Source organism: Pseudogemmobacter faecipullorum, from assembly GCF_020539525.1.
Lineage (GTDB): Bacteria > Pseudomonadota > Alphaproteobacteria > Rhodobacterales > Rhodobacteraceae > Pseudogemmobacter > Pseudogemmobacter faecipullorum.
Genome location: NZ_JACDXX010000017.1, coordinates 1 through 53,262, shown reverse-complemented (window position 1 = coordinate 53,262; position 53,262 = coordinate 1). Strand labels below are relative to the sequence as shown.

Sequence of the window (53,262 nt, the reverse complement as noted above, 5' to 3'; positions counted from 1 at the left end):
CGCCCTCGGCCCAGGCGGGGGGCAGCAGCATGGCGTCGCGATACTGGAAGGCCGGGTCATGCGGGGCGAGGATACTGGCAAACAAAGCCGTCAGCACCAGCAGCACGAAGATGACAAGGCCAATGACCGCGCCGCGGTTGCGCGAGAAATAGAACCAGAATTCAGCCAGCATCTGGCGGCGGATCTGGGCGGAGGTGAGGCGGACCGGGGTGTCGCTCATTTGTTGCGGATCCTCGGATTGATAAGGCCATAGGTAAGGTCAACCAGCAGGTTCACCAGCATCACCACCGCTGCGATCAGCAGCAGGCCGGATTGCACCGACGGATAGTCGCGGCGCGAGATGGAATCGATCATCCATTTGCCGATGCCAGGCCAGGAGAAGATCGTCTCGGTCAGAATGGCCCCTGCCAGCAGCACGCCGATCTGCAGACCGATGGTGGTCACCACCGGGATCATCGCATTGCGCAAAGCATGCACGCCCACCGTACGGGCGGGCGACATGCCCTTGGCGCGGGCGGTGCGGACATAATCCTCGCCCAGCACCTCGAGCATGGCCGAGCGGGTCTGGCGCGCGATCACCGCCAGCGGGATGGTTGCCAGAACCACGGCAGGCAGGATCAGGTGATGCAATGCCGAGGCAAAGGCGCCTTTCTCACCCGACAGCAGGCTGTCGATCAGCATGAAGCCGGTCACATCGGGGAAGTAATACATCAGCGAGATCCGGCCCGAGACCGGGGTCCAGCCGAGGATGCCCGAGAAGAAGATGATCAGCAGCAGGCCCCACCAGAAGATCGGCATCGAAAAGCCGACCAGCGCCACGCTCATCGAGATCTGATCGAACCAGGAGCCGCGTTTGATCGCGGCCAGCACACCAATCGGGACGCCGATACAGATCGCGATCACAATGGCGACGAAGCCAAGCTCGATCGTCGCCGGGAACAGCGACAGGAATTCCGTCAGCACTGGTTTTTTGGTCACCAGGGAATTGCCGAGATCGCCTTGCAGCAGATTTCCGAGGAAATCGAAATACTGCAGGATCACCGGCTTATCAAAGCCGAGCTGCGCCATCAGTTCGGCATGGCGCTCGGGCGTAACGCCGCGCTCGCCCGCCATCAGCAGGACCGGATCGCCTTTGAGAAAGCGGGGGAAGGCAAAGGTGACAATGGTAATGCCGAGGAAGGTCGGCACCAGCCAGAGTAACTTGGAAAGAATGAAACGCACCATTGGCTGGTTCCTAAGAAGAGAGGCGCGGGAGGTATAATCCCCCCGCGCATCCGGTTGCAGTCATGAGTGTGGGATTACTCGGCGAAGTCCACAGTTTCGAAAGTATAATCGCCAAGCGGGCTTTGCACGAAGCCGGTCACATTCGCGGCCATCGGCACATATTGCGTCGAATGAGCAATGGTGAACCAGGGAGCCTGATCCTTGAAGATGACCTGAGCCTCTTCATAGAGTTTGGTGCGCTCTGCCGGATCCGAGCTGGTTTTGGCCTTGGCGAGCAGGGCCGAGAACTCTTCATTGCACCAGAAGGCACGGTTTGCACCGCCCGGCTGGGCTGCGCTGCAGCTCAGCAGAACCGAGAGGAAGTTATCCGGATCGCCGTTATCGCCGGTCCAGCCGAGGATAACCGCACCGGGGCGGCCCGGCTCCATGGATTTGTCGAGATATTCACCCCATTCATAGGAGATGATCTCGGCTTTGACGCCCACGGCCGCCAGGTCCGACTGCATCAGCTCGGCGGTGCGGCGTGCATTGGGCATATAGGGGCGCTGCACCGGCATCGCCCAGATCTGCATGGTCAGGCCCGAGACCCCGGCCTCTTCCAGCAGCTTCTTCGAGGCTTCCGGATCATAGGGGTCGTCCTGGATCGCGTCATTATACGACCACATGGTCGGCGGGATCGGGTTCTTTGCCGCTTCGGCATGGCCCTGGAACACGCCCTCAACGATGGCTTCTTTATTGATGGCCATGTTCAGCGCCTTACGCACGCGGGCGTCGTCGAAGGGCGCAAGCGTGGTGTTATAGGCCAGGTAGCCGACGTTCAGACCGGCCTGCTCATCCACTTTCAGCTTCGGGTCGGCTTTCATCGACTCGATATCGGCGGGCGAGGGGAAGGGCATCAGATGGCATTCGCCGGCTTTCAGCTTCTGCAGACGTACAGCCGCATCCGGGGTGATGGCGAAAACCAGGGTGTCGATCAGCGGCGCGGTGCCCCAGTACTGATCATTGCGGGCATAACGGATCACCGCGTCTTTCTGATAGGCGACGAAGGTGAAGGGGCCGGTACCGATCGGCTTGTTGTTCAGATCTTCCTTGGTGCCATTGGCTTCCAGGGTCGCGGCATATTCTGCCGACATGATCGAGGCGAAGGGCATGGCGAGGTTGGCAAGGAACGGCGCCTCGGCCTGGGAGAGGGTGATCTTAATGGTGTAATCGTCGAGTTTCTCGACCGATTTCACTAGGGTCGGCATCTCCATCGAGTTGAAATACTCATAGGTGATGCCCGGGGTATACTGGTTCCAGGGGTGGTCGGCTCTGGCCTGACGCTCGAAGGAGAAGATCACGTCATCGGCGTTGAAATCGCGCGAGGGGGTGAAGACATCATTCGAATGGAATTTCACGCCCTGACGGAGCTTGAAGGTATAGACGGTACCGTCTTCCGAGACTTCCCAGCTTTCCGCGAGGCCCGGCTCGACTTCGGTCGTGCCTTTTTTGAACTCGGTCAGACGGTTGTACATCGGATGCGCCGAGGCATCGAAAGTGGTGCCGGAGGTATAGGGGCCGGGATCAAAGCCTTCGGGCGATGCTTCCGAGCAATAGACAAATGTCTTGGCCATGGCCGGTGCAGCCGCCGAAAGGGCGAGTGCCGAAGCGGCAAGCAGGCTGCGGGAGAAGAGGGTCATGCGAAAGGTCCTTTCACTCTCTGCTGGGAGATCTGCGCGGGGGCTTGGAGCCCCCGTCATATGTGACTGTTTTATAGCCTGGGCCGGATAAGGGATATGGCCAGGGGCGGGCACTCTGACAGATTGACGGTCAATCTGCTGGTCAAAACGCTGCGTCAGAGTGGCAATGTGTAGTCATCGCTGCCGAAGGGCGTCACGGGCGATTCAGCAGGCGGGCAGAACCAGCGCGGCCCTTCATCCGTCATATAGACAATGTCCTCCAGTCTGATGCCGCATTCGCCATAAAGGCACAGCATCGGTTCGATCGAGAAGCACATTCCGGGCTGAAGCTTTGTCCGGTTGCCTTTGACGATATAAGGATCTTCATGGATGTCGAGGCCCAATCCATGGCCGGTGCGATGCGGCAGGCCCGGCAGGGCATAGCCCGGGCCAAATCCCGCCGCGCTCAGGCTGTCACGCGCGGCCTGATCGACCGCTTCACAGGGCGTGCCGATCTGTGCCGCTGCAAAGGCCGCGCTCTGCGCCGCATATTCGGCCTGCCAGAGCTCAGACTGGCGCCGGCTGGGCGGGCCGAAAACATAGCTGCGCGTGATATCAGAGGGATAGCCATGCAATATGGCGCCCATATCAATCAGAACCATATCGCCGGGTTGCAGGATCTGCGGCTCGGGCACGCCATGCGGATAGGCGGTAGCCTCGCCAAACTGCGCCGCCTCAAACAAAGGCTTCAGCCCCATGGCCCGGTGCGCGGCGCGGATGAAGGCGCAGGTTTCGGTGGTGCTGATGCCCGGGCGCAGCCCCTGCCAGACGGCTTTATGGACCTGCCAGCTGGCGTTCATCGCGGTCTGAATGATGGCGATTTCGGTGGGGGATTTGATCTGGCGGATGCCGGCAATCAGCTGTCTGGCGCTGGTGACGCGCCCGGCCATGGCCTCGGTCAGCGGCGCAGCAAAAGCATAGGGGGTGGCCTGATCCAGGGCCAGCAGGGCATCGGTGCCACCCAGTTTGCGGGTCAGATCTGCGATCAGGGTGAAAGGATCCTCATCCTCCTCCCAGGTGGCAATCTGACCGGGCTCGCGCAGCAAAGTGCGCAGTTTCGGCTCCTCAAAGCAGGGGCTGATATGCACCACTTCGCCCCTTGCCGGCACCAGTGCGCCGTGAATGCGCTCGGACAGTCCCAGCTCATGGCCGCAGAAATACCGCAGCGAGGAGGAGGCATCGAGCCAGGTCGCGCCGATCCCTGCCGCCTGCATCCGGCTTTGCAGCTCTGCCCGCCGCGCCGCGAATTCAGCCAGGCTGACCGGCGGGGCCGAGACCGGAGCAAACCGCTTCAGAGCGCTGTCAAAATCAGGCCCCTGGCCCGCACCGCCGGAATTATTCTGGCTCATCATCGATCCTCAGGAAAAAACGCGGGGAAAAATGAACCCGATTGGTCCGGGTTTCAAGTGGCAGAGCCTGTGGCAAAGCGCGCGTGCCGGGCGAGGGCGCGGCAGAAGCCAGGAGTCATATGCTATCTTGACAGAAAAAAGTAAATCAGTCAGGAATTATCGCAGAACAGCGAACCCCCCGGGGTCAGCCAGCAATATCAGCAGGAATCGCACAGAATCATCGCCATCATCGCCCGGCTCACCGCGGGCATCGGTGCCGGTCTTCTGTCCATGATGCCTTTTGGCCGGAAAACCGGTTCGCAACCGGCTCCGGAGGCCTAGATCGAGTGAATGGGGATAGTGAGATGAACATCCAGCATGAGCCAATGCTGACGCCCTGGCTGCAGGGCGATGCCACTCCGGTGCATGAGGCACGGGTGCTGACCGAGGGCGGCTCGCTGGCGCGGATCGTGCTGGACGGGCAGGTCTATACTCTGCGCATCACCCGCCAGGGCAAGCTGATCCTGACCAAATAAGCGACAGATCTGCGGCTTCCGACCGGCGCCGGGTTTCCCTCGCGGCGTCTTTGGCGGATTGCGGGTGCCGGGGGCGAGGGAATGCGCCTCCGGCACGCGTCTCTCCGGCACCCGTCTCTCTGGCACCCGCCTGTCTGTTATCACCCGTCTCTCTGGCGGGCGCAGCGGTCTCAGCCGCCGGTATGGCTCATATGGCGCGACATTTGTCCGCCGATCACCTGGCGGCTGTAATCGAAATCATGGCCTTTCGGTTTACGGGCAATCGCCGCCCTTATGGCCTGTTCAAGCTGCTCTGGCTGATCGGGATGGCTGCGCAGCGGGGCGCGCAGATCCATCATATCCTCCTGGCCGAGGCACATATAAAGCTGGCCGGTGCAGGTCAGCCGCACCCGGTTGCAGCTTTCACAGAAATTATGGGTCAGCGGCGTGATAAAGCCGATCTTCTGCCCGGTTTCCTCAACCCGCATATAGCGCGCCGGTCCGCCGGTGCGCTCGGCCAGATCGGTCAGGGTCAGCCTGGTGGCAAGCCCGGCGCGCAGATCGCGCAGGCTGAGATACTGATCAAGCCGGTTCTCATTGCCCAGATCGCCCATCGGCATGACCTCGATAAAGGTCAGATCATGGCCCTCACGCGCGCACCAGTCGAGCAGGCTGAACACCTCACCATCATTAAAGCCCTTCAGGGCCACGGTGTTGATCTTGACCCGCAGCCCGGCGGCTTTGGCGGCGGCAATGCCCTCGAGCACCTGATTCAGCCGGCCCCAGCGGGTGATCTGGGCGAATTTCTCCGGATCAAGCGTGTCGAGCGAGACATTGATCCGCCGCACCCCGACCGCGGCCAGCGGCGCGGCATATTTTGCCAGCTGGCTGCCATTGGTGGTGAGCGTCAGCTCTTCCAGCGCGCCGCTCTGCAAATGCCGGGCCATGGCCTCAAAAAACGTCATGATGCCACGCCGCACCAGTGGCTCTCCGCCGGTGATGCGCAGTTTCGACACCCCGAGACCGATGAAAGCCGAGCAGAGCCGGTCCAGCTCCTCGAGCGTCAGCAGTTCTGCCTTGGGCAGAAACGTCATATGCTCGGCCATGCAATAGGTGCAGCGGAAATCGCAGCGATCAGTGACCGAGACCCGCAGATAGCGGATGGCGCGGGCGAAGGGATCGATAAGCGGGGCAGGGTGCATCATGAGGGTAAGCTAGGATCAGCAAGCCCCCGCCACAAGCGGCAAAGCATGAAAAGCAGCAGTTGCGGGCCGGCAGGGCTGCGCCTAGTCTCGCGGCTATGATGATGCGCGCATTTCTTCTCCTCCCGCTGATGTTTGGCCTCTCGGCCTGTTCCGTTTTCGACGGCAAAGGCAGCCCCTCTGCTCAGGGTAGTTCCGGCGATCTGGCAAAGGAATTTGCCCCCGCCGTGACCAGCACGCCGCTCGGCGGCGGGGGCACCAGTGCCGCGGCGCTGGACCGGACCTCTGCGGCGGAAAAAGCGGCGGCCCTTGCCGCCCCGGTCGCCTCGGGCGAGCGGGCGCTCGGCAAAGCCGTGGTCGCGCTCGGCCCCCCGGCCGAGGCCGGTCTCTGGGTGCAGAGCGTGCTGATCCCGGCCAAAGGCCCGGGCCGGGTCACCGGACCGGATGGCAAATCTCTGGCGCTGGAGTTGCGTCCGGGCAGTGGCGGGGCGCTGCTCTCGCTTTCGGCCTATCAGGCGCTGGGCCTTTCGCTGACCTCGCTGCCGGAACTGACGATCTACGGCAGATAAGCCTGCCGCGTCTCTCAGCCCCTGCCCGGGATAAGCGCGGGATAAGAAAGACAGATGAAGGGCTTACCCTTTCATCTGCCTGGGTCATGCGCTCTTGACAAACTGCCGCAGAACACCGCTCGCTGCATCCGGATTGATGGCGCGACAGGTCCAGAATGACGATTCCGGTAGAAGCCTTTTTCCTCGCATCGGGCGGCGCGGGCACTTTGCAGAGCCGGATCCGCGCCATGGTCACCGATGGCATCCTCTCGGGCCGGTTCCGCCCCGGCCAGCGTATGCCCTCTTCGCGCGGTCTGGCCGGGCATCTCGGCATCAGCCGTATCACCGTGACCCTGGCTTACGGCGATCTGGTCTCCTCGGATTATCTGACCTCGCGCGGGCGCTCGGGCTATTATGTCTCGGAGAATGCGCCGCGCGCGCCGGAATTTCCCTCACCGGCCCGCCCGGCTGAAGAGGTCGATTATCTCGCCTTTTCGGGCGGGCGTTTCAGCCGCGCCATGCAGGGCGTCGAGCGGCCCGAGGACTGGGAGCGCTACCCCTGGCCCTTCATCTATGGCCAGACCGATCCGGCGCTGTTTGATCATCAGAACTGGCGCGCCTGTGCCCTGCGGGCGCTGGGGCGGCGCGATTTCGGCGCGCTGACCGCCGATTTCTATGAGCGCGATGATCCGGCGCTGATCGAACAGGTGCTGCGGGTGATTCTGCCGCGCCGCGGCATTGCCGCAGGCCCCGATGAGGTGCTGCTGACCATGGGGGCGCAGAATGCGCTCTGGATGGCCTCGCAGATCCTGCTGCCCGAGGGGGCCGGGCATCGCGCGGTGATTGAAAATCCCTGTTATTCCGGGATGCGCCGGTTGCTCGATATCACCGGCGCCGGGATTTTGTCGCTTGATGTTGATGAGGGCGGGCTGCCGGTTCAGGCCCTGACCGGCAGGGCACGCCAGGGCGATGTGGTGTTCGTCACCCCCTCGCATCAGTCGCCCACCAATGCCACCATGCCGCTCGAGCGGCGGCTCAAGCTGCTCGAGGCCGCCAGCCATGAGGATTTCGTGATCATCGAGGATGATTACGAATTTGAGATGAGCTTCCTCAAACCGGTCTCTCCGGCGCTGAAATCGCTCGATAAGGCCGGGCGGGTGATCTATGCCGGTTCGTTCTCGAAATCGATCTTTCCGGGCATGCGGCTCGGTTATCTGGTTGGCCCGCCTGATTTTATCGCCGAGGCCCGGGCTTTGCGCTCAATGGTGCTCAAACATCCGCCCGGCCATATCCAGCGCACCGTCGCCTATTTCCTCGCCGAGGGGCATTATGATGCGCTGATCAACCGGATGCGCACCGCTTTCCGCCGCCGCCGCCAGGTGATGGAAGAGGCGATCGCCGCCGAGGGGCTGACCATTGCCGGGCAGGGCGGCTATGGCGGCTCGTCTTTCTGGATGCGCGCGCGCGAGGGCGTCGATACCAGCCTGGTCGCCCGCGCCCTGCGCCATGAGGGGGTGCTGATCGAGCCTGGTCGCAGTTTCTTTGACCCGGCCCGGGCCGAGCAGAATTTCTACCGCCTCGCCTATTCCTCGATCCAGCCGGGCCGTATTCCCGAAGGCATTGCCAAAATCGCCCGGGCTCTGGCGGTTCAGGGCGGCTGAGCGTCTCTGAGGCGCCCGGCACTGGCGCTATCTGCCCCGGGCCACTGGCCCTACCGCACTGCGCTGCGCTGACCAGAGTGAGGCGCAATGTAAGGGCTTACCGGCCGTCCCTCTGTTGCGATGAAGATAAATGATACCCTATGATCTGACATTTGCCGGCATGCTCTGGATCGGGCTTGCGGTTTTCATTGCCGGCCTGGTGCGGGGATATTCCGGCTTTGGCTTTGCGGCGCTGGTGGTGACGGCGGCCAGTCTGGTCACCCATCCGCTGCATTTCGTGGCCGTGGCGCTGCTTTGCGAATTTCTGCTGTCGGCTCAGCTCTGGCGCGCCTCGCGGGACGAGATTGACTGGGGCCGGATCCGGCCGCTGCTGCTGGGTGCCGCCATTGCCATGCCGCCGGGGATCTGGGCGCTGGTCTCGCTGCCCGAGGCCTGGGCGCGCGGCGCGATTGCCGGGTTTGTGCTTCTGATGTGTCTGGTGCTGATGCGGGGCTGGCGCATGACGAAACCGGCGGGGCTGCGGGGTAATTTCATCGCCGGCCTGGCCTCGGGCCTGGCCAATGGCCCGGGGATGGGCGGGCTGCCGGTGGCGGCCTTCTTTGCCGCCCAGCCGATTCCGGCCAATGTGTTTCGCGCCACGCTGATCGCCTATTTCCCGCTGCTTGATGTGCTGAGCATTCCGATGTTCACCCTCTCGGGAATGGTCACGCGTGAGACTTTCCTCGCGACCGCGCTCTTTCTGCCGGTTGCCTTGCTGGGCAATTTCCTCGGGGCGCGCCGCTTTATCGCCGCCGATCCGGCCGGGTTCCGCCGCTTCGTGGTCTGCCTGCTGGCCGGGCTGGCAACAATCGCCCTGGGACATGCCATGATCTGAGCTTTTTGCAGCCTGGCGGGAGAATTTTCCGGGCTGCCGCGCCGTCCTGGTAAAATTTACCTTCTTGCCCCGGCGCTTGCGGAACGGCAGATTGCCGGAAATGGCAAGCCATGCATAACGTCGGGGGGCAAGGACGTGACACAGCAGCCACGGGTCGTGACCTCACCCCGGGTATCCGATGAGATCCGCAAGACCACCTGTTACATGTGCGCCTGCCGCTGCGGGATTGATGTGCATCTCAAAGCGGGGCGCGTCACCTATATCGAGGGCAATCGCGACCATCCGGTGAACAAGGGGGTGCTCTGCGCCAAAGGCGCCTCTGGCATCATGCAGGTCACTGCCCCCTCACGCCTGACCGGGCCGCTGAAACGGGTCGGGCCGCGCGGCTCGGGCGCGTTTGAGCCGGTCTCCTGGGAAGAGGCGCTCTCAACCGCTGTCGCCTGGATGAAGCCTCTGCGCGAGACCGCGCCCGAAAAGCTGGCCTTTTTCACCGGCCGTGATCAGAGCCAGAGCCTGACCGGCTGGTGGGCGCAGAATTTCGGCACGCCGAATTACGCGGCGCATGGCGGCTTTTGTTCGGTCAATATGGCGGCGGGGGGCATCTACACCATCGGCGGCGCCTTCTGGGAATTCGGCCAGCCCGACTGGGAGCGCACGAAGCTTTTCGTCATGTTCGGCGTGGCCGAGGATCATGACAGCAATCCGATCAAGATCGGCCTCGGGCGGTTGAAAGAGCGCGGCGTGCGGGTGATCTCGGTCAATCCGGTGCGCACCGGCTATTCGGCAGTGGCCGATGACTGGTTTGGCATCACGCCCGGCACTGATGGCCTTTTCATCCTGTCGCTGATCCATTGCCTGATGGAGGCGGGGAAAGTCGATCTCGACTATCTCGCCCGTTATACCAATGCGCCGATGCTGGTGAATGAGAGGCCAGGGCCGGAAAAGGGTTTGCTGGTCAAAAATGCCGAGAGCCAGCCTTTCGTGATCGACCGCGACACCGGCCAGCCCGCGCCCTGGGATGGCAAAGGCACAAAGCCGGATCTGGGGGCGACATGGCAGGGCAGCCGCACCGTTTTCGCCCATATGGCTGAGGAATATCTCAAGGCCGAATATGCGCCCGAGGCGGTGGCCGCGCGCTGTGGTATCGAAGCCGCGCGGATCCGCGCGCTTGCCGCCGAGCTGGCGCATCAGGCCTTTGACAATGCGATCTCGCTGCCACGGCCCTGGACCGATTTTCGCGGCGAAGAGCATAGCGAGATGCCGGGCCGCCCGGTCTCGTTCCATGCGATGCGCGGCATCTCGGCCCATTCCAATGGCTTCCAGACCGCCCGGGCTTTGCATCTGTTGCAGATCGTTCTGGGCGCGGTGGAATGCCCTGGCGGCTACCGGTTAAAGCCGCCCTATCCCAAACCGGTTGAGGCCCATCCGACGCCGCATTTCCAGGCCGCGCCCGGCAAGCCGCTGACCGGGCCACATCTGGGCTATGTGCGCGGGCCGCAGGATCTGGCGCTGAAAGCGGATGGCAGCCCGGCCCGGATCGATAAGGCCTTCACCTGGGAGGCGCCGCTCTCGGCGCATGGGCTGATGCATATGCTGATCCCCAATGCCCATGCCGGTGATCCCTACCGGATCGACACTTTGTTCCTCTACATGGCGAATATGTCGTGGAATTCCTCGATGAATTCCGCGCGGGTGATGGAGATGCTGACCGAAAAGGGCGAGGATGGTGACTATCTGATCCCACGCATCATCTATTCGGATGCCTATGCCAGTGAGATGGTCGCCTATGCCGATCTGATCCTGCCCGATACCACCTATCTGGAGCGTCACGACTGTATCAGCCTGCTCGACCGGCCGATATCTGAGCCCGATGCCGCCGGAGACAGTATCCGCTGGCCGGTGGTCGAGCCGGACCGCGATGTGCGCGGCTTCCAGAGCGTACTCCTTGATCTTGGCGCAAGGCTTGGCCTGCCGGGGATGGTGAATGAGGATGGCAGCCCGAAATTCCGCGATTATGCCGATTATATCGTCAGCCATCAGCGCCGGCCTGGCATCGGCCCGCTGATGGGCTTTCGCGGTACTGGCGAGGATCAGGGGCGCGGCGCGCCGAACCCCGGGCAGATCGCCCGCTATGTTGAGAACGGCGCCTTCTATCAGGCCCATATCCCGCAGGAGGCGGCATTCTATAAGCCCTGGAATGCCCACTATCAGGACTGGGCAGTTGACCTGGGGCTTTATGACAGCCCGCAGCCCTATCTGTTCCAGATCTGGTCCGAACCGCTGCGCCGCTTCCAGCTTGCAGCCGAGGGCGAGGGCGAGCATCAGCCGCCCGACCATCTGCGGGCACGGCTGCGCGAAAGCATGTCGCCGCTGCCCCTCTGGTATCCGCCACATGGCGAGCGGGCGGGGGCGGAATATCCGCTCCACGCCCTGACCCAGCGACCAATGGCAATGTATCATTCCTGGGGCAGCCAGAACGCCTGGCTGCGGCAGATTTTCGGTAAGAACTACCTCTATCTGCCGACCGCGGTCTGGCAGGCGCAGGGCTTTAAGCCCGGCGATTACGCAAAGGTCACTTCCCCCTCGGGCGAGATGACCGTGCCGGTGGCGCATATGGCGGCGCTGAATGCGCAGACGGTCTGGACCTGGAATGCGATTGGCAAGCGCAAGGGGGCCTGGGGCCTGTCGAAAGACGCGCCCGAAAGCAATCAGGGGTTCTTGCTGAACCATCTGATCTCAGAGCTGCAGCCGGGCGAGGGGCGGGTGCCAAATTCCGATCCGGTGACCGGCCAGGCGGCCTGGTTTGACCAGAAGGTCCGGGTCGAGCGGGTGGAGCGGCGTGACGCCTCCGCCCCGGATTTCGCGCCACTGCCCGAAGTGCCGCATATGGCTGATCGCCGCAGCACCGGCCGCAGCGGCTTTTTCGCTAAACTCTTCGGATCAAAAGGGGGCGCGGCATGACCTGCCTGCCGGGAAAAACCGAAAAGGCGCTGGGCCTCGTCATCGATCTCGACACCTGCGTCGGCTGCCAGGCCTGTGTCACCGCCTGCAAGGGCTGGAATGACAAGGGTGAGGGGCTGCTCTCGGATCAGGATGCCTATGGCGCATCGCCTTCGGGCACTTTCCTGAACCGGGTGCACAGCTATGAAAGCCTGCCCGATCAGGGCGCGGCCAGTATCATCAATTTCCCGCGCTCCTGCCTGCATTGCGAGGATGCGCCCTGTGTCACCGTCTGCCCGACCGGCGCCAGCTATAAAAGGGTCGAGGATGGCATCGTGCTGGTCAATGAGGATGCCTGTATCGGCTGCGGTCTTTGTGCCTGGGCCTGCCCTTACGGCGCGCGGGAGCTGGATCAGGCGGCGGGGGTGATGAAGAAATGCACGCTTTGCGTCGACCGGATTTATAATGAGGCCCTGCCCGAAGCAGACCGTCAGCCCGCCTGCGTGCGGACCTGCCCGACCGGGGCACGGCATTTTGGCGATTTCGCTGATCCTGAAAGCGCGGTCTCGAAACTCTCGGCGGCGCGCGGCGGCTATGCGCTGATGCCGGGACAGAACACAAAGCCGGTGAACCGCTATCTGCCACCCCGCGCCAAAGGCCAGGCCGCGCTGCCGCAGCTGGCCGCCTTTGCCGATGTCAGAGCCACCGGTCTTGCAGGCTGGCTGGACCGGCTGCTCGGAAAGATCTGATCTATGCATCCTGCCCCTTCTGTTATTCTTTTCACCGCGCTTTCGGGTCTTGGCCTGGGCTTTCTGATCTGGCTGGGCAGCGGCGTCTTGGTCCTGAGCGGCTGGCCCGCCTTCTTTGCCTGGGGTTTTGGCTATGCGCTGAGCATAGGCGGGCTCATGGCCTCTTCCTTCCATCTCGGCAATCCGCAGCGCGCACTCCTGGCCTTTACCCAATGGCGCTCGAGCTGGCTCTCGCGGGAGGCCTGGGCGTCCTGCCTGACGCTGATCGCTTTCGCGCCTCAGGCGCTGTCGGACTGGCTGGGCTTTGGCTGGGGCAGAGGGTTTGGCCTGGCCGGGGCCGCGCTGGCCTTGCTGACGCTTTTCTCAACCGCGATGATCTATGCCCAGCTGAAAACCGTGCCGCGCTGGCATCACTGGCTGACCCCGGTCAGTTTTCTGGCCTTCGCGCTGACGGGTGGTCTGTTGCTGGCGCTGCCCGGGCTTTTGGCGGCTTTGCTTTGCCTGATCCTCGCGCTGGTGCTGCTGGCGCAATGGATGGTGGGAGACGGGGCTTTCGCCCGGGCGGGCGAGACGATGGAAAGCGCGACGGGGCTGTCGGGCGGGCGGCTGCGGGTGTTTGAGCAGCCCCATACCGGCGAAAACTATCTGATGCGCGAGATGATCCATGTGGTCGGGCGCCGGCACAGCCGCAAACTGCGCCTGATCGCGCTGATCGCAGCGGCTTTGCTGCCCGCGCTCCTGAGCCTGGCCCTGCCGCCGCTGGCCGCCGCGCCCCTTGCCGGGGCGGTGCATATGCTCGGGGTCTTTGCGGCGCGCTGGCTGTTCTTTGCCGAGGCCGAACATGTGGTCGGCCTCTATTATGGTCAGCGCTGAGGGAACTCAGCCGAGCGCGAGGGCCAGCAGTTTTGCCGCCTCATCGCGCGGCTGGGCCAGCGGGCTGCGGTCCTCGCCCGGATAGAAGCGGGCGCGCAGAGCGGTGGGCATCGGCGCAGGCGTGCCGATCACCACTTTCGGGCCAATGCGCCGGGTCTCAGTCGCCCAGGCGCGTACGGCGGCCATCTGTGCCGCCTTGGTCATGCCATAGCAGGCGCCATTGGCACTGCCCGGCATCGGATCATCGGCAAAAAGCGCGGTGCCTTTATGCGCCACCAGCAGCGGCTCGACCGCGGTGATCAGGAAAGAGGCGGCGCGCAGATTGCAGGCGATGGATTTATCGAGATCCTTCATATCGACCGAGCCTGCAGGCGAGAGCGCGGTGGCATGGATCGCCATATGCGCCCAGAACCCCAGCCCGCCCCAGCGGTCATGGATCGAGCGGCAGAGATGACGCATCGCCTCTTCATTGGTCACATCCATCGGTGCCAGGGTCAGCGATCCCGCGCCCGGCAGGCCCTGAGCCTTCACCCGGTCATCGAGCTCTTCCAGCCCGCCGGTGGTGCGCGCCACCGCCACCACATGCCAGCCACGCAAAGCCAGCTGTTCGGCCAGGGCCGCACCCAGCCCGCGCGAGGCACCGGTGACAAGGGCGATTTTCTCGGAAGAGGACATAGCGGCTCCGGTGCAGGCGAGGGGAGCCGGGGGCGCTTCGCCCCCCGGACCCCCCGGGGATATTTATGGACAGATGAAAGCCGAAAAAACCGCTGCCCCCTATTCGGCGGCGGTCTTCATCTTAAAGCCCTCATCAAGCTTATCGGCCGGGGCGATCGGATATTCCCCCGAGAAGCAGGCGTCGCAATATTGCGGGCTGGCATGATCGCGGCCCTGCGCCTCGCCCGCAGCGCGGTAGAGGCCGTCGAGCGAGATGAATTTCAGGCTGTTAACGCCGATCCATTCGCGCATCTCTTCCTCGGTCATCGTCGCGGCGAGCAGTTTTGAGCGCTCGGGCGTATCGACACCGTAGAAACAGGGCCAGGCGGTGGGGGGCGAAGCGATGCGGAAATGCACCTCGGCCGCGCCGGCATCAAGGATCATATCCTTGATCTTGCGCGAGGTGGTGCCACGCACCACCGAATCGTCCACCAGGATCACCCGCTTGCCCTTGATCAGGCTGCGGTTGACATTGAGTTTCAGCCGCACACCCATATTGCGGATCGCATCGGTCGGCTCGATGAAGGTCCGGCCCACATATTGGTTGCGGGTGATGCCGAGCACGAAGGGAATGCCGGATTCGGCGGCATAGCCAATCGCTGCCGGGGTGCCGCTGTCGGGTACCGGGCAGACTACATCAGCCTCAACCGGCGCCTCACGCGCCAGTTCCACACCGATCTGATGGCGGGTTTCATAGACCGAGCGGCCACCGACAATGCTGTCAGGACGCGAGAAATAGACCTGCTCAAAGATGCAGGAGCGGCCTTTCGAGGCGCCGAAGGGACGCGAGCTTTCGATCCTGCCGTTTTCGATCACCACCATTTCGCCGGGATCGATCTCACGCACCAGCTCGGCACCGATAATGTCGAGCGCGCAGGTTTCCGAGGCCAGAACATAGCCCTGACCCAGCCGGCCCAGCACCAGCGGGCGCACGCCGAGCGGATCGCGGACCCCCATCAGCTTGGTCCGGGTCATGGCGATGACCGAGAAAGCCCCCTCAACGAGGCGCAAAGCATCTTTCAGGCGCTCGGCCTGGGTTTTCTGCAGCGAGCGCGCCATCAGATGGATGATGCATTCCGAATCCGAGGAGGACTGGAAGATCGCGCCGCGTTCGATCAGATCTTTGCGCAGACGCGCGGCATTGGTGAGATTGCCATTATGGGCAATGGCGCAGCCGCCGATGGCAAATTCGCCAAAGAAGGGCTGCACATCGCGGATCTGTGCCGCGCCTTTTGAGCCGGCGGTCGAATAGCGCACATGGCCGATGCCCAGATCGCCGGGCAGCAGTTTCATCACGGCGGCAGAGGTGAATTTATCGCGCACATAGCCGAAGCGGCGTTCGGAATGGAACCCGGTCTCGGGTTCATAGGTGACGATACCCCCGGCCTCCTGGCCGCGGTGTTGCAGGGCATGTAGCCCCAGTGCGACAAAATTGGCGGCATCGGTCAGGCCGATAACGCCGAAAATACCGCATTCTTCCTTTAGCTTGTCACCATCATTCAGCGGTTCGAACGGGTGGGCGGGGAAGCGGGGCATGTGGCCTCCTGGTCGGAGCTGGATCTGCCGCTGATTTAGTGGCTATCCGCGCCGGTGTCACCCCCCCGGTCATGCTTATGTTGCACGGGAGGGACAGCGTTTTCGCAGGCTTTGTCCTGAGCCGGGGCAAAGGGCAGATCCGCGCGCGCTCGGGGCCGATCCCGCGCGGCGCAGATCTGACAGCCTGGCCCTCAGGGCGCGGGGGCGGGGGCCGGGACTTCCGCCGGGGCGGCCGGAACCGGAGCCGGGGCGTCGAGCGGCGCGGCGCCGGGGCAGATATTGGTCAGATCGTTATAGCGGGCAAGGATCCAGCCCGGAGCATCCGAGGGAATAGCATTGTCGATCGAGACCTGGAAATTGGCAAAGACCTTTGCGGTGCGGGAATCGTCGATCGGCGCATAGGTCATATTCGACATGGCGCGGTCCCAGACGATGAAGGCAACCGCGATCAGCAGCACCCCGCGCAGCACGCCAAAGACGAAACCAATCGCCTGATCAACCCCGCCGAGCGCCGAGCGCTGCACCAGCGAAGAGAGCAGCGGCGTGAACAGCGCCGCAACGATCAGCGCCAGGGCAAAGACGCAGGCAAAGGCCGCAACCACCGATAATTCGCAGCTTTCACCCAGAAAATCGCCCACCATCGGGATCTGGCTGACAATTGGCTTGGCCGCCGGCGCCAGCATGAAGGCGACCACGGCCGCACCGATCCAGCCCAGGATCGCCATACCCTCGCGCACAATGCCGCGCGAATAGGCGAGAAGGGCCGACAGCAGGATGACTGCCGCAGCGATCCCGTCAATCCAGGTAAAGTTATCCATTCGCACTCTCCTCGGACGGAACAGGCCTCAGCCCGCGCCGAACATCTCACCGGTAAAGGCCGCGAGATCAGCCATCCCGCGCAGGTTCAGTCCAATTGCTGCGCCAGGCTTTGACCCCTTCGGCAGCGCCGCCTGTGTGAAACCAAGTTTCGCGGCTTCTTTCAACCTGTTTTCGGTTTGCGATACCGGACGCAGCGCGCCGGAGAGCGAGATTTCTCCAAAAAGCACCATATCGCGGGGGATGGCGACATCTTCGCGCGCCGAGAGCAAAGCCGCCGCCACTGCCAGATCGGCGGCCGGTTCGGTCACCCGCATACCGCCCGCAACATTGAGAAAGACATCAAGCCCGGTGAACGGAATGCCAACCCTTGCTTCGAGCACGGCGAGAATGGTCGAGAGCCGCCCCGAATCAAGTCCGACCACGGTGCGGCGCGGCGTGCCCAGCGGCGAGGGGGCGACCAGGGCCTGGATCTCGGTCAGCACCGGCCTTGTGCCCTCGATCCCGGCGAAGACCGCCGAGCCGGGGGCGGGCGCATCGCGATTGGCGAGGAAAAGCGCCGAAGGATTGGTGACCTCGGCCAGGCCCTGACCGGTCATTTCGAACACGCCGATCTCATCCGAGGCCCCGAAGCGGTTTTTCACCGCGCGCAGGATGCGGAACTGATGGCCGCGCTCGCCCTCAAAATACAGCACGGTATCGACCATATGCTCGACCACGCGCGGCCCGGCGATCTGGCCTTCTTTGGTGACATGGCCGACGATGATGATGGCGACGCCGCGGCGTTTGGCGAAATTCACCAGCTCATGCGCGGCGGCACGCACCTGAGAGACCGAGCCTGGCGCCGCCTCGACCGTATCGAGCCACATGGTCTGGATCGAATCGATGATCGCCAGCCCGGGGCGCTCGGCATCAAGCGTGGTCAGGATGTCGCGCAGAGAGGTTTCGGTGCCGAGCTGCACCGGCGCATCGGCAAGGCCAAGGCGCTGCGCCCGCATCCGCACCTGGGCCGAGGCCTCCTCGCCGGAAATATAAAGGCATTTCACCCCCTGGCGGGCAAAGCTGGCCGCGGCCTGTAAAAGCAACGTCGATTTGCCGATGCCAGGATCGCCGCCGACCAGAATGGCCGAGGCCGGTACCAGCCCGCCGCCCAGCACCAGATCCAGCTCGGACATGCCCGATTTCGCCCGCGGTGGCGGTGCTTCCTCAGTGGCCAGATCGCTCAGCGGGATCTGACGCCCGCGCGGGCCGATGGCTTTCGGGCCCGAGGAGAGCGGTGCCTCCTCAATGATTGAATTCCAGGCGCCGCAGTTTTCGCAGCGTCCGGCCCATTTGCGGAAACTGGCGGCGCAGGCGGTGCAGGTGAAGGAGGGGGCAGATTTGCTCATCTCTCTGACCTCGCACGGGGCGGGGCGGTTGAGCAAGGGGCGCGGGGGGGTGGAAAGAGGGAGGGCCGGAAAGAGGGAGGCCGGAAAGAGGAGTGGTGGAAAGAGGGGGCGCTGCCCCCTCACCCCCGGGATATTTGCAGACAGATGAAAGGGGCAGACTTATTCAGGCTTCAGGCTTCAGGCTTCAGGCTTCAGGCTTCAGGCCCCAGACCCCGGCCGTCAGGGCCAGCGAGCGGCGGCGCGCCTCTGCGTCGAAAATATCGCTGACGATGATCAGCTCATCCGCGCCGGTACGGCGCTGCAGCGCTTCGAGCCCGGCCTTCACCCGTTCGGGCGTGCCGATCACCGCGCAGCCCAGCATGCGGCTGACCTGGGCTTTCTCGGAAGCGGTCCAATAGGTCTCGATATCGTCAATCGGCGGCTGCGACAGACCGCGGGCATTGCGGAAAATGCCGGTAAAGCTCATCTGCGCCGTGGTGAAAAGGCGGGTCGCCTCTGCCTCGGTCTCAGCGCAGATCACATTAACGCCGACCATCGCATAGGGCGCGGCAAGCTGCTCGGAGGGCTTGAACCGCGAGCGGTAGAGATGCATCGCCTCATCGAGGTAATCGGGCGCGAAATGCGAGGCAAAGCCGTAGGGCAGGCCATATTCGGCCGCCAGCATCGCGCCATATTGCGAGGAGCCGAGCACCCAGAGATCCACCTCGGCCCCGGCAGCGGGCCAGGCGCGGATATAACCCGGCTGATCATCCGGAGCGAACCAGTGCTGCAGCTCGGCAATATCTTCGGGGAAACGCTCGGCCGCGCCCTGGGGGGTACGGATGGCGCGCAGGGTTGCCTGATCGGTGCCGGGCGCACGGCCCAGCCCCAGATCAACCCTGCCGGGGTAAAGCGCGGCGAGGGTGCCGAATTGTTCGGCGATGATATAGGGTGAATGGTTCGGCAGCATGATCCCGCCCGAGCCGATGCGGATGCGTTGCGTATGCTGCCCGGCATGGGCCAGCACCACCGAGGTCGCCGCCGAGGCAATGCCCTGCATATTATGATGCTCGGCCACCCAGTAACGGTTAAAGCCCAGCCGGTCGACATGGGCGGCGATGCTCTGCGCTTCGGCCAGGGCCTCACGCGGGCCCGCGCCTTCGCGCACGCGCACGAGGTCAAGCAAAGACAGCGGAACGGGGGTTTGCATGGTCACACCTTTTCAGCCGGGCGCGCCGCAGAGCACGCAGAGATCACCAGCGAGCTAAGCACGCAGAAGCTGAAAAGCCAGAGCCCCCAGGCGGTTTCTATACTCAGCCAGCCCGCGCCCTTGGCCAGCACGACATAAAGCGCGATCAGAAACACATCCGCCATGGCCAGCTTGCCGAGAAACTGCAGCCCGGGCAGCGCGCGGGCGGACAAAAGACCGAAATGCAACAGCGCAAGTCCGATGGTCTTGGCATAGGGGGCGAAGATGGCGAGGAAAGTCACCAGCAGCGCCAGCCCCGGCTCATCGCGCCAGAGGGACTGCAGCCCGCTGATGACGGAAATCTCATCCATGCCAAAGACCGGCAGAAAGGCGGCGCGCAGCAAAGGCGCAAACCAGGCGATGGGAAAAAGGATCAGCAGCAGTAAATTGGCATAGCGCATGGGCGATAGCTGGCAGTGCCCCGGCTCATGGTCAAGAGGCGGGGCCGGTGCGCCCGGCCCGAGGCCGCCTCCCTGACGGTATATTGAGCAAAGCGGAAACAGCTCTGGCTTTCCCTTCCTGAACTATCCCCGCCGGAGGCGCTTTGATCAGCGCAGCGAGGGGATCGGCCCCTCGGCGCGGCCATGAATGAACTGGCTGACATAGGGGTCGGCGGTGGTGTCCATCTCGGCCACGCTGCCGCTCCAGCGCAGTTTGCCGCCATGCAGCATGGCGACTTTATCGGCAATGGCGCGCACCGAGGTCATATCATGGGTGATGGTCATCGCGGTTGCGCCCATCTCGGATACGATCTCGCGGATCAGATCATTGATCACGCCCGACATGATCGGATCGAGCCCCGTGGTCGGCTCATCAAAGAAGATGATCTCAGGCTCTGCGGCGATGGCGCGGGCAAGGCCGACGCGCTTTTGCATACCGCCCGACAACTCGGCCGGGAAGCGGTCGGCCACTTCCGGGCCAAGGCCGACGCGGCGCAGTTTGGCGATGGCGATCTCTTTTGCCTCGGCCTTTGGCCGTTTCAGCCGGCCGCGCAGCAGGCGGAAGGCGACATTTTCCCAGACCGGCATGGAATCGAACAGCGCCGCGCCCTGAAACAACATGCCAAAGCGGGCTAGAAAATCATCGCGGTCATGGCTGGTGACATCCCGGCCATCGAGCAGGATGGTGCCGCTGTCAGGGGTGATCAGCCCCAGAACCGATTTCAGCATCACCGATTTGCCGGTGCCCGAGCCGCCGATGATCACCATCGATTCGCCCCGGCCGATCGAGAGATCGACCCCGTTCAGCACCCGGTTGGCCCCGAAGGCCTTATGCACATCGATAAGCTCAATCATGCGGAGAAGAAGATCCCGGTCAGAAGATAATTGGCGGCAAGGATCAGCACCGAAGACGAGACCACGGCCGCCTTGGTGGCATCGGCCACGCCTTTGGCGCCGCGCCCCGAATTCATCCCGTGCCAGCAGCCCGAAAGCGCGACGAGGAAGCCAAAGACCAGGCCTTTGACCAGGCCCGAGCCGATGTCCCAGGCCTGAAGAAAATCGACGGTATTCTGCAGATAGCTGGCCGAATTGAACTCGAGCCGGGTCACGGCGACCAGCCAGCCGCCCATGATGCCGATGGAATCGCAGACCGCGACCAGCACCGGCCCGGCAAGGGTTGCGGCCAGCAGGCGCGGCACGGTCAGATATTTCATCGGATCGGTGGAAAGCGTGGTCAGCGCGTCAATCTGCTCGGTCACTTTCATCGTGCCGATCTCGGCCGCGATCGAGGAGGCGACCCGTGCTGCCACCATCAGCCCGCCAAGCACCGGCCCCAGCTCACGCGCCATGCCGATGGCGACGATCTGCGGCACCACGGCTTCGGCGCCGAAGCGGTTGCCACCGGCATAGATCTGCAAGGCCAGCGCGCCGCCGGTGAAGATTGCGGTCATGCCGACGACCGGCAGCGAATACCAGCCGATCTGCATCAGCGCCTGGCCGAATTCGCGCCAGTAGAAGGGCGGGCGGAACAGATGGCCGATGGCGCTGGCGGCAAAAAGCGTGATCTGGCCGATCGAGGCCAGCAAAGCCAGCACGGGGCGGCCAAGCGCCGCGAGCGCGCGCAGAGGCGCGGCGGCCTGTTCCGCGGTCTGGCTCATCCCCTGGTCTCGCTGTAGCGGCGGCTATAGCGCTTGCCGAGCGCGGTCAGGATCTCATAACCGATGGTTCCGGCGGCATCGGCCAGATCATCGACCGACTGATGCGGCCCGAGAATATCGAGGCTTTTCGGCACTTCGGCGAGATGGGTCACATCGACAGTGATCAGATCCATCGATACCCGGCCGACCAGCGGGCAGGGGGTGTCGCCATCCCAGAGCACGGCATTGTTTGACAGCGTGCGCGGCAGGCCATCGGCATAGCCCGCGGCCACGGTGGCGATCACCGCGGGGCCTTCCGGCTCCCAGGTGGCGGAATAGCCGACGATCTCGCCAGGCAGCACCTCACGGCTCTGGATCACCGGCAGCGACAGGGTGACGGCGCGCTCGGCCATCTCGAAGGGCCGCCCGCCATACATGCCGATCCCGGCGCGGCAGAGGTCGAAATGATATTTCGGCCCGAGCAGGATGCCGCCGGTGGCAGCAAGGCTGCGCGGCACGCCGGTGCCATCGGTCATCTCATGGAAGGCCTGCAGCTGCAGCTGGTTCATCGGGTGATCGGGCTCATCGGCGCAGGCCAGATGGCTCATCAGCATCGCCGGACCGGCCTCGATCAGCAAAGGCGCAACCGCCTGCCATTCCACCGGCTCAACGCCGAGCCGGTTCATCCCGGTATCGAGCTGTACGCCAAAGGCATGGCCGGGCAGGGCCTCGAGATGGCGGGTGATCTGCTCGAGGCTGTTGAGCATCGGCGTCAGCTCAAGATCATTGAGCATCTCGGTATCGCCGGCCATATGGCCCGAGAGGATATTGATCTGCGGTCCGGGGCCAAGCGCCTGGCGCACCGCCGCGCCTTCCTCGGCGGCGGCAACGAAGAAGCGCCGCGCCCCCGCCCAGGCCAGAGCCCGCGCCACCTTGCCCGCGCCCAGCCCATAGGCATCGGCTTTGACTACGGCAGCGGTCTGCACCTCTGGCCCGGAAAGCCGGTCCAGCGCGCGCCAGTTGGCGGCGATTGCGTCAAGATCAATGGAAAGGATCGCGGTGGCCATGAAGAAACTTTCTCGACACGATGCTCTGACAGGTCAAGGAAAAACCGGACCCTCCGGTTTACTTTAACCCTGGTTGTGGTTCCGGCCCGGATGGGGCCGAAAGCCTCCGGCGGGGATATTTAAGGACAGATGAAAAGCGCGGGAATGGGGTTCATCTGTCCGTAAATATCCCGGGGGCACGGGGGGCTGCCCCCCGCTGACCCGGCTCATTCAGCTGTTGCCCCGGCGGGAAAACAGACCAGCATCCTGGGCCGCGCGGCGCAGGGCATTGGATTTGTTCACGGTTTCCTGGTATTCGGCTTCGGGGTCGCTGTCATAGACCACGCCGCCGCCGGCCTGGATGTAAAGCTTTTCATCTTTCAGCACTGCGGTGCGCAAAGCGATGCAGAAATCCATCTCGCCATTGGCGGCGAAATAGCCGCAGCCGCCGCCATAGACGCCGCGTTTTTCCGGCTCAAGCTCGTCGATAATCTCCATGGCGCGCACCTTTGGCGCGCCCGAGACCGTGCCTGCGGGCAGACCGGCGAGCAGGGCCGAGAGCGCATCCTCGCCCTCACGGATCTGGCCCACCACGTTTGAGACGATATGCATCACATGGCTGTAGCGCTCGATCACGAATTTCTCGGTCGGGCGCACCGTGCCCAGTTTTGCCACCCGGCCCACATCATTGCGGCCCAGATCGAGCAGCATCAGATGTTCGGCCAGCTCTTTCTGATCGGCCAGCAGATCCAGCTCCAGCGCCTTATCCTCTTCCGGCGTGGCGCCGCGTTTGCGGGTGCCGGCGATCGGGCGGATCGTCACCTCGCCCTCGCGCAGCCGCACGAGGATCTCGGGGCTGGCGCCGACCACCTGATAGGGGCCGAAGTTGAAGAAGAACATGAAAGGCGAGGGATTGGTGCGGCGCAGCGAGCGGTAAAGCGCGAAGGGCGGCAGCGGAAACTCCATCGACCAGCGCTGCGAGGGCACCACCTGGAAAATATCCCCGGCGCGGATATAGTCCTTCGCCTTCTCAACCGCCTGTTTATAGCTTTCATGGCTGAAGTTTGAGGTCAGCTCGCCCGAAATCGCGGCGCCGTCGATCTCGCGCTGCACCGCGGGCGCGCGGTCGAGATCGCGCAAAGCATCCATCACCCGCTCGGCCGCCTGGGCATAGGCTGCCTGGGCAGAAAGGCCGGAACCGGCCCAGGCCGGGGCGACGATGATCACCTCACCTTTGACCCCGTCCAGCACGGCGACGACCGAGGGCCGCATCAGCACCGCATCTGGCAGGCCAAGCGGATCGGGGTTCACATCGGGCAGATGCTCGACGAGGCGGATCATATCATAGCCGAGATAGCCAAACAGCCCGGCCGCCGCCGCCGGCAGTTCTTCGGGCATCTCAATGCGGCATTCGGCGATCAGCGCGCGCAGCGTGTCGAGCGGATGGCCCTCAAGCGGTGCGAAAGCCTCGCTGTCATAGCGGGCGGCGCGGTTGATCTCGGAGGTCTCGCCGTGGCAGCGCCAGACCAGATCGGGTTTCATGCCGATGATCGAATAGCGGCCACGCACCTCGCCGCCGGTCACCGATTCCAGCATGAAGGTGTCCTTGCGCGCCTCGCCGAGCTTGAGCATCAGCGAGACGGGCGTGTCGAGATCGGCGGCGATCCGCGTCCAGACCAGCTGGTTCTTTCCCTCTGCCCAGGCTTTTTCAAAGGCGGCGAAAGAGGGTTCAGGTTTCATCTCAGGCTCGAATTCACAAGGGTGATGGCATTCTGGTCGAGGGTGACCCCGGCCTCGGAGGAGACGCTGTCGGCAAAGCCGAGATAGACATCCTGGGCAAAGCCCTGTTCGAACTGCGCCGCGATCGAGGTTTTCAGCGCCTCGGCCTCGGCCCCGGTTTCGGGGGCCTTGGCAATGGTGTCGAGACGCAGCAGCGCGGTGAAGCCCGGCTCGCTGATCAGGCGCAGCTCGCCCGCTTCCATGCTGAAGATGGTCGCCATCAGGCTGGCCGGGGCATTGGGGATGCTGCCCTCGCGGGCAATTTCGGGCACGCTCTCAAAGCGCGCGGAAAGATCGGCGCCAGCTTTGATCTCGGCCTGCAGCCGCTCCGCCTCGGCCACCAGCGCGGTTTTCAGCGCCGCGCTCTGCAGCGCATTGGTCACCGCCGGTTTTGCCTCCTCAAACGGGATCGGCGCCGGGGGCAGGGTGGCGACAAATTCCAGCGCGATCACGCCCCCATCATCAAGCGCAATCGCTTCGGCGAAATCGCCCTGTTTCAGCGCTTCGGCGGCCTGACGGAAGGCGGCATAGCCTGCGAGCTTTTCGCCCTGACCCCCGGGGATATAGTCAATCGTGCCGCTGACCATGCCGGTCTGATCCGCCAGTTCCTGCAGCGAAGCGCCACCGGCCAGAAGATCGTCGATCTCGTCAATACGGCTGTTGATCACCGCCCGGGCGGCTTCGAACTGCTGTTCGGCGGCCAGCTCTTCGCGGGCATCCTCAAAACTGGTTTCCTCGCCCGGCAAAATGCCGTTGACGCGGAACAGGGCCGGGCCAAGCGCACTGTCGCCTGCGACCACCTCACCCTGAGCCGCAGCAAAGACCGCAGCCCCGGCATCGCCAAGCTCGGGCTCGGAAATATCGCCCATATCGACCGCATCCATCGGCAGGCCGCGCGCCGCGACCAGCTCCTCGAAACTGGTGCCAGCGGCCAGAGCGGCCTCAGCGGTTTCGAGGGCGGCCTCGTCGGGATAGACCAGACGCTCAACCAGGCGGCGCGGCGGCACGACGAATTCGGCGATCCTTGCGTCATAGAGGCGCTTCAGCTCGGCCTCATCCACCGGCTGCTCTTTCGCCAGATCATCGGGCGAGAGCCAGGCGTAGCGGATCTGTTTGGCCTCGGGCCGGGTGAAATCGGCGATATTCGCCTCATACCAGGCCTGCAGCTCTGCTTCGGTCGGAGCCGCCATCGGGCTGGCCAGATCGGCCTCGGTCAGGCGCAGCATCGAATAGCCGCGACGCTCGGCGATGTAAGCATAAAGCGCCTGGGTCGCGGCCTCGGGCGCGACGAAACCGCCGGTCACGGCGCCGGTCAGCAGGCTGCGGGCGGCATCGCGGCGCAGGCCATTTTCATATTCGGTGTCCTTCAGCCCGCTGCGGCTGAGCAGTTCGCGGTAGAGCGAGGGGTCGAAATTGCCGGAAGAGCCGGCAAAAGTGCCATCGGCGGTGATCATCCCGGCCACGGTCTGATCGCCGACCGAGAGGCCGGCCTTGCGCGCCGCATCATCGAGCGCGGCGCGGGTCACCAGATCCGAGAGCGCCTGACGGTCGATGCCAAAGGCCAGGGCCTGCTGCACGGTGATCTGCTGGCCGAACTGGCGCGACAGCTCGGCAGCCTGCTGCTGCACCGCACGGGCGTAGTCCTGGGCCCTGATATCGGTCTCACCGACCGAGCCGATGCTGCTCAGCGTGTTCTGAAAGCTGGTAACGCCAAACCCTCCGAGGCCCAGGATCAGCATCCCGGTCATGGTCCAGGTCAGGACCGACTGGCCCTTGTTAGACTTTGCCTTGCTGGCCTCGTCGCGTGCTTTCGCCATAGGTCGGGCTCCGGTCAGGAAATTTTTGTCTGTCTAGTGGCAAGGGGGGCGCGGGGCAAGGGCGGCCAGCCGCCAGCGGCAGAGCTCGCCTTGCGTTTTTCAGCGCCGGGTCAGGGGGCGGGGCTGTAATCCTGCAGGCGCTCAAACAAGGTCGCGATGCCGGCGCAGTCGATATTGGCAAAGGCAATGCGAATCTGCTTTTGCGCCGCCCTCGTGCCTTCGGGGGCGAAATAGCTGCCGGGCAGCATCAGCAGCGCCAGATCATCGACCAGCTGGCGGCAGAGCTGGTCTGAACTCAGCTCAAACGGATGCTCGACCCAGGCAAAATAGGCGCCGCAGCCGATCAGCTTCCAGCCTTTCAGTGCCGCAAAGCCCCGGATCATCGCCTGACGCCGGGCCAGAATCTCCTGGCGCTCGCCCTCGAGCCAGCCGCCGAGATTCTCCATCCCCCAGAGCGCGCCGATCTGGCCGAGCTGTCCCGGGCAGATCGCCACCGTGTCGAGAAATTTCTCGATCTCGGCCAGCAGGGGCTGCGCGGCGATCACCGCGCCGACGCGGTGGCCGGTCAGCCGGTAGGCTTTGGAAAAGCTGTAGAGCAGGATGGTGGTGTCATCCCAGGCCGGATCTTGCAGCAGATCATGCGGCACGCCACCCGATGCGGGCGACCAGCGGCTGTCGAAATCGCGGTAGGTCTCATCGATCACCAGGGCGAGGCCATGGGCGCGGGCCAGATCGCGGAAAGCGGCAAGGGTTTCGGGCGGATATTCGACCCCGCCGGGATTATTCGGCGTGACCAGAACAATGGCGCGGCTGCGCGGCGTGATCAGGGCGCGGGCGGCCTCGGGATCAGGGATCAGATCTGGTCCGGTCTCCAGCGCCAGGGTGGTGACCCCCGCCATATCGAGCCACATTTTATGATTGAAATACCATGGCACCGGCAGGATGACCTCATCGCCGGGACCGGCAAGCGCCGCCATCACGGCGCAGAAGGCCTGGTTGCAGCCCTGGGTGACGCCGACCTGGCCCGGGCTGACCCGGCCGCCGGTGGTGGCAGAGAATTTCGCCGCAATCGCGCTGCGCAGCCCGTCAAGGCCCAGAACCGCACCGTAAAGATGGGCGTCAGGATTGTTGAGCGCGGCCTCGGCAAGCGCCTGGCGCAAAGCGAGCGGCGGGATCTCAACCGGCGCGGCCTGGCTGACATTGATCAGCGGGCGCGCGGGGGGGAAGCTTTTGCCCTCAATCCAGCGCCGCGCCTCCATCACCGGCGGGAGTTCGGTGGCGGAGAGGTTCGGATTGACGGGCAGGGGCATGATTATCCTCGGTCAGCGATCTGGGCCGGAGTTTTGGCTGCGCTGCGCTGAGTTGCAAGCCTCATCATGGGGCGATGCCGCCCTGCCGGGGGCTTTCCGCCCCGAACCCCCGAGGATATTTGTCAGAAAACGGGAAGGGCGCAGGCCATGGAAAGCAAAAGGGGCCCGAAGGCCCCTGATCTGATCAGTCTGCGCCGCGATAGGGCTGGACATATTGCAAAGCCATATCCCAGGGGAAGAAGATCCAGGTGTCCTGGCTGACCTCGGTCACATAGGTATCGACCTGGGGCTTGCCATGCGGCTTGGCATAGACCGTGCCGAAATGCGCTTTCGGATAGAGTTTGCGCACCAGCTCCAGGGTTTTGCCGCTGTCGACCAGATCGTCGATCACCAGAATGCCCGAGCCATCGCCCATCAGCTCATCCTGCGGCGATTTGGTCACCACCGCATCGGCGCGCGACTGGTGGTTATAGCTTTTCACGCTGATCGTATCGATCACCCGGATATCAAGCTCGCGGGCGACGATCATCGCCGGAACGAGGCCGCCGCGGGTGATGGCAACGATGGCGCGCCAGCTGCCGCCTTCGCCCGGACCCTTGCCGTCGAGACGCCAGGAGAGGGCGCGGGAATCGCGGTGGATCTGGTCCCAGCTGATGTGGAAGCCTTTTTCATGCGGCAGGCGTTCAGGTGCCATGGGAAGTTCCTCAGATGTCGCCCTCAGGCGATGGCAATTTTCAGACCCAGGGCCGCGAGCACGACCCCAAAGCTGCGGTCGATCACGGCTTTCAGTCTGGCATAGGCGCGGCGGGAGCGCTCGAAGGAGAACAGCCGCGCGATGGTCAGGTTGCAGGCGATCTCATTGACGCAGATCATCGCCATCAGAGCGAGGATCCAGAGCGGTGAGACCCCCGGGGGCACGGTGCCGACGAAGACCGCGCCAAAAAACACCGCTGGTTTGGGATTGGCGAGCTGGGTGGCAATCCCCAGCCAGAGCGCTGAAAGCGGGCTGCGCGGCAGGGCGCTTTTGTGATCGGGCAATGGCTCGTCGGCATGGCGCCACATCTGCAGCGCGATCCAGATCAGAAACAGCCCGCCCGCGATCTTGAAGCCCCAGAACAGAGCCGGGGCGATTTTAAACAGGATCGCAAGGCCGAACAAAGCCGCCAGCGCCCAGAAGACCGCGCCAAGCGCCAGCCCCGCCGCCAGCCAGACCGAGACCCGGAAGCCCTCGGTCACCGCCAGCCGTGCAGACATGAGGATTGCCGGACCGGGCGAGGCCGCGGCCACCAGGTGCAATCCCCAGGCTGCAAGAAAGGCGGCGAGGGTCATGATCAGCCGTCTTTGCGGCCGGTGACGACGTCAATATCGGGCGAATCCACGGCCTTCATCCCGATGGCATGATAGCCGCAGTCGACATGCAGATTCTCGCCCGTGGTGCCCGAGGCCAGATCAGACAGAAGATAGAGCGCCGATTTGCCGACCTCCTCCTGGGTGACATTGCGGCGCAAAGGTGAGTTCAGCTCATTCCATTTCAGGATATAGCGGAAATCACCGACGCCACTGGCGGCGAGGGTCTTGATCGGCCCGGCCGAGATCGCATTGACCCGGATGCCCTCTTTGCCGAAATCCTCGGCCAGATATTTGACCGAAGCCTCCAGCGCGGCCTTGGCCACCCCCATCACATTGTAATGCGGCATCACCTTTTCGGCGCCGTAATAGGTCAGGGTCAGCATCGCGCCACCTGGACCCATCAGTGCTCCGGCCCGGCGGGCCACGGCGGTGAAGGAATAGACCGAGATATCCATCGAGGTCAGGAAATTGGCACGGCTGGTATCGGCATAGCGGCCGCGCAGCTCGTTTTTATCGGAAAAGCCGATGGCATGGACCACAAAATCCAGCTTGCCCCAGGCCGCTTTCAGCCCGTCAAACAGCTGGTCGAGACTGTCCTCGCTGGCAACGTCGCATTCAAAAAGCATCGGCTCGCCAAGGCTGCGCGCCAGCGGTTCAACCCGCTTTTTCAGCGCTTCGCCCTGGTAGGAAAACGCCAGTTCAGCGCCCTGTGCGGCCAGGGCCTGCGCGATCCCCCAGGCAATCGACTTATCATTGGCAAGGCCCATGATCAGGCCACGTTTGCCTGCCATCAGTCCGGTTGACATTCCTGGTCCCTCACACACTTTATCAGTCTGACAGCGTTTACCTCTAGGGCCAAAAACAGGCTCCCGCAAGGGAGGCGCGCAGCCGCAGGGGGCGCCAGAGCCCCATTTTTTACAGGAGAAAAAGGGTGGAAAGATCGGGAATTTTTGCCGGAGAGAACCCTTTTCTGATTGCACAGAACTGGCTGGCCGAGGCCGGGGCCACCGAGCCGAACGACGCCAATGCCATCGCGCTCTCAACGGTCGATGCCTCGGGCCTGCCCAATGCCCGCATGGTTTTGCTGAAGGAAATTGAGCTGGGGCCGACGCCTGGCGAGGGTGGTTTTGTCTTTTATACCAATTACGGCTCGGCCAAGGCGGCTGAGATTGAGGCCGGCGGTAAGGCGGCCTTTGTGATGCACTGGAAAAGCCTGCGCCGCCAGATCCGGGTCCGCGGCCTCGTCAGCCGTGAAGAGGGGCCCCAGGCCGATGCCTATTACGCCAGCCGCAATCTTTCGAGCCGGCTCGGGGCCTGGGCCAGCCGCCAGTCGCAGCCGCTGTCCTCGCGTGAGGCGCTGATGGCGGAAGTGGCAAAGCTGACGCTCACCAAGGGGCCGAACCCGGCGCGTCCGCCCTTCTGGGGTGGCTACCGTATCAGCCCGCTGGAAATTGAGTTCTGGGCCGACGGCGCCTTCCGGCTGCATGATCGTTTTCGCTGGTCACGTGCGCAAATCACCGCCCCCTGGTCGGTTTTGCGCCTCAACCCCTGAGTTATATGGTCGGAATAAAACAAATCTGGTGGTGTGTTACGATTCCCTCTTGAACTGAGGGGCCTTAAAGTCGCATCAACTCCCAGGGCTTAATCTGGGGAGATAGTCCTTCTTATGACTGAAGAAGATAAGGCCGTGCAGGTGTTGCAGGGTCGGGTGAAGTGGTTCGATCCGGCTAAGGGCTTTGGCTTTATCGTCAGCGAACACACCACAGCCGACATTTTGTTGCATGCGAATGTTCTGCGTAATTTTGGGCAGAGTTCGGTGGCGGATGGGTCTGGTATCGTCGTTAAGGTCCAGACCACACCGCGTGGGGTGCAGGCAATTGAGGTTCTCGGGGTTGAGCCCCCCGAAGGACAGCCTGTCCCGCTGGGGGAGCTGGCGGGAGAGCACACCGCTGAGGAACTGCGCGCGCTGCCGCTTGAGCCGGCGCGGGTCAAATGGTTTGATAAAGCCAAGGGATTTGGCTTTGCCAACGCCTTCGGGCGCAATGAGGATATTTTTGTCCATGTTGAGGTGCTGCGTGTCTCGGGTTTTGCCGATCTGATGTCGGGCGAAGCCGTGGCGCTGCGGGTCATCGATGGCCGTCGTGGCCGGATGGCGGTGCAGGTGCTGAGCTGGGAACGCGCGATCAATCCGGAGGCGGGGGCGCAGCTCGGGCTGCAGATTGTCCCCGATACCGCCGATCAGGTGCGGAGCCAGGGATGACCGGCCGCGCTGCCATTGCTTTCGTGACCGGGGCGTTAATTGCCCTCGGTTCAGGCAGTCTGGCAGAGGCGGCGGGCAGCTGCTCGGCGGCGCGGGTGGATATCCGCGCTGCTGAAACCGGCGCTGCGGCGCGGCAGAGCTTTACGGTTGAGCTGGCCGATACGCCGGATAAACGTGCCTATGGGCTGATGAACCGCGCTTCTCTGGCCCCGGATGCGGGGATGCTTTTCATTTATGACTATCCGGAATCAGCCACCTTCTGGATGAAGAATACGCTGATCGGCCTGGATATCATCTTCGCCGATGCCAGGGGCGAGGTTGTCTCGGTTCAGGCCAATGCCATTCCCGGTGATCTGACCCCGCTTTATGGCGGCGAGGCGATCAAATTCGTGCTGGAAATCAATGCCGGACTTGCCGCGGCCTCTGGGATTGCCGCGGGCAGCCAGCTGCGCCATCCGGCGATCGGCGATGCCGCGCTCTGGCCTTGCGACTGAGCCGGAATAATTTGCGGCAACCGGGCCGGAAAGCCATAAAGAGTGCTTTCCCTTCCGTTCGTTACAGGTTATGTGAGGCCTCAGTCGGGGCGTAGCGCAGCCTGGTAGCGCGACGGTTTTGGGTACCGTAGGTCGAGAGTTCGAATCCCTCCGCCCCGACCAACACTTAGCAGGTTTTCAGGTGGTCCGTTTTGCAGTTCGTTTTGCAAAACTGTTCACGATCGCTTCCGGGCCGCCTCCAGCTTCTGCGCTATTCCATCCGACATTTCTGGCGACAGGGCTGCATATCGGCCGATCACCTCGGAGGCATGCTTGATGCTCCATCCCATGCAGGTTGCGATTTCTTTGAGGCTGGCATCTGCCCACAGGAGGCGGGTCGCTGCCGTGCCTCTGGCGTCGTAGAGGCGTAGATCCGAGCGAATGCCAAGCTTATCACGCCACTGGCTTACGGCATCACCGAGATAGTTTTCGTGCTGGTAGGGCTGGCCGGATTTGTTCACGATGAATTGACTCTGACCCACGGGGGTGTCAGCAATCAGTGCCGCCATGCGCACTGTCACCGGAATTGATGCCAGTCGTTTACGCTTTGCCGTCCAGACTACGATCCTCTGACCGCCGGGCGTCGGATGGATGTGAGCCCTGCCGAGTTGAGCCAGATCGCCGGGCCGCAGCCCGGTTTCGGTAGCCGCGATCAGGATGCGGGCGATGTGGGGCGGTGCGCCTGAGATGAACGCCTCGATTTCCGGTTCAGTCCAGAATACCTCCGAGCGATTTGAGCGATACATGCTTTTCAGCTTGGTCAGGTGGTTCTGCCTCAGCGTGGTGCGATCATGGGCCCAGCCCACGATACGCTGAAGATGGCGCATGCGGTCATCGCCAACCTTGCCGCCTATGTCATCGCGCCATTTCAGGACTACGCCGCGAATGCGCGGATCCTCGAAGATCGAGCGAGGTCCAGCGCCGAACTTATGATCAATCCCGCTGGTGGGGTGAAAAATGGAATTGCGCATGTCAGCCTGGGTACGCTGGCTCAGGCGCAGAAAGTCTTGCGAGGTGGTGAAATCCAAGAGCACCTCACGGAACAAGCCCTTGGCCATGTCAGCCACGGGACGAGCCGCAGAGAGTGCAGCCAGGTATTCGGGTGAGCCGATAGCGAAGCTCATGCTGTCATTCCAGAACGGAACCGCCCCGCGGCCTCGCGTGGCATAGTGGTACTCGCGTGTGCTTCCGTCCGCCAGCTTGCGGCGGATGCGGTTAATACCTTTCACTGGAATCTTGACCATTTTCACGGAACCATGCGTCAGCGGCGTTTTCGGTTGTTGCGGTATGGTTGATCGCCTCGGGGGCGATGAAGGCAATCCCGAGGTGGGTCTGGATGGCGACCTTACCATGCTTCTCGGCAACCTTCACGGCGCGCGAGAGTTGCGCCTCAGTGAAGGTCTGGCGCTTTCCCATGTCAGCCGTCCTTTCCAGCCATCGCGGCACGACCAGCCCGCAAGATCCAGCTCTCAAATTCAGCGATGACCTCCCGGGTCGGCTCATCCTCCGGGGCTGTGCTGATCACGCCGCAGACGCTTATGCCGCTCCGCAGGGCATCGACTTCCACGCTGAGCAGGTCGCAGCCTTCGCGCAGGAGCGCCCGCAGCGCCTCGGCACCCATGCGGTCGGTCATGCTTTCACCAGCGCGGCCGGGCCGTCCCCTTCACGGGCGATCTGCAGCTCCAGTTTGGCGATCTGCTGCAGCATGAATTCTTCGTCAAAATCTTCATTCTCTAGGAGGCTATACCCGCCTTCCAGCGCGTGCTGATACTCTCGCAGTGCATCTGACAGCTTCATGGCATGTTCAGCGCACATGGCTGCATCGGTGTAAAAGCGGCAGGCTTTATCCCCCGCATAGATTGGAGCGCCACAGCTCTCGCAGGTGTAAATGTGTTCGCGGTCGGTCATGCTGCGCCTCCCGGCATCTGATCAATGTTGCACTGGTGGACAGTGAAGCTCACGGCCACGACCCATGGGTTTGCATCCCACGCGCCGGGGCCGTTGATATCGTCCCAGAGTTGGCTGAAGGCCCAAACGAAAGACCGCTCGTCCGGGTCTGGGCTTTCCTCAGCCCCGATGGCGATAACACCCTCGGCGCGCGCATCGGCCTCGCTGCAGTCCTGCAACCGCTCGACCCGGGCCTCGGTCACCAGCAGGGTGAGGCGGGATGCCCAGCGGGGCATGAACATCGGAGGGCGGCGCTTGCCAGCCTCGATCATCATGCAAGCCGGTTCATAAAGCATACTGTCGGCGGTATAGACGCGCGGTTCATGGCGCGACAGCTTACTCGGCTTGATTTCGTCCATCTGGGAACAGAACCGGACTTCCTCCCGGACATAGAGCCGGTCGCCGGGAGAGTAGCCGGTCAGATCGGCATTGCCCGGCTTGATCAGAAACTGGGGCCCGAAGGCATTGAGCGCATCCAGCGCGGCGGGCTTTTTAATGATGCGCCTGGTCTGGGTCTTCCGGCCCTCGATCAGGGCGCGCACCATCGGGGCGCTGAAAGGCATAGGCCTATCCGCCATCACTCCCCCCTCCCTTGCGCATAGGCCATGGTCAGGATGCCGACGAAATACGCGGCTGCGAGGGCGAGGCAGTCTGCTGTGGTGAGCGGGATCATGGGGTGGTCTCCACATAAAAAGCGGGATCGCAATCTTGGAACTGCCACGCCTTGCAGATCACGCCATTTTCCTCCTGCCATTTATCGAGAGCAGCCTTCAGCGCGGCCTCCAGCGATTTTTCTTGTTCAGCATTCAGCTCAAAGATCGGATCCCCATCTTCATTGCCGAAATTTTCGATCATATTCTGATCAATATCTTCAATCAGACGCTCAATATCGAGGCTGTCAGAAGCCTTCAGGTTTCCGCCAGACAATGCATGGCACACCCACGCCCCGCCATCGCGCTTGGCAATGGTTTCTGCCTCTTCGCGCGTCTGGCATTCGGTATGGAAGCGCTCATCATCGCTTCCGACCCACCAGCTCCAGCGATTATCTTGCGTCTCGCTCATCAGCCTCTCCCATATCTCAGCCGTTCCCGGCTCTCTGTGGTCCTCTCCCGCATGGTCGCGGGCTCAGTGTCGGCCGGGCACCATTCCCAGTCGGTGAGCCCGAGCGCGCGGGACATGGTGCGGGCCTGGCCGTATGTGCGGCAGAGCCAGTGGCGGCCGGTTTTGGTGCAGTGGAGGGTCATGCGGCACCGGCCAACACGCGCCGGTCATGGTCGGCTTGTGTGCGGCCTTCCTTCAGCAGATCGTACTGTTTGATGCCCCAGACGATGGCGCGGCAGAGCCACAGATAATTGTGATCCCAATCGCGCAGGCTGGCATCGAAGTCGGCGAAGGTATTGCCGTCCGATGCCTCGAAATCGCGTATCGCCTCGTGTGCTTCATGCTCGTTGCTGAAGTCACTGGTTGCCAGCCCATCAACCTCAGCCCTGATCTTATCGGCGTCGCCAAGGCGGACCTGCCATTCTCCTGCATCATGGCGGACAGCGCTGGCCAATTTCTCAAGGCTAAAGCGTTTTGGCCCACCTTGCCGGTCGACTGCCTCCGCCTTCTCAGCCCAGTATTGAGGACTGATCTGGCCCGTCATTTCGACGTCACGGAAGAATGCAAACATGTCGGAAGTGCGGGAGAATATGTAGCCTCCCATATCGCCACTGATGGCGAGGTGACCGGGCCATGTATTGAGCCGGAAATGGTAGCAGCTTGATCCTGGCCGCCCGAACCGAATGGAGCGGTGAACGCCCTGATCCAGCTCGATTGTCATTTGGTGGCCGCACACGTCGCGCAGGAAGCAGGTTTGGTTGCTCACCGTCTCTCTCCATACGAAATGACTTGATCGCGCTGGGCCTCGGTAAGCTGGTAGCGGTAGGGCCCGGTGCCTGAGCGGGTGATCCGTCCCTCGTTGATCAGCTGCATCAGCACCTCGCGCAGCTTGTCAGGTTTGATATCCATTACCCGGCGCAGATCTGCGGTCCCGAGCGGGATGCCAGGGGCGTCTGCCATGAGCCTCAGGATCTGCTGCTGAACAGTGCGCGCGATCCTTGCTGCGTTCCGCTGGACTGCCACCTTGACAGAGCCTGCAGGCATAGCCCCCGGGCGAAGGCCCCGGCGCTTCTGCTCGTTGGTCACGTCTTCGATCATGTCCCGTGCGATAGTCGCCTGAATGGCGGACGCGTAAGCGGGGAATTCGAAGGGAGCCAAGCGCACCTCTGCGAAGACATTGGCAGGGGTGAGACGGGCAGCGGCCCCGGTGCGAAGGTTTGGCGTCATCGCGTTCATGCGACTGCCTCGGTGCCCTGGGTGGTATGCGATGCAGGGCCCGGTGCCTCTGCCAGCGCTGGTGAGAGACGGGAGACAGAGACACCTAGAGCAGAGGCCTCCCCGGATCAGCCAGGCCTGAGTCTCCTGCCAGTCAGCGCGCTGGAGGATGTGAGGGGCCCGGTGGTGGACATGCCACCACGCCGCAGCCCGGTCTGCAAACTTCAGCCAGCGCGCATCCTCGGGGCTCAGGTCGATGGTGATCCCCATCCCCTCCAGTGCTCTCGCTTCTGCCGCCGCATGCAAGTCAACTGCTGCAGGAGAAGAGGTCTTAAACGGGGAGGGCAGATCGCCGACGATCATCTCGCCGCAGTCATGGTGAAGCGCGGCGTCGAGCAGATTGCGCGAGCAGGCAGGGTGAAAAGCCCGGATGATCTGCGCGACCCTGCAGTGATGCTCGGCCACGCTCTCCCGGATATGCGAAAGGTCGGGATTGCTGTGCCAGCGGGAAACGTCGCCGCTGCGCAGGATCGAATAAAGATCCCGCTCGCGCTGGGCCATGAAAATATCGGGCATACTGCCTCCGAACTGTGAATTCAGTCGATTGAAATCAGGCCAGCGGCCTTGCGGCGGGCCTGGGTTTCCATCAGGGCCCGTAGCGGATCTAGCCAGCTGACCTCGTGTTCGGGCCAGCGGGAGCGGTCATCAAAGATCGCGTGGCAGTTAGCGCAGCCATCAATCATGAACAGATCGTCAGGCTTGAGCGCGACGCCGCAGAAATTCGGCAGGCGGATATGGCAGGCCACGGTGCCGACTACCTGACAGCCACGGAAGCGGAAGGCGCAAAGCTGGTCGCGGGCCGCGCGGCGAAGCGGGGCTTTGGCCGTTCTGGCCGTTTTGAGCGGCTTTTCCCCCTTGAGACCCATCGGGCCCTTGCCTGCGAAATTACCGAAGCGGGCCATCAGGGAGCGGTCTCCCCGATGTTGGTCTCGCAAGCATTGCGCGTCAGGCTGAGTTCACAGCCAGGCTTTGTATCGTCAGGAAGCCCCAGGGCAATGAGTACCATCGCAGCCAGTACGCCACCGAGGTGGTAGGAGAGCCAGCAGGCCTTGCGCAGCTGAGGATCGGTCAAGGGGTCACCCCCTGGATGTAATGCCCGCGCGACAGGTCGTCGGCTGCGATCTCGGTAAGCGCGCCCATCGGATCGGCCCAGATCAGACCTCCGAGGCCGAAGGTCATGAAGAGCGCGACGAAAACATGACGGGCACCGATGGCGGGCACAGGCTTAGGGGCGGGCTCATCAGTGAAGTATTCGTGGATCAGCGCCATGATGGGTCTCCGGTGAAGAAGGGGGCGCCCCGGGCCGGTCCTCGTGGGCTGCACAGCCCGGGGCAGGAGTGCGCGCGCTCAGGGCAAAGTGGCGCGCGCGGGGAGGGTCACGCTGCCCGCGCGGCAGGTGCACCATTGGTCGGCGGAGTGGGGTCGGTTTTCTGGCGACTGGCGAACTGGATCACATTGCTGACCGGGATTTCCGGGCGGGCGAAGGGGATCACATTGCAGCCGGAGCCAAGCGAGACGGGGCGGGCGCCGCCGCAGCGATAGGCGAAGAAATCCGCCAGACGAAGCACGCGCTGCAGGTCGTTCACGGCAGGGGCATTATCCATGGAACAGTCTGCGCCATCAGCGAGGATTTCGCCGGTCAGCGCGCCCGCATCACGCGGGATAAGGGTTAATGCGGGGGATCTGGTCACAGGGGTTTCTCCATCTGATTTCCGCAGGATCGGCCCGAAGGTTTCAGCGCTGCGTTGAGATGAAGGTAGTGGGATTAAAATCCTACGTCAAGATAGATATCGGATAATAATCCCATTTATGTTTCCGCCCTATGCCACCCATGCTAGAATCACAGGGTCAGCGTTGGGCTGGGGCCGGCGGTTACGCGCCTGGCAGCGAGCTCGATTTGAGCGGGATCGGGCATCACTCATCTGCCGGCCGGATCCACTCATGCCGATGCCAGTTAGCTATGTGTCGCGTATGACACGCGGCAAATATTCGCTAACAGGAGTATAGGCTATGGCAGACCCCAGAGACCCGACCCGTCAGCAACCGCAAGACCCGAAGAACCCGCAAGTGCGTGACCCCAATCGCCCGCAAGAGGGTGATCCGGGGCGTCAGCAGGAACAGCAAAACCCGGGCCAGAAACAGCCCGGCAGCGACCAGCCGCGCCAGCCGCAGCAGCGCTGAAACGCACTGAGATGACATGTGGCGGCGGCGGAGTAATCTCGCCGCCGCTTTCGTTGGAGGGAACAATGAAGAAAGCTGGGGATAGCCCAAATGTGATCCGGCCGTCAGCTTCGGTGCCGGCTATGCAGGATGAAGAGGTTCGGCGAGATCAGGGCCTACGCGATTGCCAAGCGGATGCTGGTCGCCCACGGGCCCCTGAGTCAACGATGTCGGGCCAGAACCAGTCCGCACGCCTTATGCGGGCGGTAAGCGAACTGGAAGAGCCCAGCCTGCCTGAAGATGACGCCTGACCACGCGAGCCTCATATAAAAAGCCAGCCGGTGAGGTGTTGCCCGAGCCGTGGCATCTGGCATGATGGAGCAGTGTCAGGAGGATCCATGCAGCTTGATAGAGCCATTCAGATCGCCGCCACAGCACATGCCGGACAGATGGACCGTGGCGGACAACCCTACATCCTTCACCCACTCCGGGTCATGCTTGGGGCATCAACGGCAGATGAGCGGGTCGTCGCGGTCCTGCATGATGTAGTGGAGGATAGCGACTGGACACTGGAACAGCTGCGCGCCGAAGGTCTGACTGACGCTCAAGCTTCAGGGTTGCAGGCTGTGACAAAGCGTGACGGTGAGGATTACCCCGACTTTATCGACCGGGCCGGGCGTGATCCGCTGGGTCGGGCAGTAAAGATCCTGGACCTGCGGGACAACTGCGATCTGACACGCATCAAGGAGCTATCGAGCCGTGATCTGGAGCGGCTGGAGAAATATCAGCGAGCGCTGGCGCAGTTGGCCGCATGAAGAAGCCTGCCGGTGAGGGCTAGGCAGGCAGGTGGGGCAATATTCTGGACCAGCAACGATACTGCCTTCGGCAGTTAAGTGTGGCCTTTACGGTTTGCTAGTGCGTTAGAAATATCACTAGGATAGGTGATGACTCGTGCGCAACATTGGATTCGGAGCAAGGGGTGACAGAAGTGCGCCAGTGGATCGCAGTTCTGTTGATGATGGTGGCCGTTGCGATCTGCGCTTCCCTTCTAATCGATGCTGTTGGGCGCCCGATGGGACACTACGTGGTTGTGGGCCTTGCTGTGATTACATTATTGGTCGCCATCCTTCGGAAGTAAGTTCAAGCGGCCTTGCTGGCTTTTGGATCCTACTGTCAGTACCTCTAGAATTGACCTTTTCTTTACTATCCAAACTCCCCCAGCCATTTCCGAGACAGTTTCCATCCGGACTGTTAGGATTACGCCTGCCACCATCGAAACCCTCTCGCGCCCACTTAACAACCGGGCGAGGAAAGCCAAATCCTTCATACGTGCGCTAAAGCTCTGACCATCGAATGCAAATTTCCAGTTGCTTTCTTTTTCAAGAAGCACGGGACTGATGAGCACAAGATCTTTGGTTTCAATCTCCTCTCGATAGCTAGGCGCGGTTAGGTCATCGACTTCCGATGTCTCGCCAGATCGAGAGAGAAAATCACTTCTTGGGATAATAATTTCAGGGCGCTGGGCGTCCTCCTCAAGGCTGGCCCCAACTCCAGTAATTGACTGATCACTCGATATCTCTTTGTAAAACTGACGTACGGGTTTCTGAACCTGTGGTGCCTTTGAAACCTCGACTACCTTGCGAGCTATTCGGTCAATATCATCATCTGAAAGCGACTGGGCATCTTCGGATTGGCCAGTGATGTAATCGATCACCTTCCCGACGGAATATCCCCTGATATCTGACATCACCGTAAGGGCTAGCGCTGCCGCAACCCCGGTAAGGGTTTTTCTATCGGTGGCACCGCGAATTATCGCCTTTAGATTTAGGCTTCCGACTTCACCCTCCACGAGGTCCAGCTGCACTTTCGCACTGGGATCAAAAAGGAAGGCTAACTCCCGGAATGCTCTATCTAGGTCAAGAGCTGCGCGTGCGACAATGGCAAGCTCCGCGGTCTCGCCGGGCTTCAGCTCTAGGTAGATGCTAATCGGCTGGTTTAACATGAAAATCGCTTTCAGGAGTAATTGAGCGAAGTCTTCACGTGGATCTGTGATTCTGCAACAGATTGAAAACATGCGCTCGGCATTTGCGGCAGCTTACCCTACATTTCGCCAACTGACTCAATCCTGGGTTAGAGGCTCCGTCGCGTCCTTCTTGCTCAATGTTTACCCCAGCTCCGCCTCCACCATCACCGCCCAGTCCTCATCCCTGAGCGCGGTCCGCAGCACAGCATCGACCTGCGGTAGGTAGCTCAGCCACATTGCCCGGCCTTCAAACGTGACATCCGGCGGCAGGCCGTGGTGCGCGCACAGGGCACGGGCTGTGCGTTCCCGGGGGGGCTTTGGAAGGTTCGCCATGGTCGCTCCCTAGGCCTATCAGGGCTCAAGCTAAGGCGCGCAGCTTTACTACAGCCCGGCGCAGCAGCTCTTCCAGGGCTGCCGGCTGAAGCTTGGGCAGATCTGCGATTAAGCTTTTCACAAGCTCGGCCTGCTCCCATTCAGGGATCTCACCATCCGCGATCAATTCTGCAACCAGGTGAGCCACCTTTATGAGGAGTTCATCGGGCAGGTTTGAAATTTTCATGCCTGATCTTCGCGTTCTCGCTGCACGATTCGCCACCCAGAACATCCCGGGAACCTCCTCACCGTCAGAGATGGCGCATCACCCCGTTGTCTGCCCGCCCCTACATCTTCAGCAGAGCCAAAGCCACCAGGCGAGCAAGCCGAGCCGTGGCCGGATCATCGCATGCCTCCGCCGCCTCGCGGAAGCCTACAGCCAGATCAGCCCGTCCCTCCGCTGATGGGGCAATGGCCTGTGCCATGCCGAGGATCATATGGACCGCCGCTTTCCGCGTGTCGTTGATCTCTCGTTCGAGTTCTATGATGCGGAGCTCTTTGTCCATGCCGAATTCCCCCTGAGAAATCCTGCGCTCGGCTGTGGATTCGGGCAAGCATCATGGCCTGTGCTGTCCCATCTTGCGCAGAAGGTGAGTTACGCTAAAATGGCGAAAGAATCAAATAAAGCGTAACTATGCGCTGCAGTGACCCCCGCCGGAGTTATCCACCGCAAAGGTCAATGCCCGCTTATCCCGAGGTTGACACCGCTCTGTGTGTTCATGTTGTGTTCTTATCGCAAGGCAAGACGACGCTCGGCCCGCGCCTCGTAGCTCCACGCCTATACCGACAGACTGCGCTGGGATCTGGCGCGGTGTGATGGCCCGGGAGAGCCGTGAATGACTGAACGGAAAATGACTGAACGGAAAATGACGGATGGCGAAGTGGTCGGCGCCCTGCTTACCTTGTCGGTAAGGGAGCTGGCTACTCTGCAGTGTTGGATTGAGCAAGCTTCACTCGGAGATACCCCTCAACCTCTTTCCTCACAGCTTCGTCAGCCGCCATTATTGCTGCAGCAAGATCCACGATTTGGGGGCCATTAGAGCTTTCACCTAGGGCGATGATTGTGCTCAGCTCGAAGCCAGCGGCCTTCGCAAGCCGGGCGGCTTTATCGACCGTCAGTGATTTGATTGAGCCAGCGAGAGCCTTGCGTAGCGTTGAATTATCCAGATCGGCCGCCGCAGCGAGCGGCGCGGGCTTAAGTTCAGGCTTGGCCGCAAGAATAAGGCGAAGCCCCTCGATAAAGGGATCACGTTTTTCCATGGGATTTTTATCCCACGATATGCAGCATGTCGCACTGGGATTATAATCCTTGACCGTGTAGGAGTAAAATCCTACCATAGGCCATGATCCAAGACTTTCTCAATGAAGCACGAGCATACTGCTCCGCCCGTGGCATTAAGCTTGTCACCCTTGGGCGTTATGCAGTCGATGACAAAGAGCTTTTCCCGCGGCTCCTCCGCGGCGGGCAGTGCTTGCCGCGCACGATGGACCGGGTGCGGGCCTATATGGCTGAAAATCCTCATCCCGTCCCACATGGCCCCGCCACCACACCCGTTCAAGCCCCGGCACTGTCAGCGGAGCGGAAACGCCGTGTTTCGCGGGGGGCGTCATGAGTGCCCCCGCCACCCCTCGGTCATTCTGGACCGATGCCGAGATGCTCCGTGCGCTGGCCCTCAGGGATAGCGGGCTGAGCTGCGGCCAGATCGCTGACCGCCTTGGGCGGTCACGCAATTCCCTGGCAGGCGTGCTTCACCGCATCGACCACGAGCTTGCTCAGTCGGAGGTCGCGTGATGGGAAAGCGGTCGTCATTTGAAAGGCGGGAGCGCGATTTTTATCCGACGCCTCGGGCAGCAGTCCTGCCGCTGCTGCCGCATCTGGAATACGGCACGTCCTTCGTTGAGCCCTGCGCCGGTGATCTGGCGCTGGTGAAGGCTTTGGAGGGTGAGGGCGCATCCTGCCTCTACGCGCTGGATATCGCGCCGCGCCATCCGGATGTGATCACCTTCGATGCCCTCGGCGACACCCTCGATATGTATTGTCAGAGTGCCGATTACATCATCACCAACCCACCCTGGGCGCGAGATCTCCTGCATCCGATGATCCGGCACTTTGCCGCGATCAGGCCCAGCTGGCTGCTGTTCGATGCTGATTGGGTCCACACCCGTCAGGCGGCCGAGTTTACGCCATTCCTGCGCGCCATCGTTTCGGTCGGGCGGGTCAGGTGGATTCCGGAAACAAAATATACCGGCAAGGACAACTGTGCCTGGCATCTTTTTGATGCTCGCGCGTCCGGCCCAGCCATTTTCCACGGGAGGGCCGCATGATTGAGGGCTCGATCAGGCTGCCTTTGCCACCAAGCGTCAATGCGCTCTGGTCTGGCATGGGGCAGGGGCGTCGCAAGCACGTCAAATATACCGGCTGGCTGGAAGAGGCCGGCTGGCGGATCAATCAGGCTCGAGCGGCAGGCGCATGGCACAACCTGCCCGCTGATACTTGGTACTGGACTGATATCCGCCTGCCTCAATCGCACCTCGGCGACAGTGACAATCGCTTGAAGGCGATCCACGACCTGCTGCACGGCATGGGCGCCACCCCGGATGACAAGTGGCTGATGGGCGGCACCTATATGCGGTGCCGGGACGTTGAGCCAGGAGAGTGCATCGTCAGTGCCCGCGCGATCACTGATGTGCGCCTGAACCAATGGGAGCAGATCCGCTTCCTTGCAGAACGGATGATTGCAGTTCGCGGGGTGGCGTCATGAGCCCAATCCGTCGAGAGCATCTCAGCCGGTCCATTCAGAGCGCCACGACGACTGTTGATCTGATCGCTATCGCTGAGGCCCTGCATGTGGAAGGCGAGCTGACCGTTGAGCTGCAGGCTGTGATCCACCGGCGCCGCGCTGAGATCGATCGGGGGCAGGGATGAGCCGCGCACCCACAATCCCCACCCCGCCATGGGAAATGCCAGATGTCTGCCGGGCGAGGGTGACTGAGATCGTCGTCGCGCGCTGCTCTGTGGTCCGGCTTGAGGATATCATTGACACCATTGCGCTGGCTGCCGGGTTCACGGCTGCTGAGATGTCGTCGGCTGACGGATACCGATCCCTGAATGAGGCCCGCCAGCTAGCAATGTTCGAGGCTCAGGCGGCCGGTTTCAGCCTGGCGCAGATCGGCAAGGCCCTCAATCGCAACCGCAGCTCAGTCCGGGATGGTGTGAAGCGTGAGCAGACCCGGAGGGCCAAGCAATGAGCCACAAGGCAAATTTCTGGCTCGCCAGCCTTGAGCCGTCGCGGGTCAAATCCGGTGCTTTCCGGGTACTGTTCCATCTCTGCGATCATCACAACATGGAGCGTGATCCGATGATCGCCTGCTATCCCTCGCAGGAGACCCTGCGGGAGCGAACGGGGCTGTCGAATGGTGCACTCAATGACGCTCTCTCCGCGATGGAGGAAGAGGGGCTTTTGATCCGCCGCCGGTCGACCGTGCCCGGGACCAGCGAGAGGCGCACCTACTACATCTTGGGGTGCGACTTTGATCTGCTGCCTGAGCAAACTCCGGAAAATGGAGTTAGCCCTAACTCCGGTGGACCGGAGACAGCTGAAAAGCAAACTCCAGTTTTGGGCCAGGCTAACTCCAGTTTTGACCCAGGCAAACTCCGGTGCACCGGAGAGGATCCTTTTAAGAACCTTCTTAGAACCTCCTCGCGCGAGCGCTCGCAGGAGGAGGAGGTTTCTGTCTCTGATGAATTCCTTGGGGAGGTAGCCGGGGCACTAGGGGTAGATCTGGAGGCAGGCGGGAAATGGTGGCAAGGCCCCCAGGCTAAAGCTCACATTCGCCGATGGCTCGAGAGTGGTCTGAGCGAGAAGGCGATCCTCAGCATCTGCCATCAGTCCCGGGAAGCGAACCCGAACCCCCCCGAGGGGCCCAAGGCTCTGGATCACCTGATGCTGCCAAAGCCTGTGAAGGGCAAAAAGCCCCAGGCTGCCAGGAAAGCCGCGACGACCGAAGAGGTCACAGCCTTCTGGGCAGAGAAGATCAACGCCGGAAGCTGGATTCCTCCGAATGCCGTCTCCCCTGCGATTGCCTCAGCGCTTTGGGCCTCAGGCCTCGTGAGTGCTGAGAAGCTCCGGGCCGCCGGAATCCGTCGATAATCAAAAGCGCCACAGCGCCAGCTCAACAGGAGCCCGCATGTTTCACTACCGCACCCACATCTCTCCCAAAGTGCTGCCGCCGAAAAGCCCGGTGCTAAAGCGCGCCATCGTCACAGAGGAACAGTACGCCAGCATGATGGCCAAAAGCGCTGGGCAGGAGAACGCCGCAATGCGCCGGGCAACCAAGGGCCAGCCTGCCAGAAAGGCGGTCAGCCGGGAACTCATGGAGCGCGCCGCAGAAGCCATCAGCGAAAACGGAAGCACAACAGCACAGATCCAGGCAGCGCTCGGCGTGGCACGCTGCTCAGCCATAGCGGCGATCCATATGCTCAGTGAGGCCGGGCGCATAAACGGCCATCGCGCTGGGCATGTGGTGACTTACTCACGCGCTGCCCGCGCCTCGGATACTGTCGCCATCGCTAGCGAGGGAGCGGCATGAACCCCGCCCGCGATCCCTACGACGAAGCCTTGCGCGCGGCTGCCGTATACGAGGGTGAGGCCGCGGCCCGCAGCAGCCGGCAGCCCGAATATGCCAGCTGGCTCAGGTCCGCAGCAGCCCGCGCCCTGACTGAGGCTGCCGCCCTTTCAACCCGCCCGGCTGCGCCGGCACAGCTGGAGCTGTTCGCATGACTGACAAAATGAATTTGAAGGCTGCAAATGCTCGCCCGTCGCCCCCCAGTATTACGGGCGAGCCAGGGAAAGGTGATATCGCAAGGGCCACTGGCGGAGTTGGGGACAGGGCCAGCAGCCCCGCACGCGATAACTCGTTACTCCCTGAGCGTATGACGCTGCTCTCATCTGGTGAGTCGCGCAAGGTAAATGAATCATTAAGATTAGATGCAGATTTTGAAGGGGCGGGCGGTTTGGTCGCTCAGACCCCTGACACCGCAGAACCGGCGAGCGACCATATTGGTGACGGCAACAAAATGGGCGGGCCGGGCGGCCTGATCAGCCGGGCGGCGGCGGCAAACGCTGCATATGTTGTGTGCGCAGAAACTCGCCACGTCTCCCTTGGGCTGAAAGCGTCTGACGCTATCCGCGCGCTCCCTGCCGCCGCGCAAGGGGAGCCAGTGGCGTGGCGTGCCCGTCTCAGCGAAACCGAAAATTGGTATCTGTTCGATAAGCCGGTCTTCTGGTGGGAGGTGCAGCCCCTCTACGCCCACCCCTGCGACGCCAGCCTGCGGGCAGAGGTGGAGCAGATGCGAGATTACGTGCGCAATACTAAGCGGCTATACTCCGGCGAACTCGGGAAGCGTCTTGCCGCCGAGGCCCGCATTGCCGAGCTTGAGGCCGAGCGCGATTTCTGGCGTGGGGCCGTTGCATCAGCAAATGCCGAGCGGGATGCAGCACAATCCGCAGCCAAAGAGGCAGAGCAGATCCCCAGTCTTCTGGCTGTCATCGACAGACTTGAGGCCGAGCGCCCGGCGCTGATCGCGGCGGCGTATGAAGATGCGGCCCGGATCGCGGGCGAACGATGCGCTGCCTGCGGGGCCCGCGAAATCTCGGGCTTGGTCAAAGAGCACATCCTTCGCGCCACCCCCGCCGCGCTGGAACAGGCCAAGGCCGGGGCGGTGACGGACGCCGCGCAAGGGGAGCCGGTGGCGCGCAAATACGAGGCGCGCGCTTGCAAAAGCATGCCAGCAGAGTGCTGCGATTACGGGGTTATTTCTCTTGATACTGGCATGGAAATCTGCCGGGTCTGGACTGAGAATGACGTGCGCCTCATCTCTGATCTGCTCAACGCCCACCCCTCCGACGCCAGCCTGCGGGCAGAGGTGGAACGGCTGCGGAAGACAGTCAAGAACCTCAACGCGGCATGGGAAAGCTGCATTGTGGAGAGGGAGGCCGCCGAGGCCCGCATTGCCGAGCTTGAGGCCAGAAATCACGCTCTGATGCTGCCGCAGCCAGTTTCGCCCGAAGTTCAGGCTGTCGCTGATGCAGTGGCGTCATGGATAAACAGCCGCGACGGTGACGATACAGTCGAGCAGATCGCGGTGGCATCAATTGAAGCATTCAAGCGGGCGCATAGTGCCGAGCTGGAGGCCGAGCGCCCGGCGCTGATCGAGGCGGCACCTGACTGGACAGAGGCCGCTCGCCATATGCTCGAAACCTTCGATGCGTGGTTCAGTGGTGACGCACGGGATCAGAGCGAGGCTGCACATCGCCTCATTCTCGCCGGATCGTTCGCCGCGCAGGCATTCGAGGATCTATCGGCCAGCGGAGCAACAGCGGACGGCGCTCCGGTCGGAATGATGCGCACGTTCCTGCTTGCACTGATTGATCCGGCCTTGCCAGAGCTTGACCCGCTTCGCGCATGTAACCGCACCCCCGCCGACGCGATCTTACAGCCCGCACAGGCAGGGGAGGGCTGATGGATGGGGAAAGAACTCGGCCTAGCCGAAAGGCTGCGGGTGGCTGCCGCGCTGAACCCGGAAGGCTTTTCAATCACACTGAGCCGGGAGGCCGCAATTGATCTTGTTCGGATCATTGAGCAGCGCAAACGGGTCGCTGATGCTGATCAGTGGGTGCACGGCCTGTTGGCCGAGCGCAGCGTTTGGTTTGAGCGCCGGGAAGCCGAATTCAGGAAAATGCTGGCATACAGCTTGGCGATGGCGGTCTGCGTGATCCATCTGTCGTGGCTGCTGATGGGGTGGGGCAAATGACCTTCAACCGCATGGCCGCGCAGATCGTGGGACTGTCACTGGCCGACCTGCTCGGCCCCCAGCCTGAGCCCCGCTACACCGCCGGGCGCAAGCCCAGCCAGCCGAAACCGACCGCGCCAACCAGCAAGCGCGCAAAGGGCAAAGCCGCATGCAAGCAGCGGCACCGCAAATAGACCAACGAGGGACAGATGAGCAGAATGACACCCGAGGAAATCAGACTGCGGGATGAGGCAATCGCAGCGGGACGGGTGGTGCGCGTGCAACGCAAGGTGGCCCCGCTGAAGGCGGTGCCGGATTATCCCGCCCGGGTCGGGCAGCCCGGATCACAGGCCAAACCCCCCAGCGTTCAGCTCTCTGCTGGGGTAAAGAGGGTCATGTCGATCCAGCGCGCGCTTGAATGGGCATTCGGAACCGAGCGCGCCCAGCTTGAGTTTGACGAGATTGGCGAGACCTCTGGCGGGCAGCGCCTGGGCGTCGATGGGATCTGGCTCATGATGCAGCGCGGCGCCATCGGCTGCGAGATTGATGGCGGCGGCCGATCCGATCCGGCATGGGATGCGGAAATCATCGCCTCAGCGGTCGCCAGCCTGCCTGCTGGTCATGGCGGGCGGCAGATGGCGGTGTTCGTGGCTGAGCACGCCCGGGCCGGGACCGTGCCGGATTGGATGCGAGACGCCCGCCCGAGGATCCAGCCCTGCGGTATGCGCACGAACCGATACGGCGAGAGGTCAATCACCGAAGATGCTCAGCACCTCGGCGGCGAGGGTTGGCCCATCCAGAGGCGCATCGGTCGCAAGGGCAGGGTGCATGAGGAGCCGGTGCTCTATTGCCCCGTGGTCATTACGCCAACCGGGTCGCAGATCGCCGCCGCGCATCGACGGTATCTCGGCTGGTATGGCGCGCTCTTGTGGATCAGAGCTGAGCTGGACGGCCTCGGCATCTTGAGTGGGATCGAACTGACCCTGGATATGCCCCCGCTTAAGCCGTGGATCGCAAGATAGGGCTTGCGAAATCCTAGCCCCCTTGACATAGTGGGGGCTGCAATAGGTGCGCCCGGAGGAGAAATCCTGCCGGGCGTTTTGCATTCCGAGGGAGGCAGTCATGCACCTTCGGGGGAACGCCTCGCCTCGGATCAGACTTTGAGCGAGTCATGGGAAAACCACGGCTCGCTTTTTGTGTTTCAGTCTGGCGGAAACTTTTGCTGTTTGAAGGCTCGGTCAGACAAATCTCTGACTTGCATTATAATGTCTTTAATCTCCCTCTGATCGAGGCCGTTCGCTACCAAAACTGTCAGCAAAGCCGTGTAAATCATCGCTTCTTTCGCAACCGCGTCTATGGCGTCGAATTTTATAGTCCGCATAATCTCCTCCCTCTCTAATCCCGCCAGCCTGATCTACCGCAGGTTGAGTCGGCAAAGGATTTGTGGCACCTCAAGGCGTAGTGGCTGCGGAACTAACCCCAACGCCTCGGGTTATCTTTTGAAGTTGCAGCAGCAACCTCAGGAGGATCAGCCAATGACAGAGGAAAAGAAGCAGCCAAAGGCACCTAGTTCTCCCGACCAAAAGCCGAAGCCGCCAGCGAAAGATCAGCGCGAGGATCAGCCGCTCAAGCAGCTGAACGAAGACTAGGGGCTGACAGAGATCCGGACGCGCCCGCGGGTAAATCCTGCGGGCGTCTTTATTTCAGGCTAGGCTGATGCCGGGACCGCTTAGCGTCTCGCCATTTTCCCGCAGGTAGGCGTCTAACGGATATTCAAGGCGCTCGACCAGCTCACCGTTGCCAAGCACAAACCTTTCATCGGGGGCGATATCCCCGTCGGTAGCATCAATTTGATGATAGACCCGAGCGAGCTGCCCTTCAGCATCACGGCAAGCGAGCATATGCGCAGTCGTCCATTTCTGTCCCATTGCAATCTCCTTCCTGTGAAAAATCAATCATAGGGGTGTGCTGGATGATTCGTGCAACAACCGGGTGAAAGATTGTCAAAGTCGTAGGCAAGATGATGCCATCGTACTCGAGGACCTTATTGCAGCTTTGAGACCTCAGGTTAAAAGTGAGAAAGCTTCTAAGGTTTCAGCGAATATTCAGTCTGTGTTCCCTGCCATTGCGGACAACGCCAAGCACAACTTCGATGGCTCCCGGGTCACAGTTTTTCAGAACGGGGTAGCGGTCAATTATCTGGCTGCGCACTTTTCCCACAATCGACTTCTGCCCATCGCAGAGAGCATCTGTCACTTCGCTCGCCTCGTAGAAAGCCTCGCCGTTAATTTCCCAACGAGCGACGTAGCTGTATCGTGCCATGACAGATCCTTCCCAATCGTTAAGGTTCGCAAACCTTCTCAGTTGAGGGAGTTTGCGACCTTGGGTCAATGGGCACCTCCCTGTTGGACTGGCTAGGGTGAGAGCCCCGGCGCTTTTATGGAGACGAGCCATGGCTGAAATCGGATCGCTGAAGCTGACAAACAAGGATGTGATGCAGGGTGTGACACTGACTGTGCGCATGCCTCGCAGCTTCACCCTGCGCACTAGCGTTGCATGCTGGCTGCTCGGCTTGGCTGGGCGCGTGATCGATGTGCCGTGTCGCCTCGCGCTGGTTCATGATGGTGAAGAAATCTAACGGCGGCTGGCGAGGTCAGCCCGGCACCCGGCACCGCCCCGAGCACCGTGCGCTCTACAATACCAAGGCATGGACCACCCTTCGCAAGCAGATCCTGTCGAGGGATGACTATCGCTGTCAGTGGCCGGGATGCGGAAGCCTTCTGATCGGCAGGCATCTCGCGCCCAATGCTCCCATCGTCCACCACAAGCTGGACCACAAGGGGGACTGGCAACTGTTCACCGATCCGGCAAACCTGATGGCGGTCTGTAAAGCGTGCCATGACCGTGCAGCACAAGAGGCCAGTCATCGCGGCTTCATCGCGGGGCACGATGAAGATGGTCGGTCGATTGATCCCGGTCATCCTTGGGCGAAGTGAGGGCCACCCCCCCAGATTTTTAAAGCCCCCCCTTGGCTCCAGAGACCCGCGTCCCCCCTTCGTTTGCACTCCGAGCGGCCCGAAAAGGGGGTAGGGGTCAGAAGCCAACATAGGAGGCTCTTCTATGGCTCCGAAAAGGCCTGTTGCGCCTAGATACGTTGCCATCTTCCGGGGCGATGAGGCGCGGGTTGAGCAGGCGAAGCTGTTCTGGCGCGAGGTTATTGCGGCGCTGACCGAGGCCCAGGCTATTACAGCTGCTAATCTGGCCAGGGCCGACCGATATGTCCGGGCGCGGGTCGAATATGAGGCCTTGTACCCAGGCGCAGCAGAGGATGGCCCGGTGAAAGTTGGGCCGAATGGCGGCGATGTTTTCAGCTTTGAATGGGCCGCGGTCGAAAAGCTCAATGACCGGATGCTAAAGCTGGAGAAGGCAATGTTCGGGGAGGCGCAACCACAGCCAGCCGCTGATAAGCCGCCGAAGGGGAGCGCACCTGCAGATGAGTTCCTTGGATCCAACAACGGCATACGCCAGTAAGGTCGTTTCGGGCGAGATAACCGCTGGAAAATTCGTCCGGGCTTCGTGTCAGCGCCATCTGAAAGACCTAACTGACGGCGCAAAGCGAGGGCTTCGGTTTGATCCGGTCGAAGCAGAGCGGGCCTTCCGGTTCTTCCCGGCCATGTTCACCGTGACTGCCGGAGCCAAGGCGGGCCAGCCGTTCCACCTGCTGGACTGGATGACGTTCGTCGTCGGCAGTCTTTTTGGCTGGCGGAATGCGGACTGCACGCGCCGGTTCCGGCACGCTTGGCTGGAGACCGGAAAGGGACAGGCCAAAAGCCCTCTGATGGGGGCTATCGGGCTCTACATGATCGGCTTTAACGGTGTTCCCAGAGCCGAAGCCTATGCCATCGCCAACGACCGTGATCAGGCGAAGGTGCTTTTTTCGGATGCGGTTGCGCTGTGCAGGGCTGAAATTCCCGGAAAGGACGGGGCAACGCTGGAGAGCCTTGGCCGGGTGATTATTCGCGGCACTGGCGACAATGCCTGGAAGATCGAGGTTCCTGCGGCAGGAGCGAAGTTCTTGCCGGTGGCTTCGCAGGACAGTATTTCCGGACCGAAGCCCATTGCTGTCTTTGCGGATGAAGTCCACGAAATGCGGACGGATAAGGCGATCCAGCTCTGGAAGGCCGCTGTCGACAAGATGCCGGGCGATCCGCTGATGATCCTTGGCACCAATACCCCGGCGGCGGATCAGGCGGTCGGGACGGATTACAGCGAGTTTTACCAGCGCGTTGCGGTCGGGATGATCGAGGATGATAGCGCGTTCAGCTATATCGCCCGGGTCGATGAGGAAGACGACCCATTCACGGATGAAGCGTGCTGGATCAAGGCGCTGCCAGCTCTTGGGGTGACATATCCCATCGAGAATGTGCGGCGCCGGGTTGAGACGGCAAAGCATATGCCATCTGAGAGGTTGGCAACGGAACGCCTGTACTTCGGTCGCCCGGTCGGGTCGTCCGGGTTCTGGCTTTCGGATGAGAGCGCTTGGCGCGCGGTTCAGTCGAAGGACGTGATTGTTGCCGAGCTTTTGCGGGATATCCCCTGCGTTCTGGCCCTCGATCTGTCCAAAAAGAACGATTTGACCGCGCTTTCCGCTGTCTGGCGCGATGATGAAGACAGTCTGACTGCCAAGCTCTGGTATTGGACGACCGAAGGTGGGCTAGACCGGCGCGAGGCAGAGGACCGGACGCCCTACAAGGCCTATGTGAAGGCCGGTCACATCACAGCTGTGCGTGGCGAGGTGATCGACTACACCTATGTTGCCGAGCAGGTACGCCTGCTGTGCGCCAAGCAGAAGGTTGAGGCTCTGGTGGTAGATCCGGCCTATGTGTCGGATTTCATCGCCGCCTGTGAGCAGATCGGATTCGAGGTCTGGCGCTTTATGGGGCCTGATCTTCCGGAGGGATCCGGACTTAAGATTGTGACCCATGCCCAGGGCACGCGGATCGCATTTGAGGGGCGGCAGCTCTGTATGCCGCATTCCATCTCACGCCTGACGGACAAGATCCTGAAGCGTGAGATCCTGATCGAAGACAACAAAATGACGCATGTCTGCGCTGCGAACACCGTCCTTATCTCGGACGGTCAAGGCAACCAGGCTTTCGACAAGCAGCGTCAGCGGGGCCGGATCGACGGCATGGTCGCGCTCGCCATGGGGGTGGGCGCCACGAAAGCTGAGCGCAAGGGCAAGCGCAGCTATATGGAAGCCGGGGTGCTGTTCACATGAATCTTGCCGATCTCTGGCCCTTTTCACGCAAAAGCGGTGATCCCGCGGGCGAAGGGAATCGCTTTTATCAGGAGCAGCTGACTGAACGCTTTATCAGCGGGCGCGAAAAACAGCTGAAGGTTACCGCCGCACTTGCTGCCGGGCTGCGCATTGCGGAGGGTGTTTCATCTCTGCCTATCACGGTGGGGGAGCTCACCCATGACCGCCTTGGCCGCACGATCAAGACGCCCATCCGGGAGGGGGAACTTTGGGATCGGCTCTGTGGCCGGGATGGCCCAAATGAATGGATGACGCCAGTCGAGTTTGTCGAGACGCTGACCATGTGGGCGGTGTTTCGCGGCGTCGGTCGGGCTTACATCCATCGGGGTTATAAAGGCCGTATTCGCGCGCTGATCCCGATGGAAGATGGCGCGGTATTTGTGCGGAAGGATCTGCCGACCGGAAGGGTGATCTATGACGCCACTGTGCCGGGCCTCGGTTATCTGCGGAACCTGTCGCGCCGCGACTTCATTGAGGTGACCTGTTCGCGCTGGAACGACATCGAGGGCCTGAACATCACCACCGAGATCGGCAAGGTGCTGAAGCTGGCCCTGTCGCTGGAAGATCGCCAACTGGATGACGGTAAGCGCAAGGCGGTTCCGGGCTATATCACGACCGACCAGCAGCTGAGCCCAACATCGGCGCAAATGGTCAAAGACGGGGACTGTCCTGAAGTCTGTGTATCTGGGCCGGTCCATGCGGTTTCAGATACTCAAGCGGCGAAGCGCTCGCCGAACATTATGGCGAACTGGTTGCGGGCGGCAAACCATTCCCGGACGTTGCGA

General features: G+C 62.2%; 65 protein-coding genes, 1 tRNA gene and 1 pseudogene (1 of these 67 only partly in view). 29 read left to right on the top strand and 38 right to left on the bottom strand.

Annotated elements, in window-relative coordinates; all coding sequences use genetic code 11:
* The 4 genes from H0485_RS16305 to H0485_RS16290 all read right to left on the bottom strand — a co-directional run.
* A protein-coding gene (locus tag H0485_RS16305; RefSeq protein ID WP_226937017.1) for an ABC transporter permease subunit crosses the window boundary here: on the bottom strand, nucleotides 1-220 show its 5' portion. It extends 683 nt beyond the left edge of the window; the window shows 220 of its 903 coding nt (coding positions 1-220); it begins with the start codon at nucleotides 218-220; its stop codon lies beyond the left edge, outside the window.
* The gene (locus tag H0485_RS16300) at nucleotides 217-1,224 is read right to left on the bottom strand and encodes an ABC transporter permease subunit (RefSeq protein WP_226937016.1); all 1,008 of its coding nucleotides are present in this window, start codon (nucleotides 1,222-1,224) and stop codon (nucleotides 217-219) included. Before H0485_RS16300 ends, H0485_RS16305 begins: the two co-directional genes overlap by 4 nt.
* 74 nt (nucleotides 1,225-1,298) lie before the next feature.
* Nucleotides 1,299-2,903, bottom strand: coding sequence for an ABC transporter substrate-binding protein (locus tag H0485_RS16295; protein ID WP_226937015.1), 1,605 nt, complete (start codon nucleotides 2,901-2,903; stop codon nucleotides 1,299-1,301).
* A gap of 155 nt (nucleotides 2,904-3,058) precedes the next feature.
* Entirely contained in the window at nucleotides 3,059-4,291 is a 1,233-nt protein-coding gene (locus H0485_RS16290) for a M24 family metallopeptidase (RefSeq protein ID WP_226937014.1), read from the bottom strand.
* A gap of 365 nt (nucleotides 4,292-4,656) precedes the next feature.
* Between H0485_RS16290 and hemP the strand changes: the two genes are divergently transcribed.
* Nucleotides 4,657-4,806, top strand: coding sequence for a hemin uptake protein HemP (gene hemP / locus H0485_RS16285; RefSeq protein WP_226937063.1), 150 nt, complete (start codon nucleotides 4,657-4,659; stop codon nucleotides 4,804-4,806).
* 170 nt (nucleotides 4,807-4,976) lie between these two features.
* Here hemP and moaA read toward each other — a convergent pair whose 3' ends face one another.
* Nucleotides 4,977-5,990 (bottom strand): GTP 3',8-cyclase MoaA, encoded by a 1,014-nt coding sequence (gene moaA, locus H0485_RS16280; RefSeq protein WP_226937013.1) that lies wholly within the window; start codon nucleotides 5,988-5,990, stop codon nucleotides 4,977-4,979.
* A gap of 101 nt (nucleotides 5,991-6,091) precedes the next feature.
* On the opposite strand from moaA, the gene H0485_RS16275 reads away from it, so the two are divergent.
* The 6 genes from H0485_RS16275 (at nucleotide 6,092) to H0485_RS16250 (ending at nucleotide 13,632) form a co-directional block, all read left to right on the top strand.
* A complete protein-coding gene (locus H0485_RS16275) occupies nucleotides 6,092-6,556 on the top strand; it encodes a hypothetical protein (protein ID WP_226937012.1) in 465 nt (154 codons plus the stop codon).
* Between the two features lie 155 nt (nucleotides 6,557-6,711).
* Entirely contained in the window at nucleotides 6,712-8,196 is a 1,485-nt protein-coding gene (gene pdxR / locus H0485_RS16270) for a MocR-like pyridoxine biosynthesis transcription factor PdxR (protein WP_226937011.1), read from the top strand.
* A gap of 130 nt (nucleotides 8,197-8,326) precedes the next feature.
* On the top strand, nucleotides 8,327-9,070 hold the full coding sequence (locus H0485_RS16265) for a sulfite exporter TauE/SafE family protein (RefSeq protein ID WP_226937010.1): 744 nt from the start codon (nucleotides 8,327-8,329) through the stop codon (nucleotides 9,068-9,070).
* A gap of 135 nt (nucleotides 9,071-9,205) precedes the next feature.
* Complete coding sequence (locus H0485_RS16260) at nucleotides 9,206-12,031, top strand: molybdopterin-dependent oxidoreductase (protein ID WP_226937009.1); 2,826 nt, start codon at nucleotides 9,206-9,208, stop codon at nucleotides 12,029-12,031.
* The gene (locus H0485_RS16255) at nucleotides 12,028-12,759 is read left to right on the top strand and encodes a 4Fe-4S dicluster domain-containing protein (protein WP_226937008.1); all 732 of its coding nucleotides are present in this window, start codon (nucleotides 12,028-12,030) and stop codon (nucleotides 12,757-12,759) included. Before H0485_RS16260 ends, H0485_RS16255 begins: the two co-directional genes overlap by 4 nt.
* Nucleotides 12,760-12,762: 3 nt before the next feature.
* The gene (locus H0485_RS16250) at nucleotides 12,763-13,632 is read left to right on the top strand and encodes a dimethyl sulfoxide reductase anchor subunit family protein (RefSeq protein WP_226937007.1); all 870 of its coding nucleotides are present in this window, start codon (nucleotides 12,763-12,765) and stop codon (nucleotides 13,630-13,632) included.
* Nucleotides 13,633-13,638: 6 nt separating this feature from the next.
* On the opposite strand, the gene H0485_RS16245 is transcribed toward H0485_RS16250, so the two are convergent.
* The 15 genes from H0485_RS16245 to fabI form a co-directional block, all read right to left on the bottom strand.
* Nucleotides 13,639-14,307, bottom strand: a complete 669-nt coding sequence (locus H0485_RS16245) for an SDR family NAD(P)-dependent oxidoreductase (protein WP_226937006.1) — start codon at nucleotides 14,305-14,307, stop codon at nucleotides 13,639-13,641.
* A 99-nt stretch (nucleotides 14,308-14,406) separates the two neighbouring features.
* Nucleotides 14,407-15,882, bottom strand: a complete 1,476-nt coding sequence (gene purF, locus H0485_RS16240; protein ID WP_226937005.1) for an amidophosphoribosyltransferase — start codon at nucleotides 15,880-15,882, stop codon at nucleotides 14,407-14,409.
* 191 nt (nucleotides 15,883-16,073) lie between these two features.
* On the bottom strand, nucleotides 16,074-16,700 hold the full coding sequence (locus H0485_RS16235; RefSeq protein ID WP_226937004.1) for a CvpA family protein: 627 nt from the start codon (nucleotides 16,698-16,700) through the stop codon (nucleotides 16,074-16,076).
* Between the two features lie 27 nt (nucleotides 16,701-16,727).
* A complete protein-coding gene (radA, locus tag H0485_RS16230) occupies nucleotides 16,728-18,086 on the bottom strand; it encodes a DNA repair protein RadA (RefSeq protein ID WP_226937003.1) in 1,359 nt (452 codons plus the stop codon).
* 184 nt (nucleotides 18,087-18,270) lie between these two features.
* Nucleotides 18,271-19,275, bottom strand: coding sequence for an LLM class flavin-dependent oxidoreductase (locus H0485_RS16225; RefSeq protein ID WP_226937002.1), 1,005 nt, complete (start codon nucleotides 19,273-19,275; stop codon nucleotides 18,271-18,273).
* A gap of 2 nt (nucleotides 19,276-19,277) precedes the next feature.
* The gene (locus H0485_RS16220; RefSeq protein ID WP_226937001.1) at nucleotides 19,278-19,715 is read right to left on the bottom strand and encodes a paraquat-inducible protein A; all 438 of its coding nucleotides are present in this window, start codon (nucleotides 19,713-19,715) and stop codon (nucleotides 19,278-19,280) included.
* A 147-nt stretch (nucleotides 19,716-19,862) separates the two neighbouring features.
* Nucleotides 19,863-20,609, bottom strand: coding sequence for an ABC transporter ATP-binding protein (locus H0485_RS16215; RefSeq protein ID WP_226937000.1), 747 nt, complete (start codon nucleotides 20,607-20,609; stop codon nucleotides 19,863-19,865).
* Nucleotides 20,606-21,412 carry an MlaE family ABC transporter permease gene (locus H0485_RS16210; protein WP_226936999.1) on the bottom strand — a complete coding sequence of 269 codons (807 nt, stop codon included), beginning with the start codon at nucleotides 21,410-21,412 and terminating at the stop codon, nucleotides 20,606-20,608. Before H0485_RS16210 ends, H0485_RS16215 begins: the two co-directional genes overlap by 4 nt.
* Nucleotides 21,409-22,458, bottom strand: a complete 1,050-nt coding sequence (gene alr / locus H0485_RS16205) for an alanine racemase (protein ID WP_226936998.1) — start codon at nucleotides 22,456-22,458, stop codon at nucleotides 21,409-21,411. Before alr ends, H0485_RS16210 begins: the two co-directional genes overlap by 4 nt.
* A gap of 210 nt (nucleotides 22,459-22,668) precedes the next feature.
* Nucleotides 22,669-24,177 carry an anthranilate synthase component I gene (gene trpE / locus H0485_RS16200; RefSeq protein WP_226936997.1) on the bottom strand — a complete coding sequence of 503 codons (1,509 nt, stop codon included), beginning with the start codon at nucleotides 24,175-24,177 and terminating at the stop codon, nucleotides 22,669-22,671.
* Nucleotides 24,174-26,033 carry a peptidylprolyl isomerase gene (locus H0485_RS16195; protein WP_226936996.1) on the bottom strand — a complete coding sequence of 620 codons (1,860 nt, stop codon included), beginning with the start codon at nucleotides 26,031-26,033 and terminating at the stop codon, nucleotides 24,174-24,176. Before H0485_RS16195 ends, trpE begins: the two co-directional genes overlap by 4 nt.
* 110 nt (nucleotides 26,034-26,143) lie before the next feature.
* Nucleotides 26,144-27,343: an aminotransferase gene (locus H0485_RS16190; protein ID WP_226936995.1), complete on the bottom strand. Its 1,200-nt coding sequence runs from the start codon at nucleotides 27,341-27,343 to the stop codon at nucleotides 26,144-26,146.
* Nucleotides 27,344-27,527: 184 nt separating this feature from the next.
* Nucleotides 27,528-28,037: a xanthine phosphoribosyltransferase gene (gpt, locus tag H0485_RS16185; protein ID WP_226936994.1), complete on the bottom strand. Its 510-nt coding sequence runs from the start codon at nucleotides 28,035-28,037 to the stop codon at nucleotides 27,528-27,530.
* A gap of 23 nt (nucleotides 28,038-28,060) precedes the next feature.
* Nucleotides 28,061-28,672, bottom strand: coding sequence for a LysE family translocator (locus tag H0485_RS16180; RefSeq protein ID WP_226936993.1), 612 nt, complete (start codon nucleotides 28,670-28,672; stop codon nucleotides 28,061-28,063).
* 2 nt (nucleotides 28,673-28,674) lie between these two features.
* On the bottom strand, nucleotides 28,675-29,499 hold the full coding sequence (gene fabI / locus H0485_RS16175) for an enoyl-ACP reductase FabI (RefSeq protein WP_226936992.1): 825 nt from the start codon (nucleotides 29,497-29,499) through the stop codon (nucleotides 28,675-28,677).
* Between the two features lie 125 nt (nucleotides 29,500-29,624).
* Between fabI and pdxH the strand changes: the two genes are divergently transcribed.
* From pdxH to H0485_RS16155, 4 genes are all read left to right on the top strand, one after another.
* Complete coding sequence (gene pdxH / locus H0485_RS16170) at nucleotides 29,625-30,245, top strand: pyridoxamine 5'-phosphate oxidase (protein ID WP_226936991.1); 621 nt, start codon at nucleotides 29,625-29,627, stop codon at nucleotides 30,243-30,245.
* Nucleotides 30,246-30,359: 114 nt separating this feature from the next.
* A complete protein-coding gene (locus tag H0485_RS16165) occupies nucleotides 30,360-30,953 on the top strand; it encodes a cold-shock protein (protein ID WP_226936990.1) in 594 nt (197 codons plus the stop codon).
* Nucleotides 30,950-31,447, top strand: coding sequence for a DUF192 domain-containing protein (locus H0485_RS16160; protein WP_226936989.1), 498 nt, complete (start codon nucleotides 30,950-30,952; stop codon nucleotides 31,445-31,447). Before H0485_RS16165 ends, H0485_RS16160 begins: the two co-directional genes overlap by 4 nt.
* Before the next feature lie 85 nt (nucleotides 31,448-31,532).
* A tRNA-Pro gene (locus H0485_RS16155) sits at nucleotides 31,533-31,609 on the top strand.
* A gap of 53 nt (nucleotides 31,610-31,662) precedes the next feature.
* Here the strand turns inward: H0485_RS16155 and H0485_RS16150 are convergent.
* The 11 genes from H0485_RS16150 to H0485_RS16100 all read right to left on the bottom strand — a co-directional run bounded on the left by H0485_RS16150 (nucleotide 31,663) and on the right by H0485_RS16100 (nucleotide 37,500).
* On the bottom strand, nucleotides 31,663-32,730 hold the full coding sequence (locus H0485_RS16150) for a tyrosine-type recombinase/integrase (RefSeq protein ID WP_226937062.1): 1,068 nt from the start codon (nucleotides 32,728-32,730) through the stop codon (nucleotides 31,663-31,665).
* Nucleotides 32,702-32,902, bottom strand: a complete 201-nt coding sequence (locus tag H0485_RS16145; protein WP_226936988.1) for a hypothetical protein — start codon at nucleotides 32,900-32,902, stop codon at nucleotides 32,702-32,704. The genes H0485_RS16150 and H0485_RS16145 overlap by 29 nt, the downstream gene beginning before the upstream one ends.
* Before the next feature lies 1 nt (nucleotide 32,903).
* Nucleotides 32,904-33,119: a hypothetical protein gene (locus H0485_RS16140; RefSeq protein ID WP_226936987.1), complete on the bottom strand. Its 216-nt coding sequence runs from the start codon at nucleotides 33,117-33,119 to the stop codon at nucleotides 32,904-32,906.
* Nucleotides 33,116-33,394 (bottom strand): hypothetical protein, encoded by a 279-nt coding sequence (locus H0485_RS16135; RefSeq protein WP_226936986.1) that lies wholly within the window; start codon nucleotides 33,392-33,394, stop codon nucleotides 33,116-33,118. The genes H0485_RS16140 and H0485_RS16135 overlap by 4 nt, the downstream gene beginning before the upstream one ends.
* Nucleotides 33,391-33,978: a hypothetical protein gene (locus tag H0485_RS16130; RefSeq protein ID WP_226936985.1), complete on the bottom strand. Its 588-nt coding sequence runs from the start codon at nucleotides 33,976-33,978 to the stop codon at nucleotides 33,391-33,393. Before H0485_RS16130 ends, H0485_RS16135 begins: the two co-directional genes overlap by 4 nt.
* A gap of 124 nt (nucleotides 33,979-34,102) precedes the next feature.
* Nucleotides 34,103-34,495, bottom strand: coding sequence for a hypothetical protein (locus H0485_RS16125; RefSeq protein WP_226936984.1), 393 nt, complete (start codon nucleotides 34,493-34,495; stop codon nucleotides 34,103-34,105).
* A 178-nt stretch (nucleotides 34,496-34,673) separates the two neighbouring features.
* The gene (locus H0485_RS16120) at nucleotides 34,674-35,300 is read right to left on the bottom strand and encodes a hypothetical protein (RefSeq protein WP_226936983.1); all 627 of its coding nucleotides are present in this window, start codon (nucleotides 35,298-35,300) and stop codon (nucleotides 34,674-34,676) included.
* Entirely contained in the window at nucleotides 35,297-36,325 is a 1,029-nt protein-coding gene (locus tag H0485_RS16115) for a YfbR-like 5'-deoxynucleotidase (protein ID WP_226936982.1), read from the bottom strand. Before H0485_RS16115 ends, H0485_RS16120 begins: the two co-directional genes overlap by 4 nt.
* Before the next feature lie 20 nt (nucleotides 36,326-36,345).
* Entirely contained in the window at nucleotides 36,346-36,711 is a 366-nt protein-coding gene (locus tag H0485_RS16110; RefSeq protein WP_226936981.1) for a nuclease domain-containing protein, read from the bottom strand.
* Nucleotides 36,712-36,877: 166 nt separating this feature from the next.
* Complete coding sequence (locus H0485_RS16105) at nucleotides 36,878-37,078, bottom strand: hypothetical protein (RefSeq protein ID WP_226936980.1); 201 nt, start codon at nucleotides 37,076-37,078, stop codon at nucleotides 36,878-36,880.
* A 107-nt stretch (nucleotides 37,079-37,185) separates the two neighbouring features.
* Nucleotides 37,186-37,500: a hypothetical protein gene (locus H0485_RS16100; RefSeq protein WP_226936979.1), complete on the bottom strand. Its 315-nt coding sequence runs from the start codon at nucleotides 37,498-37,500 to the stop codon at nucleotides 37,186-37,188.
* 319 nt (nucleotides 37,501-37,819) lie between these two features.
* Here H0485_RS16100 and H0485_RS16095 point away from each other — a divergent pair, with 319 nt between their 5' ends.
* The gene (locus H0485_RS16095) at nucleotides 37,820-37,990 is read left to right on the top strand and encodes a hypothetical protein (RefSeq protein WP_226936978.1); all 171 of its coding nucleotides are present in this window, start codon (nucleotides 37,820-37,822) and stop codon (nucleotides 37,988-37,990) included.
* 377 nt (nucleotides 37,991-38,367) lie between these two features.
* Nucleotides 38,368-38,784 carry a phosphohydrolase gene (locus H0485_RS16090; RefSeq protein WP_226936977.1) on the top strand — a complete coding sequence of 139 codons (417 nt, stop codon included), beginning with the start codon at nucleotides 38,368-38,370 and terminating at the stop codon, nucleotides 38,782-38,784.
* 296 nt (nucleotides 38,785-39,080) lie between these two features.
* Here the strand turns inward: H0485_RS16090 and H0485_RS16085 are convergent, their stop codons facing one another.
* The 5 genes from H0485_RS16085 to H0485_RS16065 all read right to left on the bottom strand — a co-directional run bounded on the left by H0485_RS16085 (nucleotide 39,081) and on the right by H0485_RS16065 (nucleotide 41,624).
* Nucleotides 39,081-40,043 carry an LAPAL motif-containing putative phage structural protein gene (locus H0485_RS16085; RefSeq protein ID WP_226936976.1) on the bottom strand — a complete coding sequence of 321 codons (963 nt, stop codon included), beginning with the start codon at nucleotides 40,041-40,043 and terminating at the stop codon, nucleotides 39,081-39,083.
* Nucleotides 40,044-40,133: 90 nt separating this feature from the next.
* Nucleotides 40,134-40,325: a hypothetical protein gene (locus H0485_RS16080; protein ID WP_226936975.1), complete on the bottom strand. Its 192-nt coding sequence runs from the start codon at nucleotides 40,323-40,325 to the stop codon at nucleotides 40,134-40,136.
* Nucleotides 40,326-40,350: 25 nt separating this feature from the next.
* Entirely contained in the window at nucleotides 40,351-40,551 is a 201-nt protein-coding gene (locus H0485_RS16075; RefSeq protein ID WP_226936974.1) for a hypothetical protein, read from the bottom strand.
* A 100-nt stretch (nucleotides 40,552-40,651) separates the two neighbouring features.
* Complete coding sequence (locus H0485_RS16070; protein WP_226936973.1) at nucleotides 40,652-40,870, bottom strand: hypothetical protein; 219 nt, start codon at nucleotides 40,868-40,870, stop codon at nucleotides 40,652-40,654.
* 415 nt (nucleotides 40,871-41,285) lie between these two features.
* A complete protein-coding gene (locus H0485_RS16065) occupies nucleotides 41,286-41,624 on the bottom strand; it encodes a hypothetical protein (RefSeq protein ID WP_226936972.1) in 339 nt (112 codons plus the stop codon).
* Between the two features lie 349 nt (nucleotides 41,625-41,973).
* Between H0485_RS16065 and H0485_RS16060 the strand changes: the two genes are divergently transcribed.
* The 11 genes from H0485_RS16060 to H0485_RS16010 all read left to right on the top strand — a co-directional run bounded on the left by H0485_RS16060 (nucleotide 41,974) and on the right by H0485_RS16010 (nucleotide 48,179).
* Nucleotides 41,974-42,156, top strand: coding sequence for a helix-turn-helix domain-containing protein (locus H0485_RS16060; protein WP_226936971.1), 183 nt, complete (start codon nucleotides 41,974-41,976; stop codon nucleotides 42,154-42,156).
* Nucleotides 42,156-42,689 (top strand): class I SAM-dependent methyltransferase, encoded by a 534-nt coding sequence (locus tag H0485_RS16055; RefSeq protein WP_226936970.1) that lies wholly within the window; start codon nucleotides 42,156-42,158, stop codon nucleotides 42,687-42,689. The genes H0485_RS16060 and H0485_RS16055 overlap by 1 nt, the downstream gene beginning before the upstream one ends.
* Nucleotides 42,686-43,126 (top strand): RusA family crossover junction endodeoxyribonuclease, encoded by a 441-nt coding sequence (locus tag H0485_RS16050; protein ID WP_226936969.1) that lies wholly within the window; start codon nucleotides 42,686-42,688, stop codon nucleotides 43,124-43,126. Before H0485_RS16055 ends, H0485_RS16050 begins: the two co-directional genes overlap by 4 nt.
* Nucleotides 43,123-43,290 (top strand): hypothetical protein, encoded by a 168-nt coding sequence (locus H0485_RS16045; protein WP_226936968.1) that lies wholly within the window; start codon nucleotides 43,123-43,125, stop codon nucleotides 43,288-43,290. The genes H0485_RS16050 and H0485_RS16045 overlap by 4 nt, the downstream gene beginning before the upstream one ends.
* The gene (locus H0485_RS16040; protein WP_226936967.1) at nucleotides 43,287-43,613 is read left to right on the top strand and encodes a helix-turn-helix domain-containing protein; all 327 of its coding nucleotides are present in this window, start codon (nucleotides 43,287-43,289) and stop codon (nucleotides 43,611-43,613) included. The genes H0485_RS16045 and H0485_RS16040 overlap by 4 nt, the downstream gene beginning before the upstream one ends.
* Nucleotides 43,610-44,515, top strand: a complete 906-nt coding sequence (locus H0485_RS16035; RefSeq protein WP_226936966.1) for a MarR family transcriptional regulator — start codon at nucleotides 43,610-43,612, stop codon at nucleotides 44,513-44,515. The genes H0485_RS16040 and H0485_RS16035 overlap by 4 nt, the downstream gene beginning before the upstream one ends.
* A 37-nt stretch (nucleotides 44,516-44,552) precedes the next feature.
* Nucleotides 44,553-44,954: a hypothetical protein gene (locus H0485_RS16030; RefSeq protein ID WP_226936965.1), complete on the top strand. Its 402-nt coding sequence runs from the start codon at nucleotides 44,553-44,555 to the stop codon at nucleotides 44,952-44,954.
* A 343-nt stretch (nucleotides 44,955-45,297) separates the two neighbouring features.
* On the top strand, nucleotides 45,298-46,887 hold the full coding sequence (locus H0485_RS16025) for a hypothetical protein (protein ID WP_226936964.1): 1,590 nt from the start codon (nucleotides 45,298-45,300) through the stop codon (nucleotides 46,885-46,887).
* A 3-nt stretch (nucleotides 46,888-46,890) separates the two neighbouring features.
* Nucleotides 46,891-47,178 carry a hypothetical protein gene (locus H0485_RS16020; RefSeq protein ID WP_226936963.1) on the top strand — a complete coding sequence of 96 codons (288 nt, stop codon included), beginning with the start codon at nucleotides 46,891-46,893 and terminating at the stop codon, nucleotides 47,176-47,178.
* Entirely contained in the window at nucleotides 47,175-47,351 is a 177-nt protein-coding gene (locus H0485_RS16015) for a hypothetical protein (protein ID WP_226936962.1), read from the top strand. Before H0485_RS16020 ends, H0485_RS16015 begins: the two co-directional genes overlap by 4 nt.
* Nucleotides 47,352-47,375: 24 nt before the next feature.
* Entirely contained in the window at nucleotides 47,376-48,179 is an 804-nt protein-coding gene (locus H0485_RS16010; protein WP_226936961.1) for a hypothetical protein, read from the top strand.
* 681 nt (nucleotides 48,180-48,860) lie between these two features.
* Here the strand turns inward: H0485_RS16010 and H0485_RS16005 are convergent.
* Entirely contained in the window at nucleotides 48,861-49,085 is a 225-nt protein-coding gene (locus H0485_RS16005; protein WP_226936960.1) for a hypothetical protein, read from the bottom strand.
* Nucleotides 49,086-49,251: 166 nt separating this feature from the next.
* Nucleotides 49,252-49,479, bottom strand: a complete 228-nt coding sequence (locus H0485_RS16000) for a hypothetical protein (protein WP_226936959.1) — start codon at nucleotides 49,477-49,479, stop codon at nucleotides 49,252-49,254.
* A gap of 130 nt (nucleotides 49,480-49,609) precedes the next feature.
* On the opposite strand from H0485_RS16000, the gene H0485_RS15995 reads away from it, so the two are divergent.
* The 5 genes and pseudogenes from H0485_RS15995 to H0485_RS15975 all read left to right on the top strand — a co-directional run.
* Nucleotides 49,610-49,795 (top strand): hypothetical protein, encoded by a 186-nt coding sequence (locus H0485_RS15995; protein WP_226936958.1) that lies wholly within the window; start codon nucleotides 49,610-49,612, stop codon nucleotides 49,793-49,795.
* Nucleotides 49,776-50,153, top strand: a complete 378-nt coding sequence (locus H0485_RS15990) for an HNH endonuclease (RefSeq protein WP_226936957.1) — start codon at nucleotides 49,776-49,778, stop codon at nucleotides 50,151-50,153. Before H0485_RS15995 ends, H0485_RS15990 begins: the two co-directional genes overlap by 20 nt.
* Nucleotides 50,154-50,277: 124 nt before the next feature.
* Nucleotides 50,278-50,688 (top strand): hypothetical protein, encoded by a 411-nt coding sequence (locus H0485_RS15985; protein ID WP_226936956.1) that lies wholly within the window; start codon nucleotides 50,278-50,280, stop codon nucleotides 50,686-50,688.
* The gene (locus tag H0485_RS15980; RefSeq protein WP_226936955.1) at nucleotides 50,651-52,438 is read left to right on the top strand and encodes a terminase large subunit; all 1,788 of its coding nucleotides are present in this window, start codon (nucleotides 50,651-50,653) and stop codon (nucleotides 52,436-52,438) included. The genes H0485_RS15985 and H0485_RS15980 overlap by 38 nt, the downstream gene beginning before the upstream one ends.
* Nucleotides 52,435-53,121 (top strand): annotated as a pseudogene (locus H0485_RS15975) (phage portal protein); the annotation flags it as partial. The gene H0485_RS15980 and the pseudogene H0485_RS15975, both read left to right, overlap by 4 nt.
* Nucleotides 53,122-53,262: the final 141 nt, after the last annotated feature.

Coding starts and splice junctions, on each gene's coding strand:
- H0485_RS16300 (WP_226937016.1), bottom strand. CDS start 1,224: ATGGTGCGTTTCATTCTTTCCAAGTTACTCTGGCTGGTGCCGACCTTC.
- H0485_RS16295 (WP_226937015.1), bottom strand. CDS start 2,903: ATGACCCTCTTCTCCCGCAGCCTGCTTGCCGCTTCGGCACTCGCCCTT.
- H0485_RS16290 (WP_226937014.1), bottom strand. CDS start 4,291: ATGAGCCAGAATAATTCCGGCGGTGCGGGCCAGGGGCCTGATTTTGAC.
- hemP (WP_226937063.1), top strand. CDS start 4,657: ATGCTGACGCCCTGGCTGCAGGGCGATGCCACTCCGGTGCATGAGGCA.
- moaA (WP_226937013.1), bottom strand. CDS start 5,990: ATGATGCACCCTGCCCCGCTTATCGATCCCTTCGCCCGCGCCATCCGC.
- H0485_RS16275 (WP_226937012.1), top strand. CDS start 6,092: ATGCGCGCATTTCTTCTCCTCCCGCTGATGTTTGGCCTCTCGGCCTGT.
- pdxR (WP_226937011.1), top strand. CDS start 6,712: ATGACGATTCCGGTAGAAGCCTTTTTCCTCGCATCGGGCGGCGCGGGC.
- H0485_RS16265 (WP_226937010.1), top strand. CDS start 8,327: ATGATACCCTATGATCTGACATTTGCCGGCATGCTCTGGATCGGGCTT.
- H0485_RS16255 (WP_226937008.1), top strand. CDS start 12,028: ATGACCTGCCTGCCGGGAAAAACCGAAAAGGCGCTGGGCCTCGTCATC.
- H0485_RS16250 (WP_226937007.1), top strand. CDS start 12,763: ATGCATCCTGCCCCTTCTGTTATTCTTTTCACCGCGCTTTCGGGTCTT.
- H0485_RS16245 (WP_226937006.1), bottom strand. CDS start 14,307: ATGTCCTCTTCCGAGAAAATCGCCCTTGTCACCGGTGCCTCGCGCGGG.
- purF (WP_226937005.1), bottom strand. CDS start 15,882: ATGCCCCGCTTCCCCGCCCACCCGTTCGAACCGCTGAATGATGGTGAC.
- H0485_RS16235 (WP_226937004.1), bottom strand. CDS start 16,700: ATGGATAACTTTACCTGGATTGACGGGATCGCTGCGGCAGTCATCCTG.
- radA (WP_226937003.1), bottom strand. CDS start 18,086: ATGAGCAAATCTGCCCCCTCCTTCACCTGCACCGCCTGCGCCGCCAGT.
- H0485_RS16225 (WP_226937002.1), bottom strand. CDS start 19,275: ATGCAAACCCCCGTTCCGCTGTCTTTGCTTGACCTCGTGCGCGTGCGC.
- H0485_RS16220 (WP_226937001.1), bottom strand. CDS start 19,715: ATGCGCTATGCCAATTTACTGCTGCTGATCCTTTTTCCCATCGCCTGG.
- H0485_RS16215 (WP_226937000.1), bottom strand. CDS start 20,609: ATGATTGAGCTTATCGATGTGCATAAGGCCTTCGGGGCCAACCGGGTG.
- H0485_RS16210 (WP_226936999.1), bottom strand. CDS start 21,412: ATGAGCCAGACCGCGGAACAGGCCGCCGCGCCTCTGCGCGCGCTCGCG.
- alr (WP_226936998.1), bottom strand. CDS start 22,458: ATGGCCACCGCGATCCTTTCCATTGATCTTGACGCAATCGCCGCCAAC.
- trpE (WP_226936997.1), bottom strand. CDS start 24,177: ATGAAACCTGAACCCTCTTTCGCCGCCTTTGAAAAAGCCTGGGCAGAG.
- H0485_RS16195 (WP_226936996.1), bottom strand. CDS start 26,033: ATGGCGAAAGCACGCGACGAGGCCAGCAAGGCAAAGTCTAACAAGGGC.
- H0485_RS16190 (WP_226936995.1), bottom strand. CDS start 27,343: ATGCCCCTGCCCGTCAATCCGAACCTCTCCGCCACCGAACTCCCGCCG.
- gpt (WP_226936994.1), bottom strand. CDS start 28,037: ATGGCACCTGAACGCCTGCCGCATGAAAAAGGCTTCCACATCAGCTGG.
- H0485_RS16180 (WP_226936993.1), bottom strand. CDS start 28,672: ATGACCCTCGCCGCCTTTCTTGCAGCCTGGGGATTGCACCTGGTGGCC.
- fabI (WP_226936992.1), bottom strand. CDS start 29,499: ATGTCAACCGGACTGATGGCAGGCAAACGTGGCCTGATCATGGGCCTT.
- H0485_RS16165 (WP_226936990.1), top strand. CDS start 30,360: ATGACTGAAGAAGATAAGGCCGTGCAGGTGTTGCAGGGTCGGGTGAAG.
- H0485_RS16160 (WP_226936989.1), top strand. CDS start 30,950: ATGACCGGCCGCGCTGCCATTGCTTTCGTGACCGGGGCGTTAATTGCC.
- H0485_RS16150 (WP_226937062.1), bottom strand. CDS start 32,730: ATGGTCAAGATTCCAGTGAAAGGTATTAACCGCATCCGCCGCAAGCTG.
- H0485_RS16145 (WP_226936988.1), bottom strand. CDS start 32,902: ATGGGAAAGCGCCAGACCTTCACTGAGGCGCAACTCTCGCGCGCCGTG.
- H0485_RS16140 (WP_226936987.1), bottom strand. CDS start 33,119: ATGACCGACCGCATGGGTGCCGAGGCGCTGCGGGCGCTCCTGCGCGAA.
- H0485_RS16135 (WP_226936986.1), bottom strand. CDS start 33,394: ATGACCGACCGCGAACACATTTACACCTGCGAGAGCTGTGGCGCTCCA.
- H0485_RS16130 (WP_226936985.1), bottom strand. CDS start 33,978: ATGGTGCGCGCCCTGATCGAGGGCCGGAAGACCCAGACCAGGCGCATC.
- H0485_RS16125 (WP_226936984.1), bottom strand. CDS start 34,495: ATGAGCGAGACGCAAGATAATCGCTGGAGCTGGTGGGTCGGAAGCGAT.
- H0485_RS16115 (WP_226936982.1), bottom strand. CDS start 36,325: ATGCCCGATATTTTCATGGCCCAGCGCGAGCGGGATCTTTATTCGATC.
- H0485_RS16110 (WP_226936981.1), bottom strand. CDS start 36,711: ATGGCCCGCTTCGGTAATTTCGCAGGCAAGGGCCCGATGGGTCTCAAG.
- H0485_RS16105 (WP_226936980.1), bottom strand. CDS start 37,078: ATGGCGCTGATCCACGAATACTTCACTGATGAGCCCGCCCCTAAGCCT.
- H0485_RS16095 (WP_226936978.1), top strand. CDS start 37,820: ATGGCAGACCCCAGAGACCCGACCCGTCAGCAACCGCAAGACCCGAAG.
- H0485_RS16090 (WP_226936977.1), top strand. CDS start 38,368: ATGCAGCTTGATAGAGCCATTCAGATCGCCGCCACAGCACATGCCGGA.
- H0485_RS16085 (WP_226936976.1), bottom strand. CDS start 40,043: ATGTTTTCAATCTGTTGCAGAATCACAGATCCACGTGAAGACTTCGCT.
- H0485_RS16080 (WP_226936975.1), bottom strand. CDS start 40,325: ATGGCGAACCTTCCAAAGCCCCCCCGGGAACGCACAGCCCGTGCCCTG.
- H0485_RS16075 (WP_226936974.1), bottom strand. CDS start 40,551: ATGAAAATTTCAAACCTGCCCGATGAACTCCTCATAAAGGTGGCTCAC.
- H0485_RS16070 (WP_226936973.1), bottom strand. CDS start 40,870: ATGGACAAAGAGCTCCGCATCATAGAACTCGAACGAGAGATCAACGAC.
- H0485_RS16065 (WP_226936972.1), bottom strand. CDS start 41,624: ATGGAAAAACGTGATCCCTTTATCGAGGGGCTTCGCCTTATTCTTGCG.
- H0485_RS16060 (WP_226936971.1), top strand. CDS start 41,974: ATGAGTGCCCCCGCCACCCCTCGGTCATTCTGGACCGATGCCGAGATG.
- H0485_RS16055 (WP_226936970.1), top strand. CDS start 42,156: ATGGGAAAGCGGTCGTCATTTGAAAGGCGGGAGCGCGATTTTTATCCG.
- H0485_RS16050 (WP_226936969.1), top strand. CDS start 42,686: ATGATTGAGGGCTCGATCAGGCTGCCTTTGCCACCAAGCGTCAATGCG.
- H0485_RS16045 (WP_226936968.1), top strand. CDS start 43,123: ATGAGCCCAATCCGTCGAGAGCATCTCAGCCGGTCCATTCAGAGCGCC.
- H0485_RS16040 (WP_226936967.1), top strand. CDS start 43,287: ATGAGCCGCGCACCCACAATCCCCACCCCGCCATGGGAAATGCCAGAT.
- H0485_RS16035 (WP_226936966.1), top strand. CDS start 43,610: ATGAGCCACAAGGCAAATTTCTGGCTCGCCAGCCTTGAGCCGTCGCGG.
- H0485_RS16030 (WP_226936965.1), top strand. CDS start 44,553: ATGTTTCACTACCGCACCCACATCTCTCCCAAAGTGCTGCCGCCGAAA.
- H0485_RS16025 (WP_226936964.1), top strand. CDS start 45,298: ATGACGCTGCTCTCATCTGGTGAGTCGCGCAAGGTAAATGAATCATTA.
- H0485_RS16020 (WP_226936963.1), top strand. CDS start 46,891: ATGGGGAAAGAACTCGGCCTAGCCGAAAGGCTGCGGGTGGCTGCCGCG.
- H0485_RS16015 (WP_226936962.1), top strand. CDS start 47,175: ATGACCTTCAACCGCATGGCCGCGCAGATCGTGGGACTGTCACTGGCC.
- H0485_RS16010 (WP_226936961.1), top strand. CDS start 47,376: ATGACACCCGAGGAAATCAGACTGCGGGATGAGGCAATCGCAGCGGGA.
- H0485_RS16005 (WP_226936960.1), bottom strand. CDS start 49,085: ATGGGACAGAAATGGACGACTGCGCATATGCTCGCTTGCCGTGATGCT.
- H0485_RS16000 (WP_226936959.1), bottom strand. CDS start 49,479: ATGGCACGATACAGCTACGTCGCTCGTTGGGAAATTAACGGCGAGGCT.
- H0485_RS15995 (WP_226936958.1), top strand. CDS start 49,610: ATGGCTGAAATCGGATCGCTGAAGCTGACAAACAAGGATGTGATGCAG.
- H0485_RS15990 (WP_226936957.1), top strand. CDS start 49,776: ATGATGGTGAAGAAATCTAACGGCGGCTGGCGAGGTCAGCCCGGCACC.
- H0485_RS15985 (WP_226936956.1), top strand. CDS start 50,278: ATGGCTCCGAAAAGGCCTGTTGCGCCTAGATACGTTGCCATCTTCCGG.
- H0485_RS15980 (WP_226936955.1), top strand. CDS start 50,651: ATGAGTTCCTTGGATCCAACAACGGCATACGCCAGTAAGGTCGTTTCG.